General features: G+C 64.2%; 46 protein-coding genes and 3 tRNA genes (1 of these 49 only partly in view). 39 read left to right on the top strand and 10 right to left on the bottom strand.

The genetic code is table 11. The features are described 5' to 3' along the window. Nucleotides 1–134: 134 nt before the first annotated feature. The 9 genes from QD280_RS16415 to nadA all read left to right on the top strand — a co-directional run bounded on the left by QD280_RS16415 (nucleotide 135) and on the right by nadA (nucleotide 8526). The gene (locus QD280_RS16415) at nucleotides 135–1925 is read left to right on the top strand and encodes a DEAD/DEAH box helicase (protein WP_279840029.1); all 1791 of its coding nucleotides are present in this window, start codon (nucleotides 135–137) and stop codon (nucleotides 1923–1925) included. 131 nt (nucleotides 1926–2056) lie between these two features. Further along, entirely contained in the window at nucleotides 2057–3271 is a 1215-nt protein-coding gene (locus tag QD280_RS16410; RefSeq protein WP_043336371.1) for a hypothetical protein, read from the top strand. 126 nt (nucleotides 3272–3397) lie between these two features. Beyond that, nucleotides 3398–4420: a ScpA family protein gene (locus QD280_RS16405; RefSeq protein WP_279840028.1), complete on the top strand. Its 1023-nt coding sequence runs from the start codon at nucleotides 3398–3400 to the stop codon at nucleotides 4418–4420. Then, the gene (gene scpB / locus QD280_RS16400) at nucleotides 4417–5412 is read left to right on the top strand and encodes an SMC-Scp complex subunit ScpB (RefSeq protein ID WP_279840027.1); all 996 of its coding nucleotides are present in this window, start codon (nucleotides 4417–4419) and stop codon (nucleotides 5410–5412) included. The genes QD280_RS16405 and scpB overlap by 4 nt, the downstream gene beginning before the upstream one ends. A gap of 332 nt (nucleotides 5413–5744) precedes the next feature. Next, nucleotides 5745–6605 carry a 23S rRNA pseudouridine(2605) synthase RluB gene (gene rluB / locus QD280_RS16395; RefSeq protein ID WP_043336411.1) on the top strand — a complete coding sequence of 287 codons (861 nt, stop codon included), beginning with the start codon at nucleotides 5745–5747 and terminating at the stop codon, nucleotides 6603–6605. 268 nt (nucleotides 6606–6873) lie between these two features. Further along, nucleotides 6874–6948, top strand: a tRNA-Lys gene (locus QD280_RS16390). Nucleotides 6949–6984: 36 nt separating this feature from the next. Beyond that, nucleotides 6985–7059 (top strand) — tRNA-Lys (locus QD280_RS16385). 16 nt (nucleotides 7060–7075) lie between these two features. Then, nucleotides 7076–7150: transfer RNA gene (locus tag QD280_RS16380), tRNA-Lys, on the top strand. Between the two features lie 317 nt (nucleotides 7151–7467). Next, complete coding sequence (gene nadA / locus QD280_RS16375) at nucleotides 7468–8526, top strand: quinolinate synthase NadA (RefSeq protein WP_279834842.1); 1059 nt, start codon at nucleotides 7468–7470, stop codon at nucleotides 8524–8526. A 110-nt stretch (nucleotides 8527–8636) separates the two neighbouring features. On the opposite strand, the gene QD280_RS16370 is transcribed toward nadA, so the two are convergent. Further along, on the bottom strand, nucleotides 8637–10139 hold the full coding sequence (locus QD280_RS16370; protein WP_279840026.1) for a M48 family metalloprotease: 1503 nt from the start codon (nucleotides 10137–10139) through the stop codon (nucleotides 8637–8639). Between the two features lie 255 nt (nucleotides 10140–10394). Between QD280_RS16370 and QD280_RS16365 the strand changes: the two genes are divergently transcribed. Together QD280_RS16365 and QD280_RS16360 are read left to right on the top strand one after the other, a co-directional pair. Beyond that, a complete protein-coding gene (locus QD280_RS16365) occupies nucleotides 10395–10661 on the top strand; it encodes a sulfurtransferase TusA family protein (RefSeq protein ID WP_043336423.1) in 267 nt (88 codons plus the stop codon). After that, nucleotides 10658–11749: an AI-2E family transporter gene (locus QD280_RS16360; protein ID WP_043336373.1), complete on the top strand. Its 1092-nt coding sequence runs from the start codon at nucleotides 10658–10660 to the stop codon at nucleotides 11747–11749. Before QD280_RS16365 ends, QD280_RS16360 begins: the two co-directional genes overlap by 4 nt. A 134-nt stretch (nucleotides 11750–11883) precedes the next feature. Here QD280_RS16360 and QD280_RS16355 read toward each other — a convergent pair whose 3' ends face one another. Continuing rightward, on the bottom strand, nucleotides 11884–12360 hold the full coding sequence (locus tag QD280_RS16355; RefSeq protein ID WP_279834773.1) for a peroxiredoxin: 477 nt from the start codon (nucleotides 12358–12360) through the stop codon (nucleotides 11884–11886). A 447-nt stretch (nucleotides 12361–12807) separates the two neighbouring features. Here QD280_RS16355 and dapA point away from each other — a divergent pair, with 447 nt between their 5' ends. The 4 genes from dapA to purC all read left to right on the top strand — a co-directional run bounded on the left by dapA (nucleotide 12808) and on the right by purC (nucleotide 16479). Continuing rightward, complete coding sequence (dapA, locus tag QD280_RS16350; protein WP_043336386.1) at nucleotides 12808–13692, top strand: 4-hydroxy-tetrahydrodipicolinate synthase; 885 nt, start codon at nucleotides 12808–12810, stop codon at nucleotides 13690–13692. Then, entirely contained in the window at nucleotides 13692–14630 is a 939-nt protein-coding gene (locus QD280_RS16345) for a hypothetical protein (RefSeq protein WP_054556839.1), read from the top strand. Before dapA ends, QD280_RS16345 begins: the two co-directional genes overlap by 1 nt. 155 nt (nucleotides 14631–14785) lie before the next feature. Beyond that, nucleotides 14786–15568: an MBL fold metallo-hydrolase gene (locus QD280_RS16340; protein WP_043333823.1), complete on the top strand. Its 783-nt coding sequence runs from the start codon at nucleotides 14786–14788 to the stop codon at nucleotides 15566–15568. Nucleotides 15569–15762: 194 nt separating this feature from the next. Then, a complete protein-coding gene (gene purC / locus QD280_RS16335) occupies nucleotides 15763–16479 on the top strand; it encodes a phosphoribosylaminoimidazolesuccinocarboxamide synthase (RefSeq protein WP_043333774.1) in 717 nt (238 codons plus the stop codon). Between the two features lie 161 nt (nucleotides 16480–16640). Here the strand turns inward: purC and QD280_RS16330 are convergent, their stop codons facing one another. Both QD280_RS16330 and tsaA read right to left on the bottom strand, forming a co-directional pair. Further along, complete coding sequence (locus QD280_RS16330) at nucleotides 16641–17219, bottom strand: NAD(P)H-dependent oxidoreductase (protein ID WP_043333775.1); 579 nt, start codon at nucleotides 17217–17219, stop codon at nucleotides 16641–16643. 187 nt (nucleotides 17220–17406) lie between these two features. Beyond that, on the bottom strand, nucleotides 17407–18147 hold the full coding sequence (tsaA, locus tag QD280_RS16325) for a tRNA (N6-threonylcarbamoyladenosine(37)-N6)-methyltransferase TrmO (RefSeq protein WP_279834846.1): 741 nt from the start codon (nucleotides 18145–18147) through the stop codon (nucleotides 17407–17409). A gap of 359 nt (nucleotides 18148–18506) precedes the next feature. Between tsaA and QD280_RS16320 the strand changes: the two genes are divergently transcribed. The 4 genes from QD280_RS16320 to QD280_RS16305 all read left to right on the top strand — a co-directional run bounded on the left by QD280_RS16320 (nucleotide 18507) and on the right by QD280_RS16305 (nucleotide 21056). Continuing rightward, the gene (locus tag QD280_RS16320; protein ID WP_175089099.1) at nucleotides 18507–19172 is read left to right on the top strand and encodes a methylthioribulose 1-phosphate dehydratase; all 666 of its coding nucleotides are present in this window, start codon (nucleotides 18507–18509) and stop codon (nucleotides 19170–19172) included. After that, nucleotides 19169–19765, top strand: a complete 597-nt coding sequence (locus QD280_RS16315; protein ID WP_052384566.1) for a cupin — start codon at nucleotides 19169–19171, stop codon at nucleotides 19763–19765. Before QD280_RS16320 ends, QD280_RS16315 begins: the two co-directional genes overlap by 4 nt. Beyond that, on the top strand, nucleotides 19762–20442 hold the full coding sequence (mtnC, locus tag QD280_RS16310; protein ID WP_279840025.1) for an acireductone synthase: 681 nt from the start codon (nucleotides 19762–19764) through the stop codon (nucleotides 20440–20442). Before QD280_RS16315 ends, mtnC begins: the two co-directional genes overlap by 4 nt. Nucleotides 20443–20534: 92 nt before the next feature. After that, nucleotides 20535–21056: a GNAT family N-acetyltransferase gene (locus QD280_RS16305; RefSeq protein ID WP_279834777.1), complete on the top strand. Its 522-nt coding sequence runs from the start codon at nucleotides 20535–20537 to the stop codon at nucleotides 21054–21056. Nucleotides 21057–21194: 138 nt separating this feature from the next. Here the strand turns inward: QD280_RS16305 and QD280_RS16300 are convergent, their stop codons facing one another. The 3 genes from QD280_RS16300 to nadC all read right to left on the bottom strand — a co-directional run bounded on the left by QD280_RS16300 (nucleotide 21195) and on the right by nadC (nucleotide 23758). Beyond that, nucleotides 21195–21989, bottom strand: coding sequence for an SDR family NAD(P)-dependent oxidoreductase (locus tag QD280_RS16300; protein WP_279840024.1), 795 nt, complete (start codon nucleotides 21987–21989; stop codon nucleotides 21195–21197). Nucleotides 21990–22124: 135 nt separating this feature from the next. After that, complete coding sequence (locus QD280_RS16295) at nucleotides 22125–22784, bottom strand: class I SAM-dependent methyltransferase (RefSeq protein ID WP_279840023.1); 660 nt, start codon at nucleotides 22782–22784, stop codon at nucleotides 22125–22127. A 110-nt stretch (nucleotides 22785–22894) separates the two neighbouring features. Continuing rightward, complete coding sequence (nadC, locus tag QD280_RS16290; protein ID WP_054556845.1) at nucleotides 22895–23758, bottom strand: carboxylating nicotinate-nucleotide diphosphorylase; 864 nt, start codon at nucleotides 23756–23758, stop codon at nucleotides 22895–22897. A gap of 171 nt (nucleotides 23759–23929) precedes the next feature. On the opposite strand from nadC, the gene ampD reads away from it, so the two are divergent. From ampD to QD280_RS16250, 8 genes are all read left to right on the top strand, one after another. After that, the gene (ampD, locus tag QD280_RS16285) at nucleotides 23930–24541 is read left to right on the top strand and encodes a 1,6-anhydro-N-acetylmuramyl-L-alanine amidase AmpD (protein ID WP_052384569.1); all 612 of its coding nucleotides are present in this window, start codon (nucleotides 23930–23932) and stop codon (nucleotides 24539–24541) included. A 448-nt stretch (nucleotides 24542–24989) separates the two neighbouring features. After that, complete coding sequence (aceE, locus tag QD280_RS16280) at nucleotides 24990–27665, top strand: pyruvate dehydrogenase (acetyl-transferring), homodimeric type (protein ID WP_043333779.1); 2676 nt, start codon at nucleotides 24990–24992, stop codon at nucleotides 27663–27665. Nucleotides 27666–27770: 105 nt separating this feature from the next. Continuing rightward, a complete protein-coding gene (gene aceF, locus QD280_RS16275; protein WP_279840022.1) occupies nucleotides 27771–29804 on the top strand; it encodes a pyruvate dehydrogenase complex dihydrolipoyllysine-residue acetyltransferase in 2034 nt (677 codons plus the stop codon). Between the two features lie 270 nt (nucleotides 29805–30074). After that, the gene (locus QD280_RS16270) at nucleotides 30075–30836 is read left to right on the top strand and encodes a TerC family protein (protein ID WP_043333781.1); all 762 of its coding nucleotides are present in this window, start codon (nucleotides 30075–30077) and stop codon (nucleotides 30834–30836) included. A gap of 554 nt (nucleotides 30837–31390) precedes the next feature. Beyond that, nucleotides 31391–32047, top strand: a complete 657-nt coding sequence (gene adk / locus QD280_RS16265) for an adenylate kinase (protein WP_131432716.1) — start codon at nucleotides 31391–31393, stop codon at nucleotides 32045–32047. 290 nt (nucleotides 32048–32337) lie between these two features. Next, nucleotides 32338–33033: a tRNA (adenosine(37)-N6)-threonylcarbamoyltransferase complex dimerization subunit type 1 TsaB gene (tsaB, locus tag QD280_RS16260; RefSeq protein WP_215823459.1), complete on the top strand. Its 696-nt coding sequence runs from the start codon at nucleotides 32338–32340 to the stop codon at nucleotides 33031–33033. 205 nt (nucleotides 33034–33238) lie between these two features. After that, nucleotides 33239–34057, top strand: coding sequence for an undecaprenyl-diphosphate phosphatase (locus QD280_RS16255; protein WP_054556849.1), 819 nt, complete (start codon nucleotides 33239–33241; stop codon nucleotides 34055–34057). A gap of 283 nt (nucleotides 34058–34340) precedes the next feature. Further along, nucleotides 34341–35039, top strand: coding sequence for a class I SAM-dependent methyltransferase (locus tag QD280_RS16250; protein ID WP_279840035.1), 699 nt, complete (start codon nucleotides 34341–34343; stop codon nucleotides 35037–35039). Between the two features lie 112 nt (nucleotides 35040–35151). Here QD280_RS16250 and plsB read toward each other — a convergent pair whose 3' ends face one another. After that, complete coding sequence (gene plsB / locus QD280_RS16245) at nucleotides 35152–37788, bottom strand: glycerol-3-phosphate 1-O-acyltransferase PlsB (protein ID WP_279840021.1); 2637 nt, start codon at nucleotides 37786–37788, stop codon at nucleotides 35152–35154. A 332-nt stretch (nucleotides 37789–38120) separates the two neighbouring features. On the opposite strand from plsB, the gene QD280_RS16240 reads away from it, so the two are divergent. Beyond that, nucleotides 38121–39242: a phosphatidylserine/phosphatidylglycerophosphate/cardiolipin synthase family protein gene (locus QD280_RS16240; RefSeq protein WP_279840020.1), complete on the top strand. Its 1122-nt coding sequence runs from the start codon at nucleotides 38121–38123 to the stop codon at nucleotides 39240–39242. A gap of 114 nt (nucleotides 39243–39356) precedes the next feature. Here QD280_RS16240 and QD280_RS16235 read toward each other — a convergent pair whose 3' ends face one another. Then, nucleotides 39357–40082 carry a YecA family protein gene (locus tag QD280_RS16235; RefSeq protein WP_279840019.1) on the bottom strand — a complete coding sequence of 242 codons (726 nt, stop codon included), beginning with the start codon at nucleotides 40080–40082 and terminating at the stop codon, nucleotides 39357–39359. 181 nt (nucleotides 40083–40263) lie between these two features. On the opposite strand from QD280_RS16235, the gene QD280_RS16230 reads away from it, so the two are divergent. From QD280_RS16230 to QD280_RS16215, 4 genes are all read left to right on the top strand, one after another. Next, on the top strand, nucleotides 40264–40920 hold the full coding sequence (locus QD280_RS16230) for a SprT-like domain-containing protein (protein ID WP_192839392.1): 657 nt from the start codon (nucleotides 40264–40266) through the stop codon (nucleotides 40918–40920). Between the two features lie 276 nt (nucleotides 40921–41196). Further along, nucleotides 41197–43143: an acetate--CoA ligase gene (gene acs, locus QD280_RS16225; RefSeq protein ID WP_175089115.1), complete on the top strand. Its 1947-nt coding sequence runs from the start codon at nucleotides 41197–41199 to the stop codon at nucleotides 43141–43143. Nucleotides 43144–43411: 268 nt separating this feature from the next. After that, nucleotides 43412–44368 carry a DMT family transporter gene (locus QD280_RS16220; protein ID WP_279840018.1) on the top strand — a complete coding sequence of 319 codons (957 nt, stop codon included), beginning with the start codon at nucleotides 43412–43414 and terminating at the stop codon, nucleotides 44366–44368. Between the two features lie 228 nt (nucleotides 44369–44596). Next, a complete protein-coding gene (locus QD280_RS16215; protein ID WP_043333788.1) occupies nucleotides 44597–45259 on the top strand; it encodes a response regulator transcription factor in 663 nt (220 codons plus the stop codon). Between the two features lie 162 nt (nucleotides 45260–45421). Here QD280_RS16215 and QD280_RS16210 read toward each other — a convergent pair whose 3' ends face one another. Next, nucleotides 45422–49420 (bottom strand): NahK/ErcS family hybrid sensor histidine kinase/response regulator, encoded by a 3999-nt coding sequence (locus tag QD280_RS16210; protein WP_279840017.1) that lies wholly within the window; start codon nucleotides 49418–49420, stop codon nucleotides 45422–45424. Nucleotides 49421–49973: 553 nt separating this feature from the next. Between QD280_RS16210 and QD280_RS16205 the strand changes: the two genes are divergently transcribed. The 7 genes from QD280_RS16205 to aceK form a co-directional block, all read left to right on the top strand. Then, nucleotides 49974–50231, top strand: coding sequence for a DUF4212 domain-containing protein (locus QD280_RS16205; protein ID WP_043333789.1), 258 nt, complete (start codon nucleotides 49974–49976; stop codon nucleotides 50229–50231). A 90-nt stretch (nucleotides 50232–50321) separates the two neighbouring features. Further along, the gene (locus tag QD280_RS16200) at nucleotides 50322–52124 is read left to right on the top strand and encodes a sodium:solute symporter family protein (RefSeq protein WP_054556853.1); all 1803 of its coding nucleotides are present in this window, start codon (nucleotides 50322–50324) and stop codon (nucleotides 52122–52124) included. 152 nt (nucleotides 52125–52276) lie between these two features. Next, on the top strand, nucleotides 52277–54247 hold the full coding sequence (locus QD280_RS16195) for a DUF294 nucleotidyltransferase-like domain-containing protein (protein WP_279840016.1): 1971 nt from the start codon (nucleotides 52277–52279) through the stop codon (nucleotides 54245–54247). Between the two features lie 28 nt (nucleotides 54248–54275). Next, nucleotides 54276–54920, top strand: coding sequence for a 3'-5' exonuclease (locus tag QD280_RS16190; protein ID WP_279840015.1), 645 nt, complete (start codon nucleotides 54276–54278; stop codon nucleotides 54918–54920). 555 nt (nucleotides 54921–55475) lie between these two features. Beyond that, nucleotides 55476–55697 carry a hypothetical protein gene (locus QD280_RS16185; RefSeq protein WP_043333792.1) on the top strand — a complete coding sequence of 74 codons (222 nt, stop codon included), beginning with the start codon at nucleotides 55476–55478 and terminating at the stop codon, nucleotides 55695–55697. Between the two features lie 228 nt (nucleotides 55698–55925). Continuing rightward, on the top strand, nucleotides 55926–56891 hold the full coding sequence (gene ttcA, locus QD280_RS16180) for a tRNA 2-thiocytidine(32) synthetase TtcA (protein WP_082388814.1): 966 nt from the start codon (nucleotides 55926–55928) through the stop codon (nucleotides 56889–56891). A gap of 217 nt (nucleotides 56892–57108) precedes the next feature. Further along, a protein-coding gene (gene aceK, locus QD280_RS16175; protein WP_192839393.1) for a bifunctional isocitrate dehydrogenase kinase/phosphatase crosses the window boundary here: on the top strand, nucleotides 57109–57671 show its 5' end (the start). 1216 nt of this gene lie beyond the right edge of the window; only the first 563 of its 1779 coding nucleotides appear in the window; the start codon lies at nucleotides 57109–57111; its stop codon lies beyond the right edge, outside the window.

The raw sequence follows: 57671 nt of genomic DNA, 5'->3' as shown, positions 1-57671 counted from the left end.
CACTTCCCTGTCAGCCCTCATGCCCCTGTCAGCCCTCATGCCCCTGTCAGCCCTCACGTCCCTGTCAGCCCTCACGTCCCTGGGCCTGCCTGCCGGCTGCGCTCCCACTCGCGTATCTCGCTGGACGGCGCTGCATGTTTGAGCTGCGTCCGTATCAGCAGGAGGCCGTGCGGCGTACCGTAGAGCACTTTCGCCGCAGTGATGAGGCGGCGGTGATCGTGCTGCCCACCGGCAGCGGCAAGTCATTGGTGATCGCGGAGCTTGCGCGTATCGCGCGTGGCCGTGTGCTGGTGCTGGCGCATGTACGCGAGCTGGTCGAGCAGAACCACGCCAAGTACGAATCCTATGGCAAGGACGCCGACATCTTCAGTGCCGGCCTCAAGCGCAAGCAGGCCTCGCGTCAGGTGGTGTTCGGCTCGGTGCAGTCAGTGGTGCGCAACCTCGATGCCTTCACGCCGGCTGATCAGACGACTGATGCTCAGGCGGCGCCCTTCACGCTGCTGGTGATCGATGAGTGTCACCGGGTCTCGCTGGAGAAGGACGCCAGCTATCGCAAGGTCATCAATCATCTGCGCGAGCACAATCCGCGCCTCAAGGTGCTGGGGCTGACGGCGACGCCGTATCGCCTCGGTCAGGGCTTCATCTTCCATCGTCACTATCACGGCATGGTGCGGGGTGATGATGACTGCTTCTTCCGCGATTGCGTCTTCGAGCAGCCGCTGCGCCTGATGGTGCGGCAGGGCTTTCTGAGTGAGCCGCGGCGTGTCGATGTCGCGGTGGCGCGTTATGACTTCTCGCAGCTGGCACCCGGCATCGGCGGCAGCTTCCAGGAGGCGGAGCTCAACGAGGTGGTGCAGGGCTCGCGCGCGACGCCGGGCATCGTGCTGGATATCGTCGCCCAGGCACGCGAGCGGCGCGGCGTGATGGTGTTCTGCTCCACCGTCGAGCATGCCGAGGAAGTCACCGCACTCTTGCCTGACGGCGAGGCGGCGCTGATCACCGGCGAGACCCCCGGCGAGGAGCGCGAGCGGCTGATCAATGCCTTCAAGGCCCAGCAGCTCAAGTATCTGGTCAATGTCGCGGTGCTCACCACCGGCTTCGATGCGCCGCATGTCGACCTGATCGCCATCCTGCGGCCCACGGAATCCGTCAGTCTCTATCAGCAGATCGTCGGGCGCGGCCTGCGTCTGAGCCCCGGCAAGACGGACTGTCTGATTCTCGACTACGCCGGCAATCCCTGGGACCTCTACGCGCCGGAGGTGGCGACGCCGAAGCCGGCTGGCGACACCGAGATCGTGCAGGTCGAGTGCCCGGTGTGCGGCAATGCCAATCTTTTCTGGGGACGCAAGGATGGCGAGCTGGTGGTCGAGCACTTCGGGCGCCGCTGCCAGGGGCTGGTCGAGTCGCCGGAGGGCGAGGGCAGGCCGCTGGTGCAGTGCGACTTCCGCTATCGCGCCAAGGCCTGCCCGCAGTGTGGCGAGGCCAATGACATCGCCGCCCGCCATTGTCATGCCTGTCAGGCGCGACTGGTCGACCCGGATGACAAGCTGCGCGATGCGCTCAAGCTGCGTGACGCACGGGTGCTGCGCGTCAGCGGCTGGCAGCTGGAGGAGACGCGCAACGGGCGCGGCCTGCCACGTTTGAAGGTGACCTATTACGACGAGGATGGCACCGATCTGTCCGAGTGGTTCGCGCTCGAGACCTCCGCCCAGCGCCACGCCTTTCGTTTGAGCTTCCTCGCGCGTCATCTGCGCGCGCCGGGCAGTGACTGGGCGCCGAAGGACATCGCCGAGGTGCTGGCGGGCGAGGAGCGCCTCAAGGCGCCGGACTTCGTCATCGGGCGCAAGAGCGGGCGTTACTGGCAGATCCGCGACAAGCTGTTCGACTACGCCGGGCGCTATCGCACCGGTATCGCCGCCGGCTGACAGGCGCGCTGGCCGCTGCGTGATCCGGTCGCGTGGCGCATGTTGTCAGGGACACGACGTCGCGGGGATGCTGATCGGGGCCTCGGGTTGCTAGACTGGCGGCTTCATACGCCTCAGGGAGAACTCACAAGGTGAGTGCCACCGATACCTCGGCCAGGCTGGTGTCCGGCTTACGCCCCACCGGACACCTGCAACTCGGACACTATCAATCAGTGATCCGGCGCTGGACCGAGCTGCAATACCATCACGATGCCTATTTTCTGGTCGCCGACTGGAACGCGCTGGCGGTCAGCGGTCACGCGCCTCACGAGATCGAGCAATACAGCTGGGCGATGGTGATCGACTGTCTCGCCTGTGGGGTCAATCCCAAGGTCGCTACCCTGTTCATCCAGTCGTGGGTGCCGGAGCTGACCGACGTGCACATGATTCTGGCCAGCGTCACGCCCAAGGCCTGGCTGGAGCGTCTGCCCAGCTACCGCGAGATGGTCGCCGGGCTCGGTGAGCAGCAGGGCGCCAGTCTGGCCATGCTCGGTGCACCCCTGATGCAGGCGGCCGACATTCTGGCGCTGCGGGGGCAGGTGGTGCCCGCCGGCCCCGAGCAGCGTGCGCATATCGAGTTCACCCGTGAGGTCGCCCGACGCTTCAATCATCGCTATGGCCGCGATGCCGGCTTCGAGGAGCAGGCCGAACGCGCCATCGCGCGCCTGGGCAAGAAGAGCGGTCGCCTGTATCGCGAATGGTTGAGCGACTACCAGGAAGAGGGCGATCTCGAGGCTTTCGAGCGTGCGCGCGGCCTGCTGGCCGAGACCAGCAAGCTCAACCGCAACCAGCAGGAGCGCCTGCTCGGCTATCTGGAAGGTGGCGGGCGACGCATCCTCGGCGAGCCGGAACACTGGCAGGGCGAGGTCGAGCCGTTGCTGGGCATGGAGCTCAAGACACACAAGGCCGCACGGGAAGACGCCATCTTCCTGCGCAGCGGGCGCGACGATATCGCGGCCTGCGTGCGCGAGATGCCCACCGACCCTGCGCGCGTGCGCCGCAAGGACCCCGGCGACCCGCAGCGCTGCCCGCTGTGGACACTGCATGAAAGCTTCACGCCCGCCTCGGACCGCCAGTGGGCGGAGGAGGGCTGCCGTGATGCCAGCATCGGCTGCCTGGACTGCAAGGGCTGTCTGATCGAGCATGTCGACGCGGCTCTGACGCCGATTCGTGAGCGTGCCGAGGCGCTGGAAGGGGAGCATGGCAAGGTGCGCACCATGATGACAGAAGGCGCCGAGCGGGCCCGCGACACCGTGCGTGACACCCTGGATGAGCTGCGGCGCGTGATCGGCCTGACCTATCGCTAGACGCGGGCGGCGCCGAGCGCGGGCCCGGCGTATCACCGGCGGCGTAAAGACTTGGGGGATGGGGCGCGAGCCGCTAGAATGCCCGTCCCCCAGCCCCACCTTCACCCGCCTCCTGCAGGAGATGTCATGAGCGACCTGCTCGATGGCGCCAGTTTTGCCCTCACCGACGGGCATCAGCCCGCACCTCTCGTCACGCCCCCGACGGCGGCGTCGACGGTGCTGGCGCGCGTCAATGACACCGCGCTCACCGAGATGCCGCAGGATCTGTACATCCCGCCGGAGGCGCTGCGTGTCTTTCTCGAGACCTTCGAGGGGCCGCTGGATCTGCTGCTCTACCTCATCCGTCGCCAGAATCTCGATATCCTCGCCATCAATGTCGCGGCCATCACCCATCAGTACATCGAGTATGTCGAGCTGATGCACGCCATGCAGATCGATCTGGCCGGTGAATACCTGCTGATGGCCGCGATGCTGGCGGAGATCAAGTCGCGCAGCCTGCTGCCGCGTCAGCCCAAGGCGAGTGATGACGACGAGGAAGAGGACCCGCGCGCCGAGCTGATTCGCCGCCTGCAGGAATACGAGCAGACCAAGCTGGCCGCCGAAGGGCTGGATGAGATGCCGCGTCAGGGCCGCGACTGGTTCGTGGCCACGGCAGACCTGCCCGAACTCGAGACGCGCGTGGTGCACCCTGATGTCGACCTGTCGGAATTGCTCGGCGCGTTGTCCGGTCTCCTGCGTCAGGCGGACCTCGTCCAGGCGCACACCATCTCGCGTGAAGTGATGTCGACCCGCGAGCGCATGCTGGCGATCATGAATCTGTTGACCCATGAGCACTTCACGCCCTTCGAGAAGCTGTTCACGCTCGAGGAAGGGCGTGCCGGGGTAGTGGTCAGTTTCATGGCGATTCTGGAGCTGGCCAAGGAGTCGATGATCGAGATCGTCCAGAATGCGCCGCTGTCACCGATTCACGTGCGCGCCCGCACGCCGGAACCGGACCCCGAGGATGACGAGGACTGGCTGGCGCTGGAATTCGCCGACGAAGACGAGGTGGCGGCCGATCAGGGGGCGTTCGATGACGCAGCGTCTGATGATGCGCAGACGTCACCTTCCTTACCCCCATCCGACGAGCAGGAGAACGCGGCGTCATGAGTTTGCGCGATGTCCCGCTGGACCAGATCATCGAAGCGGCCCTGCTGGCCGCCGGCGAGCCGCTGACGCTAGAGCGCCTGGCCGGTCTGTTCGATGAGTATTCAAGCCCGACCAGGCCTGCGCTGCGCGAGGCGTTGGGCAAGCTGGAAGCGCGTCACCCGGCCGACAAGAGCGCGCTGGAGCTGATCGAGACCGCCAGTGGCTGGCGGCTGCGCGTTCGCCAGCAGTATTCCCCCTGGGTATCGCGGCTGTGGGAAGAGCGCCCGCAACGTTATTCACGCGCCTTGCTGGAGACCCTGGCGCTGGTGGCCTATCGTCAACCGGTGACCCGCGGCGATATCGAGCAGGTGCGTGGCGTGACGGTCAGCTCCTCGATCATGCGCACCCTGGTCGAGCGCGGCTGGGTGAGAGTGGTCGGTCACCGTGATGTGCCGGGGCGTCCGGCGGTATTCGCCACCACGCGTCAGTTCCTCGATGACTTCGGGCTCAAGACGCTGGAAGAGCTGCCGCCGGTGCATGAACTGAAAGGCTTCGAAGGACTCGAACAGCTCGAGGCAGACCTGTATGATGTGCCGCCCTCTCAGACCTTGCCATTGCCGGATGACCCGGACGGCGAGGCGGAGGAGGCACCGGCAGACGGCGCTGAGACAGGGCTTGAGTCAGATCTTGAGACCGACACCGGCACCCCGGTGCCCGACGACTGGCAACCGCCGGACGTCACCGCCGAGCAGCTGGAAGAGGCGCTGAAGATGCGCGCACTCGACACCTCCGGCGCCTCGGCTGACACACCGAACACAGCAGCACCCTCCGCCTCACAGGCGGAAAATGACCACGCCGGGATGGCGTCCACCGGCTCGGGGTTCGACTTCGCCACACTCGAAGCGCGCCTCAGCCAACGTTTGCGCGGTGCAGACGAGGATGACGACGCTGCCGATGCGCAGCCGCACGACTCCTCCGCTGCCGGGACCGTCGATGATGACGACCCTGCGTAGGCGAAACTCCTATAGATGAAATGGTTCATGTCATGAGCAAGACAGACTCTGATAAGCGCAAGACCTCTCGCCCCGGCAGCAGCCAGGCAGGCAACAAGCAGGCTGGCGGCAAGCACGCCGGTGGCAAGGCCGTGACCGGCAAGGCCTTCGCGGACAAGAATGTCGCGGACAAAAGCGCGGCGGATGCTGCCGACAAGCGTGGCGAGCAGGCCCGCCCGACCCGTGATACCGGCAAGTCCACGCGTGGCAGCAAGGCCAATGTCGGCAAGAAGCCGGCCGCCGCCGACGCGCCGGAACTGCGTCCGCTGCCGCCGCAGGCCAAGGGCGACAAGCTGGTTGAAGACGAGAAACTGCAGAAGGTGCTGGCGCGCTCCGGTCTCGGCTCCCGCCGTGAGATGGAAGTCGCCATCAGCGCCGGTCGCGTCAAGGTCAACGGCAAGGTCGCCCAGCTGGGCGATCGCGTCGGCCCGCGTGACCAGGTCAGCCTCGACGATCGCCCGCAGAGCCTGAAGGGCGCGGAAGAGACGGCGCGTCGCGTCATCATGTACAACAAGCCGGAAGGCGAGCTGTGCACGCGCAAGGACCCGGAAGGCCGCCGCACCGTCTTCGAGCGTCTGCCGCGTCTGAAGGGCGAGCGCTGGATCGCGATCGGTCGTCTCGACATCAACACCAGCGGTCTGTTGCTGTTCACCACCGATGGTGAGCTGGCCAATCGTCTGATGCACCCGTCGACCCAGATCGAGCGTGAGTACGCCGTGCGTGTCATGGGTGAGGTCAAGCGCGAGCACGTCGTCAACATGGTCAATGGCGTGATGCTCGAAGATGGCCCGGCACGTTTCACCGATGTGCAGGAATTTGGTGGCGAAGGCATCAACAGCTGGTTCCACGTCGTGATCATGGAAGGCCGCAACCGTGAGGTTCGCCGTCTGTGGGACTCTCAGGGGCTGACCGTCAGCCGCCTGAAGCGCGTGCGCTACGGCAACATCTTCCTCGACAAGCGCGCTCGCGCCGGTGAGTGGGTGGAGATGGAGCAGAGCGAGATCGATGAACTGTCCACGCTGGCAGGTCTCGAGCATCGCAAGGCGCCGGCCCTGACGCCGGACGAGCAGAACCGCTGGAGCCGCGACAAGCAGAAGCGTCGTCCGGTGCGCGCCATGAAGAAGCCGCCGCAGCGTACGCGCAAGCCGCGCTGATGGCGCAGTCGGTGAGGGCGGCGATGCGCTGTCATTCACTGACATGGCATAAGCTCGTGGACATGCCACAAGCTCGTGCGACCTAAGTGGTAACCCGCAAGCCCGCGCCCATCGCGGGCTTGCGTGTCTTTGTCACAGGGGCTGGCCCACGCGCTGGCGCGGGCGTTTCGCGAGGTGCCAGCGGACAAGCTGGTCATTTACTTGAAGTTTTTTTGCAAAAGGCTTGCGTCGAAACGGGATCGGCGGTATCTTACGTCCCGCTTCGCAAGGGTCGTTAGCTCAGTGGTAGAGCAGTTGGCTTTTAACCAATTGGTCGAAGGTTCGAATCCCTCACGACCCACCATTCTCTGGAATGGTCTCTTGCAAAGCACCCGGCGGCGGGTCGTTAGCTCAGTGGTAGAGCAGTTGGCTTTTAACCAATTGGTCGAAGGTTCGAATCCCTCACGACCCACCATCCGCCACCCAGTTTTGGGTCGTTAGCTCAGTGGTAGAGCAGTTGGCTTTTAACCAATTGGTCGAAGGTTCGAATCCCTCACGACCCACCAGATCTTGCCCCGTGCCTTCATTGGCGCGGGGCAATTTTTGTTACGCGAAAGGAAAGAGTCCGTTGCCCCCAAGTCGACTGGAGCCGCGATCGCGCCAGGCGTATCCTTGTGGGCGAGCCAAGGCTCATGTCCGCCCAGTGCGGACGATGCTGCGGGCGATAGACGCCCAAGGCACACGCCGCAGTCTGGGGAGCCCAGCTGCAGCGCTGGCAGGGCCGCCACGGGCCGTTCGTGTCCGGGCCGAGTCCTGACCCACTCAGCACAGGGGGAGCCCCTGTGGGCTAGGTGAGAGACACATGAACAGCCTGACTAATGCCATGCCGGGTCGTGAGGCCCACAATGCCGTCCGTGAGCAGGTGCGCGAGCATCTGGCCCGCGCTTACTGCCCGACACGCCCCGCCGCCGAAGATGCCGCGCTGATCGACGAGATCAAGCAGCTGCTCATCGAGCGTGATGCCGCACTGGTCGCGCATTACTACTGTGACGACGCCATCCAGCAGCTGGCCGAGGAAACCGGCGGCTGCGTGGCCGACTCGCTCGAGATGGCACGCTTCGGCGCCCGCCATGATGCCTCGACACTGATCGTCGCCGGCGTGCGCTTCATGGGCGAGACCTCCAAGATCCTGTCGCCGGAGAAGCGCGTGCTGATGCCGACGCTGGAGGCGACCTGCTCGCTGGACCTCGGCTGCCCGGAAGACGAGTTCGCGGCCTTCTGTGATGCTCATCCCGACCGCACCGTGGTGGTGTACGCCAATACCTCGGCGGCCGTGAAGGCGCGTGCCGACTGGGTGGTGACCTCCTCGATCGCCGTCGATGTCATCGAGCACCTGCACGCCCGGGGCGAGAAGCTGATCTGGGCGCCGGACAAGCATCTGGGCGCTTACGTGCAGAAGCAGACCGGTGCCGACATGCTGCTGTGGGACGGCGCCTGTATCGTCCACGACGAGTTCCGCGCCCAGGGCATCAGTGACCTGCTCAAGGTCTACCCGGACGCCGCGGTGCTGGTGCACCCGGAATCACCGCAGTCGGTGGTCGAGCTGGCCGATGTGGTCGGTTCCACCTCGCAGCTGATCAAGGCCGCCGTCGAGCTCGACAATCAGCAGCTGATCGTCGCGACCGATCGTGGCATCTTCTTCAAGATGCAGCAGGCTGCGCCGCACAAGCAGCTGTACGAGGCGCCGACCGCCGGCAATGGCGCGACCTGCAAGAGCTGTGCGCACTGCCCGTGGATGGCGATGAACGGCCTGGAGAATCTGGCCGCCGTGCTGCGTCGCGATCCGTCGCAAGCCAATGCCGAGGAAGTCTTCGTCGATGATGACCTGCGTGAGCGCGCCCTGAAGCCGTTGACGCGGATGCTGGAATTCAATCGCGGCTGAGCGCTGACGCTGATCGCCACCGATTGATGTCTGCATGAACCAGAACCGCCGCTCCCGCTTCCCCGGGGCGGCGGTTTTTGTTTGCCTGGTGCTGCGAGAGGGAGCGTGCCTCAGAACTCCTCGATGGCGTTGCGATAGCGCTTGAAGTCTTCCCGGCGTGAACTGATACGGTTGGCCATGCTGAAGTCGCCGTTCTTGCGCGCGGCCTCGTCGGCCAGCTTGAGCTGAGCGAAGGCCTTGTCCATGCGGCCCTCCAGCTGGTCGAATTCGGCGCGATACAGGAAGGCCTCGGCGGTGTGGCCGCTGCGCCCACTGGCTTCGGAGGCCAGGCTCCAGACCTTGGGGTCATCGGGATGATCGCGGCGCATGTCCTCCAGCTGCTGGCGCGCGGCGGCGGGGTCCTGTTGCAGCGCGACTTCCGCCATGGCCAGTCGGGTCGGCAGGTGGTCAGGTTGCAGGCGCAGCAGGCGTCTGGCGCGGCGGGTCGCCTCCTCATAACGCCGGGCATCCCGCGCGACCTCGACCGCACTGGCGCTGATCAGGGTCAGGTCAGGATGCTTGTCGTGCAGGCGATCCAGCGCGGCCAGCGCCTTGTCGACCTGGTTGTGCTCCGCCGCGGCCAGCGCCTGATAGTAGGCAATCGCGTCGGGGTCGGGGTTGTCTTCGCGCAGAGTCGTCAGCCCCTGCTCGGGCTGGCGCAGATTGAGCGCCAGCAGGGCGCGGGCGCGGATCATCGCGTAGGCGAGCTGCGCGAGCGGGTCGGGAGTCACCTTCTGCATGGCGTCGGCACGCGCCTGGGTGTCGCCGATACGCGCCTCGGTCACCGGGTGCGTGAGCAGAAATTCCGGCGCATTGCCGCCCTGCAGGCTGGCCATGCGTTGCATGGCGCGGAACATGCGCGGCATGGCCTCGGGGTCGAAGCCGGCGCGTGACAGTGCATCGATGCCGACGCGGTCGGCCTCCTGCTCGAAGCGGCGTGAATAAGCCAGCTGGTCGGAAATGGCAGCGGCCTGGGTGCCGGCCATGGTCGCGATGCCTGCTGAGCCGCCACCGCCCGCCGCGATCACCATGCCGGCGAGGAAGCCGGCCAGCGTCGGCAGGCGTGTCTCGGCCTGGCGCTCCATGTTGCGCGCGAAGTGATGCTGGGAGAGGTGGCCAAGCTCGTGGGCGAGTACCGAGGCGAAGGCGTCACGGTCCGGCGCGAAGGCGAACAGCCCTGTATTGACGCCGACCACGCCGCCGGGCACGGCGAAGGCATTCAGCTGGCTGCTGGCGACCAGCGTGATGATGAAATTGCGGTCATCCAGCTCGCTCCACGGTGCCAGTTGACGCACGATGCTACCGATCCAGTCCAGAGTGATGGGATCATCCCATTCACGCACATGGGCGCGGAACTGACGCAGCCAGGCGCGACCGATACGATATTCATCGTTGCTGGAGATGCCGCCACTCGCACTCCCCAGGTCAGGCAGTCCATAGTCGTTGTGGGATGCGGCCGGTGCACTGGCGACCGGCGCGCCCATCAGCAACAGGCCGAGCAGGGCGCTCGACAGGGTGGCAAGCCCGCGGCGTCCGGTGCGGACGCGTCCGCTCAAGGGGGGCAGCAACGACATGCAGGCAATCCTCTTCGATATGGCGCAAGGTGCGGCCGGCTCGCAGGATTGCCGGGCGCCGCACTGGCGTTGACGGCCCTGCGCGAGTCCGGGCAAGACGCAGCCGCGCAGGGCGGAAAGTTGCTTTGTCAGGCAAGGTGCCCTTAAATCGGGGCGTTTTCAAGCTGCACCCTCCATGGTGTGCGGCAGAACATCATAACGAGAACGGAAGGGCAGATGGCATTCGAACGACCTGGCGCTGAGACTGCGAATCCGATGGCTGACTCCACGGCCGATACCCACCTGCAGACGCTGGATGCGCGCGGCCTGCACTGTCCGTTGCCGCTGCTGCGCACCAAGCTCAAACTGGCTGGCATGAGTGCCGGCGAGCAACTCGAGGTCCTCGCCAGCGACGCCGGCGCCTGGGGCGACATCCCTGCCTATCTGGCGCTGAGCGATCACGCGCTGGTCTCGCGTGAAGAGACGCCAGAGGGCGATTATCGCTTCGTGATCAAGGCGCTGTGCGAGGAAGATCCGTCATGACCATGAAGACGTTGTTGCGTGGCTGGATCGAGCGCTATTTCTCCGACGAAGAAGCGGTGGTGCTGTTTCTGGTGCTGGTGCTGGTGTTCGCCGCCGTCATTCTGCTCGGCAGCATGCTGGCGCCATTCTTCACCGCCCTGATCGTCGCCTTCCTGCTGCAGAGCGGCGTGAGCTGGATGGAGCGCCGCGGCCTGCCGCGTCTGGCGGCGGTCAGCCTGATGACGCTGGTGTTCATGGGCATCATGCTGGCCAGTGCGCTGATCCTGCTGCCGCTGGTCTGGCATCAGCTGGCCAACCTGATTCAGGAGATCCCCGGCATGTTCGCCTCCGGGCAGCGCTGGCTGGGCGAGTTGCAGGAGCGCTTCCCCGGCCTGATCACGCCGGAGCAGGTCCAGCAGTGGGTCGGCGCCGCCGGGCGAGAGCTGACCCAGTTCGGGCAGCGCGCGGTATCGCTGTCGCTGGCGTCGCTGGGCAACCTGATGGGCGTGGTGATCTACCTGGTGCTGGTGCCGATCCTGGTGTTCTTCATGCTCAAGGACCGCGAGCGGCTGGTGGACTTCACGCTGGCGCTACTGCCGCGCAAGCGTCTGCTGATGAGCCGGGTCTGGAACGAGATGGATGACCAGATCGCCAACTTCGTGCGCGGCAAGGTGATCGAGATCGTCATCGTCGGCGGCGTCAGCTACGTCACCTTCGTCGCCTTCGGGCTGCCGTATTCGGCGCTGCTGGCGATCGTGGTCGGCTTCTCGGTGCTGATTCCCTATATCGGCGCGGCAGGGGCAACCTTGCCGGTCGCCGCCGTCGCCGGTTTCCATTACGGGCTGGGCGATACCTTCATGTACGTGATGATCGCCTACGGCATCATCCAGGCGCTGGATGGCAACGTGCTGGTGCCGCTGCTGTTCTCGGAGGCGGTCAATCTGCATCCGGTGGCGATCATCCTCGCGGTGCTGTTCTTCGGCGGCATCTGGGGCTTCTGGGGGGTGTTCTTCGCCATCCCGCTGGCGACCCTGATGAAGTCGCTGCTCTATGCCTGGCCGCGCCGGGCGCGCGCCGAGGAGAATCGGGTCGCGGACAAGAGCGCCTGATCGAAAAAGCCCCGCCAATCGGCGGGGCTTTTTCATGGCTGAGGCGGCTGGCGCACAGGCGCACTCCGCTCAGCTGTTTCTCCACGAGCTGCTGTCACACGGACAGCTGCCACTCGAGCTGCTGCCATTCGAGACTAGCGGTCAGCGTTGAGCTCGCGGGCGGCTTCGAGCACTTCCTCGACATGGCCCTTGACCTTCACTCCACGCCATTCGCGCGCCAGATTGCCGTCGGCGTCGATCAGGAAGGTGGAGCGCACCACGCCGAGACTTTCCTTGCCCATGAATTTCTTCATGTGAATGACGTCAAAGAGCTTGCACAGGGTCTCGTCCGGGTCGCTGATCAGCTCGAACGGGTAGCCCTGCTTTGCCCGGAAGTTCTCGTGGGTGCGCAGGCTGTCGCGGGAAACGCCGAGAATCACGGTGTTGGCCGCTTCGAATTCCTCGAGGTTGTCGCGGAAGTCACCGCCTTCGGTGGTGCAGCCCGGCGTGTGGTCCTTCGGGTAGAAATAGATGACGGCTTGCTTGCCCTTGAGGCTGGCCGGAGTGACTTCGGTGTCACTGGTGGCCTGGGCGGTAAAGTCGGGAATTGGCTGACCGAGGCTGACGCTCATCGTGCTCTCCTGGCGATGACTGACGGCCATGTGGCGGCTGACAGTGCTGAATGATGAAAAAAACCGGCAGTGATGGGCATCGCGCTTGCCCGCTTCTGCGGTGTGTCCTGCATTACACGCAGGGCGTCCTGACTTGTCAAAGACAGGGCAGAACTCTTGTGTTTCACCGTCTTGGCGACCGGCGCCATCGTGTCCATCCACCGTGCATCTGCCCCACGGACAGGCGAGGGAATCCACCGCTTTGCACAACCGGTGCAGATGGCGTCTGTACAGGCTTCGATGGTCTTTGTAACATCATCACCCTTGACGCGACTCGCGTGTCGGCGTGCCCACGCAATCAGAGTCCTGCGTCAACCAATTTATGTCAGATGTCTGTCCCCGAGATCCGTTGTTTCAACAGCGCAGGGACACGCCTGGCGCATCAGGCACCAGAGGAGAATTCGAGGGATGATCACAGGTAGCATTGTCGCACTGGCGACCCCGATGAAGGCCACCGGCGAGATCGACTGGGACGCCCTGCGCCAGCTGGTCGCCTTCCACCTCGAAAATGGCACCGATGCCATCGTCGCCGCCGGCACCACCGGCGAACCGACCACCATGTCCTTCGCGGAGCACTTCGATGTCATCCGCTGTGTGGTCGAGACGGTCGCCGGCAAGATTCCGGTCATCGCCGGCACGGGCGCCAACGCCACCTCCGAAGCGGTCGAGCTGGCTCGCTACGCCAAGGAAGTCGGTGCGGATTACTGCCTCTCCGTGGCGCCGTACTACAACAAGCCGACTCAGGAAGGGCTCTACCAGCACTTCAAGGCCGTCGCCGAGCAGGCCGGTATCCCGGTCATTCTCTACAACGTGCCGGGTCGCACCTGCTCCGATATCTACAACGAGACGGTCTTCCGCCTCGCCGAGCTCGACAACATCGTCGGCCTCAAGGATGCCACCGGCAACCTGGAGCGCGGTCAGGAACTGATCGACCGCCTCAAGGGCACTGACTTCGCGCTCTACTCCGGCGATGACCCCACGGCCTGCGACTTCATCCTGATGGGCGGCCACGGCGATATCTCCGTGACGGCCAACGTCGCGCCGCGCCTGATGCACGAGATGTGCGAAGCCGCCGTGGCCGGCGATGCCGAGCGCGCTCACCAGATCAACACGCGCCTGATGCCGCTGCACTCCGCGATGGGCGTCGAGTCCAACCCGATCCCGGTCAAGTTCGCCATGCACCGCATGGGCCTGTCGCCGGAGTCCGGCGTGCGTCTGCCGCTGACCTGGCTGTCCGAGCAGTATCACTCCACGGTCGAGGAAGCACTGCAACTGGCCGAGGTGCTCAACTGATGAGTCAGCGTTTCGTGCCACTGGCCCTGCTGACGGCGCTCGCGGTCGCAGGCTGTTCCAGTGATGGCTACTACTACGATCGCAACAGCGAGTATGCCGATGCCAGCATCGCGCCGCCGCTGGAGCTGCCGGACACGATCAATCGTGGTGATTACCAGGATTCCATGCCGGTGCCGCAGGCCAGCAGTGACTTCCTGGCCAGCGACGACTTCGAGGCACCGCGTCCCCAGCCGCTGGCGACCAGCGAGCAGGGCGGGCGTGAGTTCGTTGCCATGCGTCAGAGCGGCGATGCCCGCTGGCTGGCCGTGAACGCCGCGCCGGCAGCGGTGTGGACGCGTCTGCAGTCCTTCGTGCGCGACCAGGGCCTTGATGTGCAGAGCATCGATGCCGGCAAGGGCGAGATCACCACGGCCCAGGGCATCATCAGCGTCAGCCAGGGGCTGCGTGCCGATGCCTCCGAAGTGCGTTGTCAGCAGGGCGGCGATGTCGCCGGCAGCTGCCTGAACGCGCTGAGCGGCTATCTGGCCGCGTCTTCCGCCGATAGTGGTGTCTCGCTGGCGGCCCAGTCGCTCAGTCGTGATGACCGCGTGCGCCTGGAAGGCCGCGATGGCACCTGGCAGGTCGATCTGGCGCTGGATACCGAGCGCAGCTGGGCCGAGCTGCTCTATCAGCTGCAGAAGAACTTCAACACCGACTACCAGACGCTGACCGATCAGGACCGCTCGCGTGGCGAGTTCATGGTCGATTACATCCCGCGTGAAGAGCGTGATGGCGGCTGGTTGGGTATCGGCGGCGATGGTGACCCGGTGCCGATGGTGCTCAAGCTGCGCGCCGAGAATGACCACACCCTGGTCACGGCGACCCGTGCCGATGGTGAAGAGACCACGCCGGCACTGGCGCGTGAGCTGCTCGACGCCGTGGCGTCGACACTGCGCTGAGCATGTGGCTCGACACGCCTTGCGCCGCCTCATCTGACGACTCGTCGGGTGAGGCGGCTGCGTCGTTTCAGATCCCCCTCCCGGTGGCAGGCAGTGGGGCGCTGGCGGCTGGCCTGACGGCCGCCCGTGGGCCGAGTGACGACGCCCAGGGCGTGATGGCGATGGCTTCGCTGGGCAGCGGCAGCAAGGGCAACGGCACGCTGATCCGCACTCGCGAGGCACTGGTGCTAGTCGATTGCGGCTTCACCCTCAAGGAGACCGAGGCGCGCCTGGCGCGCCTCGGGGTGCATCCCTCGCAGTTGGACGCCGTGCTGGTCACGCATGAACATGGTGATCACCTGAGCGGCGTGGGGCCGCTGGCGCGTCGCCATGGTGTGCCGGTGCATCTGACCACCGGCACCTGGCTTGCCGGGCGTGCCAAGAAGCTCGGCGCGCTGCCGAGTCGGCATCTGATCACGCCGCAGCAGGAGTTCGCGATCAAGGATCTCGAGATTCTGCCGGTCACGGTGCCCCACGATGCGCGCGAGCCGGTGCAGTTCGTCTTCAACCGGCGCGGTGAGACGGCCACGCGTCGCCTCGGCGTGCTGACCGATCTCGGTCATGTCAGTGAGCATGTGCTGCAGTGCTTTGCCGATTGCGACGCACTGGTGATGGAGTTCAACCACGATCCGCAGATGCTGGCCAGTGGGCCGTATCCGCCCAGCCTCAAGCGGCGGGTCGGGGGGCGGCTCGGTCACCTGGCCAATGCCCAGGCGTGTGCCGCCTTGCCCTATCTGGGGCTGGCGCGCCTGCAGCGGCTGGTGGCCTCGCACCTGTCGGAGAGCAACAACCATCCGTCATTGGCCCGGGAGGCACTGGCCCCCTGGCTTGCGGATGACGATAGTCGCCTGATCATCGCCGCGCAGGACAGCGGCTTTGGCTGGCAGGCCATCGCCTGATATTCATGACGCCCGGTCGCTTCGCGATCGGGCGTTTGTGATTCTGGATGAGCTGACCAGATGGACAGCTCTCGAATCACGCCATACACCAACGCCACAGTCCTTCTCGACTGGGCGTGACAGATTCAAGCGTGATCGATTCATCGTCGACCGCCTCAACACTCGACGCGTCTAGCGTCATCAGGGGGAATCTCATGGAAAAGCGTGAAGAGCTCTACGCTGGCAAGGCCAAATCCGTCTTCGTCACTGACGACCCGGATCTTCTGCTGCTGGAATTCCGCGACGATACCAGCGCCTTCGACGGCAAGCGTATCGAGCAGCTGGATCGCAAGGGCATGGTCAACAACAAGTTCAATGCCTTCATCATGGAGAAACTCAAGGCGGCCGGTATCCCGACCCACTTCGAGCGTCTGGTCAGTGACAACGAGTGTCTGGTCAAGCGTCTCGACATGATGGCAGTGGAGTGCGTGGTGCGTAACATCTCCGCCGGCTCACTGGTGCGTCGTCTGGGTGTCGAGGAAGGCATCGAGCTCAATCCGCCGACCTTCGAGCTGTTCCTCAAGAACGACGAGAAGGGCGACCCGATGATCAACGAGTCGCTGGTCGAGACCTTTGGCTGGGCAGAGCCCAAGCACCTGGCACGCGCCAAGGAACTGACCTTCCAGGTCAACGACATCCTCAAGCAGCTGTTCCTCGACGGCGGCATCCTGCTGGTCGACTACAAGCTTGAATTCGGTGTCTTCAAGGGTGAGGTCGTGCTGGGTGACGAATTCTCGCCGGACGGCTGCCGTCTGTGGGATGCCGAGACGCGCGAGAAGCTCGACAAGGACCGCTTCCGTCAGGGTCTGGGCGGCGTGATCGAAGCCTACGAGGAAGTCGGTCGCCGTATCGGTATCGATTTCTCGGCCTGAGCCTGAATCTGGGTCTAAGTCTGAGGTGATGCACTGACGCTCTGACGTCACAGACAGCGCATCAAGGAACGACCCCCTGCCAATGGCAGGGGGTCGTTCCTGTTTGGCAGGCGCCAAGTGTCTGGCCGGGAACGTAGCTGTGAGGAAAGAGGCGTGGCGCTTCAGGAGGCGCGCAGACTGGCCAGGTCGATCACCTGGCGGGCGACAGCCGCGAGGGCGTGGTCCTGGCCTTCGTCATCCAGGCTGCCATCCTCGTGGAAGGCGCTGGCGGCACGCGAGACCGCGATCTGCTGTGGCGCGACCAGCATGCCGAGGTTGTTCAGGTACAGGCGCACGAAGGGCAGCGCCCGCATGCCGCCCATGGCGCCCGGTGAGGCTGAGACGATGCCGACCGGCATGCCGCGCAGGGCATCCATGCCGCTCTGGCCATCCGCCGCCGGGCGTGACAGCCAGTCGAAGGTGTTCTTGAGCAGCGGGCTGAAGAAGCCGTTGTATTCCGGCGTCGCCAGCAGCAGCCCCTGATGGCTGGCCAGCATCTCCTGCAGGCGGTCGGCGCTGGCGGGGCGGCCATTGGCTTCTTCGCTGTCGCCATCGTAGAGCGGCATCGGGAAGTCGTTGAGATCGAGCAGACTGACCTCGGCACCTTCCTGTCGGGCGTGGTGCGCCAGGCGCTCGATCAGGCGTCGATTGACGGAGGCCTTGCGGGTACTGGCGGCAAAGGCAAGCAGACGGATACTCATGCGGCGGACTCCCGGTGAAACGAGTGGAGATGAAGGAACGCACGCCCAGTATGGTCAGGTCTCGTGACGGTTTGCCAATCCAATCTGGCATTGTCTTGATCTGGCGCGCGCAATCCTTCGATCCGCTTCATGCAAGGCGTTGACTCCCACTGGGCAAGGCGCTGCTCTGACTCGCGCAGGGGCTTGATCAGACGGTCACGATGGCCGCGACCTCCATCGTCAAGGAGCCATCGGGTTGCGTGCGGGCCGTGAAGCGCACATCCACGTCCACCAGTCGTACGCCATACTGGCGCTTGCCATCGGCGGGCCTGGCGGCGTGATAGGCGGGGCGCGGGTCTTGGGCGAGCACTTCCTCGATCAGGGCGCGCAGCGTAGCGCTGTCGGCCCGCGTCGCCAGTGTCTGCTCGGCCTGTGCGCTGAAGACGACGGCGTGACGTGGCGGTGGCGCAGGCGCGTAGCCGGCACGCGCCTCGGGCACGGAATCGACCCACGGCAGATAGGGCTTGATGTCCATCACCGGTGTGCCATCGAGCAGGTCATGGCCGCGCAGCAGCAGGCGCACGCCGTTGCGCTTGCTCGACTGCCCGCCATCCGGCGCGGCATTGGCCGCCGTCTCGACGCCTGCCAGTTCGACCACCGACTGCCCCAGTCGGTTGGGACGGTGGGTGCTGCGCGAGGCGAAGACGCCGGTGCGCGCATTGCCGCCCAGGCGCGGCGGGCGGATCAAGGGCGTCCAGCGTGTGGGGCTGGCGTGGAACAGGAAATGGATCCACAGATGGCTGAAGCCCTCGATGTCGCGCACGCAGTCCGGGTCATCGAAGGGCGGCAGCAGGTGCAGGATGGCGGTGGCGTGGCGCGCCAGCCCCGGCTGGCGGGGAATGCCGAACTTGTCCGGGTAGCAGCTTTCGATGATGCCCACCGGCTGCATGGCCTGTTGCCCCAGCGCCGCGGCCTGCTCACGCAGATGAGGGGGCAGCAGCGGCAGGCGTCTGGCCAGTGCGGCGTCGCTCATCGGGCGCTCGGCCGTGTCGGCTGTCGGGTGGGGGCTGGTGGGCTGATCGGAAGAGGACATGGCATGACCGTGGCAGAGGCTGAAGTGATGATGGCGCAGAATGTCGTGTGACATTCCAGGTCGCCATGATGCCATGCCCGTCGTCGCACGGCATGACTGGTCTCACTGGGTCGGCTTGTGTAGTCTGCCGCGAGAGCAGCGCCGCGTGGCGCTGAATCGTGATGCTGGCGACGGGGCGTGAATGCCCCGCGCGACTCTTGAGGGCAACTTTGATCATGTCAGACCCTATCGCCATTGCCGCTGCCGACGGCCTGCCGTCGACACTGGACCTCGACCGCCTTGCACTGGCGAGCCAACAGTTGATCGAGGCCGGTCAGGCGCTGGATGCTGCCGGGCAGGTGCCGGCCACCGGTGGCAACTTCTCCTGTCGTCTCAGTGATCGCCTGATGGCGGTCACCGCCTCGGGTTGCCACAAGGGCCGCCTGACCAGTGGCGACATTCTGGTCAGCGATTTTGCCGTCAGGCTGCAGGGCACTTCCCGCAAGGCCTCTGACGAGGCGCGCCTGCATGGTCAGCTCTACGAAGACCTGCCCCACGCGCAGGCGATTCTGCATACCCACTCCAGGGCCGCCACCGTGCTGTCGCTGTGCCATGAGGGCGACACCCTGAGCCTGGAGGGTTTCGAGCTCAACAAGGCGCTGGAAGGCGTCAAGAGTCATGAGACGGCGGTACGTCTGGCCGTCTTCGACAATACTCAGGATATCGAGGCGCTGGCGCTGGACGTGCGCGCCCGCCTGGCCGCCGATGCCGGTCTGCACGGCTACCTGATTCGCGGCCATGGTCTCTATACCTGGGCCAGCAGCATGACGGCCTGTCGCCGCCATGTCGAAGCGCTCGATTTCCTGATGGGTTGTGAACTGGAACTGAGGAGACAGCGATGAGCTTTCTGGCCATCTACGCCGAGCAGGACGCCTCGCGTCCGCAGTTGATCACCAATGATGGCGCGCAGATCGCCAGCGAACTCGAGGCCGAAGGCATTCGCTTCGAGCGCTGGACGGCGGGCTGCGAGATGAGTGACCCCACCGACCAGACCCAGGTGCTGGCGGCCTACGCCGACGATGTCGCGCGTCTCAAGTCCGAGAACGGCTTCGTCACTGCCGACGTGATCGGCCTGACGCCGGATCATCCTGACCGCGACGCTCTGCGCGGCAAGTTCCTCGATGAGCACCGCCACGCGGAGCATGAAGTGCGCTTCTTCGTGCGCGGCAGCGGCATCTTCTATCTGCATCTGGGCGAGCGCGTGCTGGCGGTCGGTTGCGAGAAGGATGACCTGATCGCCGTACCAGCCGGCACGCCGCACTGGTTCGACATGGGGCCGACGCCGGACTTCACCGCCATCCGCCTGTTCACCAATCCGGAAGGCTGGATCGCCAACTTCACCGACAATGACATCGCCGCCCGCTTCCCGCGTCATGAAGCGCTGGCCGAGCACTTTACCCAGACCGCAGCCCCGCATTCCCAGGAGTCCGCATGATTCGCGCCATCGTCACCGACATCGAGGGCACGACCGGCTCGATTCGCTTCGTGCATCAGGTGCTATTCCCCTATGCGCACGCCAATCTGGGCGATTTCGTGCGTGCCAACGCCGAGCGTGAGGACGTCGCCGAGCAGCTGGCCGCCACCCGCGAGCTGGCCGAGGCGCCGAAGGCTGATCTCGAGGCCGTGATCGCCATTTTGGAAGGCTGGATCGACGCTGACCGCAAGGCCACGCCGCTCAAGGCGCTGCAGGGCATGGTCTGGGCACAGGGCTACGCGGACGGTGACTTCACCGGCCATGTCTATCCCGATGCCGTGAAGGGATTGCGTGACTGGAAGGAACGCGGCCTGTCCTTGTATGTCTACTCTTCAGGCTCCATCCAGGCCCAGAAGCTGCTGTTCGGGCATTCCGATGTCGGCGATCTGACTCCGCTGTTTGCCGGCTACTTCGACACCACTACGGGCCCCAAACAGGAAGCCGAGAGCTATCGCCGCATCGCCGGTCAGCTGGGCATTCCGGGCGCGGAGATCCTGTTCCTGTCGGATGTCGTCGCCGAGCTGGACGCCGCTGCCGCCGCCGGCTTCCATACCTGGCAGCTGGTGCGAGAACCGGACATGGTCACGGGAGATCACCCCCGGGCCAGCCGCTTCGATGAGGTGTCCTTCAGCGGCTGAGCAGGGCGTTTCAGTGACAGGTGACAGCCGTGAGCCTGCCAGGGTTTCATGAATACATCGTCCTCGTTCGAGGACACAAGGAGGACGAACGATTGCACAGCCAGACCGATAGCCGTGAAGTGGCCAGGGAGCGTGTTCATATCGTGGCGGCGCAGCCGAAGCATGCTGCGGATCAGGCTGAGGTGTTCTACCAGGCCGTCATGCAGGGCGCTGCCGGTCATTATGATCTGGCGCAGCGACAGCAGTGGGCCGCGCGTGTCCCGCGCGACGCCGAACGCTGGGCCGCGCGTCAGCATCGCTTCGAGGTGCTGGTGGCGGAGCGTGATGGCCGCTGCATCGGCTTCTGCGAGTACGCCCCCGAATGGCCGCTGGCGCGCATCGAGATGCTTTACGTCTATCCGAGTCTGATGGGGCAGGGCATCGGCAGCCAGTTGCTGGCGGCAGCCGAGCGCGACCTGCGCGAGCGCAAGGTGCGCGTGATGAGTCTGGAGGCCAGTCTGACGCTGTCGCCGGGCCTGGCCCGCCGTGGTTGGCACAGTCTGGGGCTTGAGCACGTCAAGCGTGATGGTATCTGCCTCAAGCGCGAGCGCTTCGAGAAACGTCTCGACGAGTGAAGCGCCTGGACGAGTGAAGCGCACAGCACTGTGATGCTGAACATGAAGAAGCCCCCACCGGTCGCCCGGTGGGGGCTTCTTGTGTCTGGCATGGTGTCGCCTCTGGCATGGTGTCAGTCATGCCGCGTGATCAGACGATCAGGCCATGGTGTCGACGATGCCGCCTTCCACACGCAATGCGGCGCCGGTGGTGGCGCTGGCCTGCTCGGAGGCAGCGTAGACGCTCATGTTGGCGACTTCCTCGGGGCTTGCCAGGCGCTGCAGGATGGAGGTCGGGCGGGCCTGCTTGACGAAGTCGGCCTCGACCTCTTCAAGTGACCTGCCTTGCTCCTCGGCGTTTTGCTTGAGCATCTCGAGCACGCCCTCGGAACGGGTCGGCCCCGGCAGGATGGCGTTGACGGTCACCCGGGTGCCGGACAGCACCTTGGCGAGCCCGCGTGAGACGGACTGAACCGCCGACTTGGTCATGCCGTAGTGGACCATCTCGCTGGGGATGTTGAGCGCCGATTCGCTGGACAGGAACTGGATGCGACCCCAGTCGCGCTCCTTCATGCCGCGCGCATAGTGGCGGGACAGGCGCACCGCCGACATCACGTTGACCTGGAAGAACTGCTCCCAGGTGTCGTCGTCGGTGTCGAAGAAATCCTGCGGGGCGAAGATGCCGACATTGTTGATCAGGATATCGGTATCCGGCACGGCGCGGATCAGCGTGTCACAGCCTTCGCGTGTGCCCAGGTCCGCGGCCACGCCCTGTACCTCGCTGCCCGGCGCCTTGTCTCTGAGGCTGGCGACGGCCTCATCGACACGTGCCTGGGTGCGGCCGGTCAAGGTGACGCTGGCGCCTGCGCGGGCAAGCCCTGTGGCGATGGCGAAGCCGATACCGGCAGTGGAACCACTGATGATGGCGCTGCGGCCGCGTAGATCAATCTGCATGCAAACCTCCTTGCAGGGAGCGACGGCGACGAGAGCCCAGGCAGGTGCCATGAGCCGTGTCGCTTTCGTCATCCGGGTGTGCTCATTGTGTGGCGATGCCGAGCGCGCAATGCAAGGGGGGAGTGGCAGTGCAGATCAGATCTTGCGCAGATGCATGTGGCGCAACACCCCGCCGGGGCCGAGGTCGCGGTCCTCGAGTCGCTGCACCGCATGGCCCTCCAGCAGGTTGTCCAGCGGCACATTGAGGTTGGTCGCCACCAGTTGAGCCAGTGGATTGAGCAGACGCCGCAGCCGTCCGGCCGGGCGATTGCCGCGCAGGCCCTTGTCGAGCAGCGACAGCTCGCCATCGCTGGCCAGCACGCGCAGCGCTTCATCGAAGGCGCGCTGGGGCTCGGGCACCACGGCGATGATCAGATGGGCGATGACGACATCGAAATAGCCATCGGGGAAGTCGAGCGCCATGGCGTCGCCCGGCTTGACGTTGGCATCGAAGCCCAGCGTCTCGGCACGCTCGCGACAGCGGCGCAGCATGGCGGGGGAGGCGTCGATCACCTCGAGCTCGATGTCACGGGGCAGGAAGGGCAGGTCGAGCCCGGTGCCACCGCCGAGCAGCAGCACGCGGGTGCCCGCCTGGATATCGAGGGTCGCGATGGCGTCGCGCCGCGCGGAGCGCAGGATGCGAGCGGCCACACGGTCATAGATCGGCGCGTAGAGGCTCCAGCGGAGAGTCTGCCAACCGCCGCCTGATGACCTGGGGGCTTCAGGCGGCGGCTGATGAGGAGATGGCGGGGACATGGGGCGCCTCCCTGGCGGCATGGCAATGTGTCGTGACAGATGGGCCGGCGTCAGCGGCGACCTCTGCAGGACAGGAGCTGGCCAGCAGGAAGGCATTCACCTGACGTTGGCTAGCGGGTCTCGACAGTGTAGATGCGCATCGACAGGTCGATGGAGGTCACGTCCTTGGTCAGTGCGCCGATCGAGATGCAATCCACGCCGGTGGCGGCGATACCCGGCAGGGTCGCCTCGCTGACGTTGCCGGAGGCTTCCAGCACGGCCGGCTTGGCATGCGCCTTGTTGCGCGCCACGGCCTCGATGAGCTGATCGTTGTCGAAGTTGTCGAGCATGATGACGTCGGCACCGGCATCCAGCGCCTGGGCCAGCTCCTCGAAATTCTCGACTTCCACTTCACAGGTGACGTCGGAGGCGATGTCGCGCGCCTCACGTACCGCCGCCGCGATGCTGCCACAGGCGGCGATATGGTTTTCCTTGATCAGGAAGGCGTCATAGAGGCCGATGCGATGATTGTGGCCACCGCCGCAGCTGACGGCGTACTTCTGGGCGACACGCATGCCCGGCAGGGTCTTGCGGGTATCGAGCAGGCGCACGCCACTGCCCTCGACCAGCGAGGCATAGTGGCTGGCGCGGGTCGCGGTGCCGGAGAGCGTCTGCAGCAGGTTGAGCGCTGCACGCTCGCCGGTCAGCAGCGAACGTGCCGGGCCTTCCAGCTCCAGGAAGGGCGCGTCGGCCTCGAGGCGATCACCGTCGCTGGCCAGCCACTTGAGGCTGACGCGCGGATCGAGGCGCCGAAACAGCTCATCGACCCAGGGCACACCGCACAGGATGGCCGGTTCGCGACTGATCACGCGCGCCTTGGCCCACTGGCGCTCCGGAATCAATTCGGCGGTGATATCGCCACCGCCGACATCCTCGGCGAGCAGGCGGGCGGCGCTGGTACGGATATCCTCGGCGAGGGCGTCGTGGAAGTTCATGCGCGTCTGATCCTTGTACGAAGAGTGCTGCCGGAGCCGGGGTCTGTGCGTGTGCCGGGGCAGTGCCACAGACCCGTGGCTGCCGAGCATGCCATAATGTGCGCCATTATAGGAAAAGCCACGCGAGCGGTCAGTCCCCGCGTGCGACGACCTTCCCGTCTGGAGTCTTCGATGCCCCCCTTGTCCTCTTCCCCGCGGTCGGGCCACCTGACGCGTCTGGCGGTCACCCCCGAGCACTGGCTGGAGAGCGCCCGTCAGGTGCCGTCTCCCAATCACAATGCTCGTCCCGAGGGAGAAGTCTCGGCGCTGGTGCTGCATTCCATCAGCCTGCCGCCCGGACGCTTCGGTGGCCCGGCCATCGAGCAGCTGTTCACCAATCAGCTCGACCCTGGCGCCCACCCTTACTTTGCCGATATCCATCAGCTGCGCGTCTCGGCGCACGTGCTGATCCAGCGCGACGGTCGCCTGGTGCAGTTCGTGCCCTTTGATCGTCGAGCCTGGCACGCCGGTCGCTCGCGCTGGCATGACGGTCAGCGTGAACGCGTTGAGCTCAATGACTTCACCATCGGCATCGAGCTCGAGGGCGATGAGGTGCATCCCTATCGCGATGTCCAATATCGCACCCTGGCACGCACCGTGGCCGGCCTGATGGCGAGCTATCCCGCGCTGACGCGCGAGCGCATCACCTCGCATGCGCGGATTGCGCCGTTGCGCAAGACGGATCCTGGCCCGGCCTTCGATTGGGCTTACTTCGATCGCCTGCTGGACGACATTCAGGACTAAGGTCGCAGGCGCCTCGCGATGGTGCATTGCAGCATTATGTGGCGTCTCCAGGCAGGAAACGCCCAGTGGCGGGGCGCGTTGGTAGTTTTACTACATCACGGCTATCGAGGGCGGCTCAGTCTGGCGTATGAGTCCCGACCGCAAGGCGCATGAGGCCAGTGCTGCCGCGGGGCAGCCAAGCCTTGCACCTGCCCGGTGAGTCTTGCTGCCCTGAATTGGCACGCGGGGGTGTTTGCGGTATCTTTCACGCCAAATGACTGCATCTTGTGCCCTGCTTTGGCGCAGGATGCGCGTCGAGATTGACGGCCGGCAAGACCCGGTCACGACAGGTCTATCGGAGATGCGACCCACTCAGAAGGTCGTGCCCACACTGAAGAGCGCCACTGGTTTCGATATCGCTGTTCGTCGAAACGTTTGACAAAAAATTTCTTCACTCGGAGAGACGTCTATGAGTCTGGAGGCAAGAGAAGATCTCGATCCGATCGAAACCACGGAATGGTTGGACTCCCTGGAATCGGTTCTGGATCGTGAGGGTGAGGATCGTGCCCAGTACCTGATGTCACGCCTGGCCGACCGCCTGCGTCGTGATGGCCATCAGGTGCCCTTCTCGGTGACCACGCCCCATCGCAACAGTATCCCCGTGCACCGCGAAGCGCGCATGCCGGGCGACCTGTTCATGGAGCGTCGTATCCGTTCGCTTATCCGTTACAACGCCATCGCTCAGGTGATCCGCAACAACCGTGCCCACAAGGGCCTGGGCGGTCACATCTCGAGCTTCATGTCCAGTGCGACGCTTTACGACGTAGGCTTCAACCACTTCTTCCGTGCACCGGAAGGAGATTTCGAAGGCGATTTGCTTTACATCCAGGGTCACGTGGCGCCGGGCATCTACGCCCGTTCCTTCCTGGAAGGTCGTCTCAGCCAGGAGCAGATGGACAGCTTCCGTCAGGAAGTCGACGGCAACGGCCTGTCTTCTTATCCGCACCCGTGGCTGATGCCGGATTACTGGCAGTTCCCGACCGTCTCCATGGGTCTGGGCCCGATCCAGGCGATCTACCAGGCGCACGTCATGAAGTACCTCAACTCGCGTGAGTTGAAGTCCATGTACGACCGCAAGGTGTGGTGCTTCATGGGTGACGGCGAGTGTGACGAGCCGGAATCCCTGGGTGCCATCTCGCTGGCTGGCCGCGAGAACCTCGACAACCTGATCTTCGTCATCAACTGCAACCTGCAGCGTCTTGACGGCCCGGTGCGCGGCAACGGCCGTATCATGGACGAGCTGGAAGGCGTCTTCCGTGGTGCCGACTGGAACGTGCTCAAGGTCACCTGGGGTCGCTTCTGGGATCCGCTCTTCGAACAGGACAAGAAAGGCATCCTGCAGAAGCGCATGGACGAAGCGGTCGACGGCGACTACCAGAACTACAAGGCCAATGGCGGCGCGTACACGCGTGAGCACTTCTTCGGCAAGTACCCGGAGACGGCTGATCTGGTCAAGGACATGTCAGACGACGATATCTGGCGTCTGAACCGTGGTGGCCACGATCCGTACAAGGTCTACGCGGCGTATCACGAGGCGGTCAACAACGCCAATGGTCGTCCGACCGTCATCCTGGCGCACACCGTCAAGGGTTACGGCATGGGCATGGGTGATGGCGAAGCGGCCAACGAAGCCCACCAGGTCAAGACCATGGAACACGAAGCGCTGAAGACATTCCGCGATCGCTTCGGTATTCCGCTGACCGACGAGCAGCTCGAGGAAGTGCCGTACTACAAGCCGGCGGACGACAGCCCGGAAATGAAGTACATGCACCTCATGCGCGAACGTCTGAACGGCTACCTGCCGCAGCGTCGCACCGAGTATGAAACGCTGGAAATCCCGCCGCTGGACGACAAGATCTTCGCGTCCCAGCTCAAGGGTTCCAACGGCCGCGAAGTGTCCACCACCATGGCCTTCGTGCGCGTGCTCAACGGTCTGGTCAAGCACAAGACCCTCGGCGAGCGTGTCGTGCCGATCATTCCTGACGAAGCGCGTACCTTCGGCATGGAAGGCATGTTCCGTCAGCTGGGTATCTACACCGCGGCAGGCCAGAAGTACGAGCCGGTCGACAAGGGTCAGATCATGTATTACCGCGAGGACCAGAAAGGTCAGGTCCTCGAGGAAGGTATCTCCGAAGCAGGCGCCATGTCTGCGTGGGTGGCGGCGGCAACGTCCTACGCCAACCACAACCTGCCGCTGATGCCGTTCTACGTCTACTACTCGATGTTCGGCTTCCAGCGCATCGGTGATCTGGCGTGGGCCGCAGGCGACCTGCAGGCGCGTGGCTTCCTGGTCGGCGGTACTGCCGGTCGTACCACCCTGAACGGCGAAGGTCTGCAGCACCAGGATGGCCACAGCCATATCCTGGCCTCGACCATCCCGAACTGCCGTACCTACGACCCGACCTACGCTCACGAAGTGGCGGTCATCGTGCAGGACGGCATGAAGCGCATGTTCGAGCAGCACGAGCCGGTCTTCTACTACCTGGCGGTGATGAACGAGAACTACGAGCAGCCAGCACTCGAGACGGTGCCCGCAGAGGACATCATCAAGGGGATGTACCTGCTCAAGGAAGGCGGCAAGGACGGCAAGGCACGCGTTCAGCTGCTGGGTTCCGGCACCATCCTGCGTGAAGTCGAGGCAGCCGCCGAGATGCTCAAGCAGGACTACGGTGTCGACGCCGACATCTGGAGCGTCACCAGCTTCAACGAGCTGCGTCGCGAAGCGCTGGAACTGGATCGTCAGGCCTTCCTCAAGCCGGAAGAGACCCCGGCCAAGCCGCACATCACTCAGTGTCTGGAAGGACGTGACGGCCCGGTCGTGGCTGCCACTGACTACATGAAGCTGTTTGCTGACCAGGTTCGTGCCTGGGTGCCGGCTGACTATCACGTGCTCGGTACCGACGGTTTCGGTCGTTCCGATACCCGCGAGAAGCTGCGTCACTTCTTCGAAGTCGACCGCAACTTCGTCACCGTTCAGGCCCTGAAGGCGCTGGCGGATCGTGGTGAGATCGACCGCAAGGTGGTCGCGGAAGCGATCAAGACCTACGGCATCGACCCCAACAAGCCGAATCCGCTGAACGTCTGAGCGGAGATCGCGGAACAGGCGAGCGGCACTCCCTCCTCGACATCATGATGATGCGCAGGTGATTCGGGTGTCGCTCCCCGTGCACGTTTTGGAAGGAGCACGATCTTGAGCAGCGAAATCATCAAGGTTCCCGACATTGGCGGTAGTTCCGATGTCGAGATCATCGAGATAGCGGTGGCGGTGGGAGATGTCATTTCCGCCGAAGACACCATGATCACTCTTGAGTCCGACAAGGCCAGTATGGATGTGCCGGCACCGAAGGGCGGCAAGGTGGTGAAGATTCTCGTCAAGGAAGGCGACACCGTCTCCGAAGGCGACGATATCCTGGAGCTGGAAGCCGAAGGCGGTGGTGACACCTCCTCTGACGCTTCTGACGAGCAGGAAGCGCCGAAGGAAGAGGCTCCCAAGCAGGAAGCCTCTGAGCAGCAAGCGCCGAAGGAAGACGCTTCTGCACCGAAGGCCGCTTCCGGTGGTACCCAGACCGTCGACATCGTCGTGCCGGACCTGGGCGACTCCGAAGCCGTGCCGATCATCGAGATGGCCGTCTCCGAAGGCGATGAAGTCGACGCCGAAGATGCGCTGATCACGCTGGAATCCGACAAGGCCAGCATGGACGTCCCGAGCCCGCACAAGGGCAAGATCGTCAAGCTGACCGTCAAGGAAGGCGACAGCGTCGCTTCCGGTGACGTCATCGGTCAGATGGAAATCGCCGGTGAAGGCGGTGACAGCGCGTCTGATTCCGCGCCGGCCGAGCAGGCTTCCTCCTCCGAGTCCACCTCTGAAGACACGTCTTCCGAGGCACCGGCTGCTGAAGAAGAGCCGGCCTCCGGTGAGCCGGAGCGCAAGGAATTGCGTGTCCCGGATCTGTCCGGCAGCGACAGCGTGCCGATCATCGAGATGGCCGTGGCCGTCGGCGACGAGGTCAACGAGGAAGACGCGCTGATCACGCTCGAGTCCGACAAGGCGACCATGGACATCCCGAGCCCCTACAAGGGCAAGGTGGTGGAGCTTTCCGTCAAGGAAGGTGACACCGTCTCCGAGGGTGACCTGATCGGTTACATCGAGGTCGCGGGTGCCGCGCCTGCGCCGAAGGCTGCCAAGTCCGAAGCGCCGGCTGCTCCCAAGGCGGAGAAGAGCGAGCAGAAGCCGGCTCCGACACCGGCCGGTGCGCCGAGCCCGGAAGCCCAGATGGCCGCTCACAAGCCGAGCAAGGGTGCCAAGGTCCACGCAGGGCCTGCGGTTCGCCTGCTGGCACGTGAGTTCGGTGTCGACCTGGCGGACGTCTCCGGCAGCGGTCCGAAGGGCCGTGTGGTGAAGGAAGATGTCCAGGCCTACGTCAAGCAGATGATGCAGAAGGCCAAGTCCGCACCGGCAGCCCCTGCCGCGCAGGCCACCGGCGGTGCCGGTATCCCGCAGGTGCCGGATCAGGACTTCAGCCAGTTCGGTGAGATCGAAGAGAAGAAGATGGGCCGCCTGATGAAGGCCGGTGCCACCAATCTGCATCGCAGCTGGCTCAACGTCCCGCACGTGACCCAGTTCGATGAAGCCGATATCACCGAGCTCGAGGCCTTCCGCAAGTCCATGAAGGCCGAGGCGGAAGCGGCAGGTGCCAAGCTCACGCCGCTGCCGTTCATGATCAAGGCGGCGGCTCACGCGCTGGCCAAGTATCCGCAGTTCAACGTCAGCCTCAAGGCTGACGGCGAGACCCTGGTGCACAAGAAGTACGTGCACATCGGTATCGCGGTGGATACGCCGGACGGCCTGATGGTGCCGGTGATCCGCAATGCGGATCAGAAGAGCCTGCTGGACCTGGCCAAGGAGTCCGTGGAACTGGCCAAGAAGGCGCAGACCAAGAAGCTCAAGCGCGAAGAGATGACCGGTGGTTGCTTCACCATCTCGAGCCTTGGCTCCATTGGCGGTACTGCCTTCACACCGATCGTCAACACGCCGGAAGTCGCCATCCTGGGCGTCTCCAAGGCGCAGATGAAGCCGGTGTGGGACGGCGCTGCCTTCCAGCCGCGTCTGATGATGCCGCTGTCACTGTCCTACGATCACCGTGCGGTGAACGGGGCGGATGCAGCACGCTTCACGGCGTATCTGGCTCAGGTGCTGACCGACGTGCGTCGCATGCTGCTCTGATGATGCCTGTGGCATGAAGCGCGGGTGCCGTGACCTTCCTGGAAGGTTTCGGCATCCGTCGCTGACAGGTCTGGCTGACAGGCCTGGCTGACAGAACGGCCTCCTTCGGGAGGCCGTTTTTTTGTGCATGTCCGTTGGCGTGGCAGGGCGGCGACCGCTGTTGCTGCCCTGCACAACATGCGATGCTTCACGCCAACCTGCCGTGATCTGTCGCATCGTGCTGGCACGACCCGGGAAGGCCGGTTCTCGCAACACACAAGGAGCAAGACAATGGAATGGTTGATGGACCCTTCGGCATGGGTGGCCCTGGCGACCCTGACCGCGCTTGAGATCGTGCTGGGCATCGACAACATCATCTTCCTGTCGATTCTGGTCGCGCGGCTGCCCGAGTCCCAGCGTCAGCGCGGGCGCATGATCGGCCTGGGCCTGGCGATGGGCATGCGCATCGTGCTGCTGATGTCGCTGTCGTGGCTGATGTCACTGACCGCGCCCCTGTTCAGCGTGGCCGACTTCAGCTTCTCGGGACGCGATCTGATTCTGGTCTTCGGGGGCCTGTTCCTGCTCGGCAAGAGCACCCACGAGATCCACGCCAACCTGGAAGGCGAAGACCCCGCCGAAGAGGGCGCGAAGAAAGGCAGCGCCAGCTTCATGGCGATCATGGTCCAGATCGCCTTGATCGATATCGTCTTCTCGCTGGATTCGGTGATCACGGCGGTGGGCATGGTCGATCACCTGATGGTGATGGTCATCGCCATCGTCATCTCGGTGGGCATCATGATGGTGGCCGCCAAGCCCATCGGCGATTTCGTCGATCGTCACCCGACCATCAAGATGCTGGCGCTGTCCTTCCTGATCATGGTCGGCATGATGCTGATGGTCGAAGGCTTCGGTGTCCACGTGCCCAAGGGCTACATCTACGTGGCGATGGCCTTCTCGCTGGCGGTGGAAATGCTCAACATCCGTCTGCGCAGCAAGCGCGCCAAGGCAGTGCGTCTGCGTCGCAGCAGCCAGGCGGAAGACGTCACCGAGTGAGACACTGGCACAGCAACGGCTGACATGACTCAGCCTGATCACGCCACGGCGACTGAGCAAGGTGGCCCGGCGTGAGTGGAAAGACGCCCTCTGCGACCGCGTGCCGCAGGGGGCGTTTTCGTATCATGACAGCCGTGTATGGCAGGTCGGCAACCGGCGAGGAGGGCGACAGGCCCTCCTACGCGCCAAAACAGTGCCAAAGGGCGGCATACGCGCCTTTGGTGTGCTTGTGCCGGCGTCGTGTGAACGGTATCGTCAGCTCTACATTGCATGGCGATGACATAATGAGATCATCCGTGCGCGCCGTCGTTTAGCGCAGCACATATTGGTCCGCTGCCCATATTCATCCTGGTCATCGATACGCTCGATGCGTTCGGCCCTCATGAGGTAGTCGAGCGTCTCGACGCCGCGAGTTTCGCCGCTACACCTCGAACGTGTCGACGACCAGAGCGCCTTGGATGGCCATCTGCCGCCGAGGGCAAGGTGCACCAGCGCCAGATGACCCTTTACACCCGTTTGATGCTTTTCATTTGCACACTCAAGGAGCAGTACCGATGCGTTTGATCCTGTTGGGCGCCCCCGGCGCCGGCAAGGGCACCCAGGCCCAGTTCATCTGCGAGCGTTTCAACATCCCGCAGATCTCTACCGGAGATATGCTGCGCGCCGCGGTCAAGGCCGGCAGCGAGCTGGGACTCAAGGTCAAGGAGATCATGAACACCGGCGGACTGGTGTCCGACGAGATCATCATCGCCCTGGTCAAGGAGCGCATCAGCCAGCCCGATTGCGAGAACGGCTTCCTGTTCGACGGCTTCCCGCGCACCATTCCGCAGGCTGACGCCATGAAGGAAGCGGGCGTGAAGCTGGACCACGTGGTCGAGATCGCCGTCGCTGACGAAGAGATCGTCAAGCGCCTGTCCGGTCGTCGTGTGCACCCGGACTCCGGTCGTGTCTACCACATCGAGTACAACCCGCCGCGCGAAGAAGGCAAGGACGACGTCACTGGCGAAGCCCTGATCCAGCGTGAAGACGACCGCGAAGCCACCGTGCGCAACCGTCTGTCCGTCTATCACGAGCAGACGGAACCGCTGGTCGAGTACTACTCCAGCTGGTCTGCCACTGGCGATGCCCAGGCACCGGCCTACCACCGCATCGAAGGCGTCGGCTCCGTCGACGACATTCGTGCTCAGCTGGTCAGCGCGCTGGAGCACTGATTGCCTGGCACGCCTCAGGTGGCTCAGCTGCAACAGATCTGATCGCGCTGGTGAAGCCGGCCGCCTGGCGAAGAACGCCCGTAGACATTGTCTGCGGGCGTTTTTTTGTTCTTCGCCTACTGGCGCGAATCAGGAATCAGGCGTTGCGGCAGGCCGCTTGCCGGCGTGGGCGTGGGGGTTGCAGCAGGAGTGACGCCCGCGACCGACACCTGCCGTGGACAGCCAGCGTCTTTTGCTGCCCGCAGGGGACGGGTAGAATCGCGTCACATTTTTCTGACGACGAACCGCCCATGACCACGCTTCTGGCCATCGATGCATCCTCTTCCGCCTGTTCCGTTGCCCTGTGGCAAGACGGCGTTGTTACTGCCGAGCGCTGTGAAGCTCCCCGTCAGCACACCCAGCGCATGATGCCGATGATCGAGGCGCTGCTGGCCGCTGCCGATCTGACCCTCAACGACCTCGATGCCCTGGCCTATGGCCACGGACCGGGCTCGTTCACCGGGTTGCGCATCGCCGCTGGCACCATCCAGGGCCTCGCCTTCGGTCTCGATGTGCCGGTGATCGGCGTCTCGACGCTGGCGGCCCTGTCACTGCAGGCCCACCGCCTGCATCACGCGCGTTTCGTGCTGCCGATGCTGGATGCACGCATGGGCGAGCTCTATACCGGCGCCTATCGCGTCGTGACGCGCGCTGACGGCGAGATCGAGGTCGAGCAGGTGCTACCCGAGCAGGTCTGCGCTCCGGGCCTGCTGGAGCTGCCTGCGGCGCTGCGTGAGCATGACTGGCTGGCGGTCGGCTCGGGACTGGTGATGCACGACGAGCTACCCCAGAGCGTGCGTGCCAGCCTGGCACTGCAACTGCCCGAGCCGCAACCGGATGCCGAGGCCATGGTGATGCTGGCCGCCCAGGCGTATGCCCGCGGTGAAGCGGTGTCGGCGGTCGAGGCCCAGCCGGTCTATCTGCGCAATGAGGTGGCATGGCGCTGATGGCACCAGGGATTGCCATCTCGTTGCGTCATCGTGGGTTCAGCCAAGGCTGTCATAAGATTCGCGCATCATCATGTCGCGCCCGACACTCGCGGCGCGGCTTGACGCAAAGCGTTGTTCTGTCACTACGGCACGTGCAGTGCCACAGACGATGTCTGTCGTCCGTGTGGGCCACTGAGGCCCGTCTCTCTTAAAAGGATGTTTCATGGAACTCATGCATGTGGTGGCGTTGGCCGTCATTCAAGGTCTGACGGAATTTCTGCCGATTTCCTCCTCCGCCCACCTGATTCTGCCCTCCCAGGTGTTCGGCTGGCCGGACCAGGGGCTGGCGTTTGATGTCGCGGTACACGTCGGTACCTTGCTGGCCGTGGTGATGGCCTTCCGCAAGGATGTCGCCAATATTCTCGCTGGCTGGTTTGGTCAGTTCAGTGGCGGCGGTACGCTGGCGGCGCGCCAGACCGAAGACAGTCGTCTGGGCTGGGCGGTGTTGCTGGCGACGCTGCCGGCCGTGATCTTCGGCGGCCTGCTGGGCGATGTGGTGGAAACGGCCGGGCGCTCGATCGCGGTGATCGGTACCACCACCATCGTCTTCGGTCTGCTGCTGTGGTGGGCGGACGTCAAGGGCGCACGCACGCGTGACCTGGCGACGCTGACGCTCAAGGGCGCGCTGATCATCGGCCTGTTCCAGGCGCTGGCCCTGATTCCCGGCACCTCGCGTTCTGGCATCACCATCACCGCCGCGCTGCTGCTGGGCTTCGAGCGTCAGAGCGCTGCGCGCTTCTCCTTCCTGCTGTCGATTCCGCTGATCGTCGCGGCCGGCCTGCTCAAGGGCCTGGAGCTGATCGAGACCGGCAGTGAGGCGCAGCTGTTCGATGTCGCCCTCGGCGTGGTGCTGTCCTTCGTCTCCGCGCTGGTGTGCATCAAGCTGTTCCTCAAGGCTATCGACAGCATCGGCATGTTGCCCTTCGTCATCTACCGCCTGCTGCTGGGCATGATGCTGTTCGGCATGCTGTTGCTGCTGTAAGCCATGCGCGCGATGACGTAAGCTTGTCCCCTGACGGCGTCGCTCTTGCGGCGCCGTCGGCGTTTGGCAGCCTGATCGCATGCCATGCGAGTTTCCCTTTTTCTGCGTTCACCGTTTCTCATAGAGCCCATCCATGCTGCCACCCGAAGACTCCCTCGCTGCCCATGATGCTGCGGCCGATGCCGCTCCCGTGATCGCCATTGCCCGTTCACGGCTGCAGGCGCGCCCGGAACTCGCCATGCTGGCGGCACATTTCGGTATCGCGCTGCGGGAAGATGACGAGATGCCGGCGCTCAAGCTCGAGGTAGCGCTGGACGAGCAGGGCGCACCGCGCCTGGTGATCGCCGGAGATGAGCGCGAATACGGCAAGCCGCTGTGCGTCGATTTCGTCGCCGGTCGTGCCGATCATCGCCGTCGTTTCGGCGGGGGGCGCAACCAGCTGATCGCACGCGCCTGTGGCCTGAATCGAGGCGCACTGCCGAGCATCGTCGATGCCACCGCAGGGCTCGGGCGCGATGCCTTCGTGCTGGCGAGTCTCGGGGCACCGGTATTGATGATCGAACGCGTGGCGGCCACGGCGGCGATCCTGGTCGATGGCCTGACCCGGGCACAGGGCTGCGCGTATGACGAGATTCGCGAGATCGCGCTGCGCATGCAGGCGTTGCACGGTGATGCCACGCGGGAGCTCAGGGAGCTGGTGACGCAGTGGGACCAGCCGCCTCAGGTGGTGCATCTCGACCCGATGTACCCGCATCGTGACAAGTCGGCACTGGTCAAGAAGGAGATGCGTGTCTTCCGCGCTCTGGCCGGCGATGATGCGGATGCCCCGGCGCTGCTCGAGGCGGCGCTGGAGGTCGCGACGCATCGTGTGGTGGTCAAGCGGCCACGCAAGGCCGAACCGATCGGCGGGCTCGCGCCGAGTCATGTGGTGGAGGAGAAGACCAGCCGCTACGACGTCTATGTGAAGCAGGCGCTGCGCTGACGCCTGACGATGGCGTCAGCGATGTAACAGCCTCCGCCAAACGCAAAAGCCCCCGCTCGCGATCAGATCGCGAGCGGGGGTTTTTTTGCGCCAGGGGCCTCGGCCCATCATCTCATTCGCGCTGAGAGGAGGTGTCGGACGGCTTGTGGCCTGCTGGCACGGCTTCGTCAGCGGCCTCATGGTCGTCGAGGGCTGGAGTCTGCTCCTCGGCCATGCCTTCAGACGGGGCGTCGCTCGCTTTCTCGGTCTCGGTCTCGTTCTCGGTCTCGTTCTCGCTGTCGCGCAGGCGCACATGCTGCAGGCGATGGCGCAGGGCGGGGTCGAACAGATCGCGGCCGTGCACCTGCAGGTCTTCCAGCGCTTCGCCGAAGCATAGCTGGCCGCTTTCCAGCCAGATGAACTCCAGCTCCAGCAGCGTATCGAGCAGGCCGCTGAACAGACGCTTGTCGAAGAACTCCGGCGCATTGAGGCCCGACAGCAGGGTCAGGCGTTCGGCCAGGGCGCCGGAATGGCTTTCGAGGGACTCGCGGTCCAGCGTGCCGCTGCCGTGCTGCAACAGGGCGGCGATCAACAGATAGCCGCGTTCCAGCGTCGGTTGTACCGGCTGAGCCAGCAGGCGCAGCTGCTCGGAAGGCTCCTGACTGGCCACCGGACGTGACCAGCGCTCCGGAGTGTCACCAGTCGCGGCTTGATGCTCCAGCAGACCTTCCTCGCTCATCAGAGCTAGCGTGGCGGCGATATCCGCCTTCAGCTCAGGGGCCTCGGGGACGAACAGCTCGCGCACCAGCAGCGGCCAGGCGGGACCGATCTGATCTTCCAGTGCCTCGAGGGTGTACTGGGCCGTATTGCGGAAGGCGAAGGCGATCAGCGCCGGCAGCGCCAGCAGGTGCAGCACGTTGTTGCGATACCAGGTCAGCAGACTGGCCTGCTCCGGGGTGGCGATCACCAGCTCGCCAAGGCTCTGCGGGCGCAGGGTGACGAGCCCCAGATGCGCGCAGTGTGCGACCCATTCCTGTGGTGTGCCCTCGGGCAGGCTGTGGTCATGGCGGCCCGGCAGCTTGTCGGCGAGACGCACCAGCATCGCCAGCTGGCGTTGCAGCAGGCTGGCCTCGATGGCGTGGTGGGCGGTGGACAGCAGCACCAGCGCCGTCAGCGAGACCGGATTGAGCGCGGCGGCGGCATTGATGCGCGTGGCGATTTCATGCCCCAGTTGCGGCACCGCCTGGGTCAGCCATTCTGGGCGGCGCTGATGACGGCTGGCCTTCCAGTCCGGCGCGGTCTCATCCAGCCATTCGCCCAGCTTGAGCGGTTCGCCGATGTTCAGGTAGACCTTGCCGAAGGGCTGCTTGAGCTGGCCGAGCACGCGGATGAGGTCCAGCGGTGATTCCTTCTTCTTGCTGGCCCCCGACAGCTCGCGCTGATAGCTCAGGCTCTCGAAGACCTTCTCGTAGCCGATGTAGACCGGCACGAAGGCCACCTCGCGGCGCGTATCACGCAGGAAGGAGCGCAGGGTCATCGCCAGCATGCCCGGGCGTGGGGGCAGCATGCGGCCGGTGCGTGAACGGCCCCCCTCGATGAAGTACTCCAGCGGGTGGCCACGGGTGATCAGCTGATGCACGTACTCGTCGAAGACGGTGGCATACAGGCGATTGCCGCGGAAGCTTCTGCGCAGGAAGAAGGCGCCGCCACGGCGCAGGATCGGGCCGATGATCGGCATGTCGAGATTCTTGCCTGCGGCGACGTGGGGCGTCATCAGGCCCTCGTGAAACAGCACGTAGGACAGCAGCAGGTAGTCGATATGGCTGCGATGACAGGGCACGTAGATCAGCTCGCAGTCGCCGGCGATGGCCTTGACCTGCGACATGCCGCGTACTTCGACGCCGTCGTAGAGCTTGTGCCACAGCCGCTTGAGGGCATGCGCCAGAAAGCGCTGCACCGGATAGCCCATGTTGGAGGCGATCTCGCGACCATACTGCAGGGCGCGCTTTTCCAGACGTGCCGGCGGCTGATTCTGCTCGCGTGCCAGCTCGCTGATCACGTCCTGCACGGCGGGCGCCTTCTGCAGGTTGCGAATCATGGTGTGGCGGTGGGAGAGGTCTGGCCCCAGCAGGCGGGTACGCACGCGCCGGAAGTGCACGCGCAGCAGGCGCGAGATGCGGCGGTGCGCCAGCGCCGAGTCCTGCGGGCCTTCCCTGAGCGCTTCGTGCAGCCTGAGCGGCTGGCCGAAATGCACATCCACCGAGCGCCCATGCGCCAGAATCGCGATGGCGCGGCGCAGAACGCCCGTCACGCGCCAGCTATCGGCGGAGATGAACTTCCAGAAGCCGAATTCCTTGCCCGGGGCACGCCCCCAGAACACGCTGACCGGCACCAGCTGCACCTCGACATCACTCGGGGCGTCTTCCAGCGCGGCGATCAACTTGGCCAGTCGACGTGACAGCAGGCTCCTGTCGCTGCGCGAGCGACGCAACAGGCGAAGGCGGGAGTGGCTCAGGCGCAGGTCGCCTATGCTCAGAGGCAGGGTCGGCGAGGGCAGGCCGCGTGCCTCGCACAGCTGCTCGACCACCAGCTCGTCGGACAATGCCTGATACGGGAAGACGTAGACCACCGGCAGCGTCGGGTCGAGGTTCAAGGCGCTGTGGTCCAACGCATTGATGTCGGGCTCCACCGCGCGCAGCTCCACCCACTTGTCCAGCAGACGGCGACTGACATTGCGCAACGGGCGCAAGACTAAGGTGACTGGCGACATGGTGAGGCTCTCGCAGGTGTGGACAAGGACGGACTACCGGAAACGACAATCTGTCGGCGTTCACGAATAAAGCATCGGGACGATGAATGAGGGTTGATTGCGACGTTTTCATGGTCTGGCTGGTAGCGCTCAGCGCGAGCATGATATTGAACATTATACGCATTCTGCCCGCAGGCGCCGTGCAGAGTACTTGGTGACTGAGTGCGTAGTGACTGAGTGCGTAGTGACTGAGTGCATAGTGACGAAGCGCACAGTGGCAGCATCTGGCGGTGCACCGTCATGGGCATCGCCATCTGTATCGTGCCGTGCAGGGAAATGACGGGAGGCAAGGCATGCTGGGAATGTGGCGATCAGGCAATCGATTCACCTTGCTGCCGGAAGGCGCGCGGTTTCTGCCCAGCATGCTGGAGGCGGTGGAGTCCGCGCGCCATTCCATCCTGCTCGAGCTGTATCTGGCCGAGAGCGGCCACCTCAGCCGCGTCCTGATCGATGCGCTGTGTGGCGCGCGCCGCCGCGGCGTGACGGTGCTGGTGCTGCTGGATGGCTTCGGCTCGCTGGGCCTTGAGGAAGCTGATCGCCAGCACATGATCGAGGCCGATATCCAGCTCAGGATCTACAACCCGATTTCCTGGTGGCGGCTGGGGCGCAATCTGACGCGGGATCATCGCAAGCTTTTGGTGGTCGATGGGGAGGTGGGCTTTACCGGCGGCTTCGGTGCGGTGGATGTCTTCGCCGAGGCCTGGTCGGAAGTCGCGATACGCATCGAGGGGCCGTGCATCAGTGACTGGGTGCGCCTGTTCGCACGCGTGTGGGACTCCGCGGCCAGTCGTGGCCATGGCAGTCGACGGGCGGTGCGCAGCATCAATGTGCGGGCGTGCCGGGTCGAGGGCTATCTGAGCATGCGTGGGCGGGTGGTCTGGGGGCATGGTTTCCGCTATCAGGCCATTCGTCATTCCCTGCAGCATCAGGCCAGCAGCTCACGCAAGCGGCTGTGGATCTGTACGCCATACTTCGTGCCGACCTTCAGCATGCGGCGGCGTCTCAAGCGCGCGGCGCGCCGGGGTGTCGATGTTCGATTGCTGATCGCCGGCCAGCATCATGACCACCCGGGCGTGCGCTCGGCGGGGCAGCGCTTCTATGCCGGGCTGCTCAAGGCGGGCGTGCGTATCCATGAATTCCAGCCCCGCTTTCTGCACGCCAAGTTCTCGCTGGCGGATGACTGGGTGACGCTGGGGTCATGCAACTTCGATCATTGGAGCCTGCAGTGGAATCTGGAGGCCAATCAGGAGGTGCAGGACCATCGCTTCGCCGCCGACGTCGCCACGCTGTTCGAGCATCACTTCGCCCACAGTGTCGAGATCACCCAGGTCGCCTGGCAGCGTCGGCCGCTGATGCAGCGCTGTCGCGAGTGGGGCTATGGCACCCTGGATAGCCTGGTGACGCGGCTGCGCTGAGCGGCTCGCAGCTGTCAGACTCGGCTGCGTGGAACCAAAACGCCGGACGACCCATGAGGTCGCCCGGCGTTGTCGTTTTCAAGGCTGCATGGCGTCAAGAGCGCCGTGGCGGGCTCAGCGCTTCTTGCCGCCCTTGCCACCGTTCTTGTTGCCACCCTTGCCAGCGCCCTTGTTGCCGGCGTGCTTGCTGCGCGGAATGCCGGCCGCCCCCGGTGCGGCGGAACCCTTGCGACGCGGCGACGGCTTGGGGCTTTCCGGCGGGACACGGTAGAGCAGGTAGAGGTCCAGCAGCAGTTCCGGCAGCTGGTTGACGAAGCGCTGGGCGCCGATCGGGTCGGCGATCAGCTCGCCGATCTCCGGGTCTTCATCGTCGAAGACGCCGGAGATGGCCATGAACGGCAGCAGCAGTTCGGCGGCCGCCTCTTCCTGGGTGCCGAACCAGGCCTCCTCGTCCATGAACACGCCTTCCATGAAGCCGGCACACCAGTCGCCGATCGGTGTCTCGACCGGGTCGGCACCGCCCAGCTCCAGCTCGAACAGCAGTTCCGGCAGTACGCCGTGCTCGAGGGCATCGATGGCGTTGGCACGCATCTGCTCGAACAGGGAGACGACTTCCGCTTCCTGCTGCGGGCTTTCGTAGCTTGGCTGCCCCTGGAAGAGTTCCGGCAGCCACAGGCTGGAGGGCACTTCGCGCGGCGCGATGGCCAGTGCCAGCATGAAGCCATGCGCACTGATGATATCGAGAGCTTCCGGGCCGACGATGTCGGACTCGAGGAATTCGTCGAGGATGTCGAGGGATTCATCATCCAGCAGCGGCTGGGTCTGGACAGGCTCGGCCATGGGGGAGTCTCACGTGCGATAAGGGGAGAAGTCGAACAGTGCCGCCTGGCTACCTGGGTGAACCAAGGGGAACCGGGCAGGCGTGAATGGCGCTAGTGTATCATTTCACGCCTCGAGGAGTGGTACGCTCGCTCGTCATCAGCTCATCCGTTCCATCGCTCTGCTGTCTGGTCATCGTGTCATGTCATCATCCACTCGTCGTGTCGTCAGTCGACACCGATTTGCGCCCGATCATGCCCTGGCCTGCCTGGGGGAGACCCCCGCGACGCCACTGCCGCTGGCCGATGCCGCCGCGCTCGAGGCGCTGACGGCACCTGCCCTGCACGCGACGCTGGAGGCGCAGGTGCTGGCATGTCTGGCACGCGCGCGTGCCCTGTTCCCCGAGCTGCGCATGCCGTCGGTCTCCTGCCGTCTCAAGGGGCGCACGGCGGGCACGGCGGATTCGGCGCGCCAGCGGCTGCGCTTCAATTGGCAGCTGCTCAGCGAGAACCGCCATCACTTCCTCAGCCAGACCGTCCCTCACGAGGTCGCGCACTGGGTGGTGATGGAGGTGGTCGAGCGCGCCGGCAAGACACGCGTCAAACCACATGGCCCCGAGTGGCAGCAGGTGATGACCAACCTCTACGGCATCCCGCCGGAGGTGACGCATCGCATGGATGTCTCGACTGCCAGTCCGGCGCCCTGGGCCTATGGCTGTGGCTGCGATACCGCGCACTATTTCAGCTCGCGACGCCACGCCAATGCCCAGCGCGGCCACCGCTATCGCTGTCGACGCTGTGGCCAGGAATTGAGCGGTCCCTTGAATGACCCGGCGCGCAATGCGTCGACTGCGCGTTGACGATCATTTCACTCGCTGGCGCGTCATTGCAAAGTGCGAGTCGCGCCAGAAGGTGTCTTTTCAGGCGGTTTCTGTCCTCCGAACGTCGCTGTGACCTTGGTGTAATTTGTTGATAAACAGTTGAAATAATTAGTAAAAATTTATCTACCAAGGTCTAGTGTGTGGCCCCCCCATGCTTGGGTTTAAGCTGAAATGGACTTGCCTCGGCTCGCCTGCGCTTCACGCATGCCGCGTGGGACAGCGAGTCGCCAGCCAATCCGTCAGAGGTCACGCCACATGAGCGAACATGCCAAGGTTCATCCGGTCACTCCCGATGCCGCCGCCCACGCCTGGGCAGACCGCGAGCGCTATCAGGCCATGTATCAGCAGTCCGTCGAGGCGCCGGAGACATTCTGGGCCGAGCAGGCCCAGTCACTGGACTGGTTCGATGCGCCCTCGGTGATCCGCAATACCAACTTCGGCCCCGGTGATGTCGATGTGCGCTGGTTCGAGGACGGCAAGCTCAACGTGGCGCACAACTGCCTCGATCGCCACCTCGCCGAGCGTGGCGATCAGGTCGCCATCATCTGGGAAGGGGACGACCCGAACGAGTCCCAGTCGATCACCTATCGCGAGCTGCATGCGCGTGTCAGCCAGTTTGCCAATGGCCTCAAGGAGTTGGGTGTCAAGCGGGGCGATGTGGTCACGCTGTACATGCCGATGATTCCCGAAGCCGCGATGGCGATGCTGGCCTGTACGCGTATCGGGGCCGTGCACTCGGTGGTGTTCGGTGGCTTCTCGCCGGACGCGCTGGCGGGGCGTATCGTCGATTCCAGCTCGCGCATCGTGATCACCGCCGATGAGTCACTGCGGGGTGGCAAGCGCGTGCCGCTAAAGGAAAACGTCGATGAGGCGCTGGAGCGTGATGGCACCGATTGTGTCGACCACGTGCTGGTGGTGCGGCGTACCGGCGGTGAGGTGAACTGGGGCAGTCGCGATGCCTGGTTCCATGAGCTGGTGGACCGTCAGTCCAGTGACTGCCCGGCCGAGGCGATGGGCGCCGAAGACCCGCTGTTCATCCTCTACACCTCCGGTTCCACCGGCACGCCCAAGGGCCTGAAGCACACCACGGGCGGTTATCTGCTCTATGCCGCGATGACCCATCGCTACGTGTTCGATTACCACGATGGCGATATCTACTGGTGCACGGCGGATGTCGGCTGGGTGACGGGCCACAGCTACATCGTCTACGGACCGCTGGCCAATGGCGCGACCACGCTGATGTTCGAGGGTGTGCCCAGCTATCCGACCCACGGGCGCATCGGCGAGATCGTCGACAAGCACCAGGTCAACATTCTCTATACCGCCCCGACCGCCGTGCGTGCGCTGATGGCACACGGTGACAGCGTGATGGACTCAAGCTCGCGCACGAGCCTGCGGCTGCTCGGCTCGGTGGGCGAGCCGATCAACCCCGAGGCCTGGGAGTGGTTCCACCGCGTGATCGGCAATGGCAATTGCCCGCTGGTGGACACCTGGTGGCAGACCGAGACCGGCGGCATCATGATCGCGCCGCTGCCGGGCGCGACCGACCTCAAGCCGGGCTCCGCCACGCTGCCGTTCTTCGGTGTGCAGCCGGCGCTGGTCGACAACGAGGGCAACATCCTCGAGGGCGCGACCGAAGGCAACCTGGTGATTCTCGACAGCTGGCCGGGGCAGGCACGTTCGATCTGGGGCAATCACGAACGCTACGTGCAGACCTACTTCTCCACCTATGCGGGCATGTACTTCACCGGTGATGGCTGTCGTCGTGACGAGGATGGCTACTACTGGATCACCGGGCGCGTCGACGATGTGCTCAACGTCTCTGGCCACCGCATGGGCACCGCCGAGATCGAGTCCTCGCTGGTGGCGCATGAGGCGGTTGCCGAGGCCGCCGTGGTCGGCTATCCCCATGACATCAAGGGCCAGGGCATCTACATCTACGTGACGCTCAACGACGGTATCGAAGCCAGTGATGAGCTCAAGAAGACGCTGACCCAGTGGGTGCGCAAGGACATCGGCCCGATCGCCTCGCCGGATGTCATCCAGTGGGCGCCGGGGCTGCCCAAGACGCGTTCCGGCAAGATCATGCGCCGCATCCTCAGGAAGATCGCCGCCAACGAGACCGACGGTCTCGGCGATACCTCGACCCTGGCGGACCCGTCAGTGGTGGACGATCTGATCGAGCAGCGCGCCAACCGCTGAACGCGTCGAGTGACGGTCATCGAGGCCTGACAAGACACGCAGCGACAGCGAAGCGCGGGAGCCTGGCTCCCGCGCTTTTTTGTGCGCCTGTCTGAGAGCATCTGCCTGTTCGTATTCCTGACCCGCGCTTTTGCGAAGTGCGAGACGTGAAAGGTTGGCCATCGAGGAGGCGCTGGCTTGATAATGACGTGGCAGCGCATGTGCCCGCGGAGTCCGTTCGCGCCTCGCTGCGCATTTCCCCAATCAATTCATGATCAAGGCCGCCCCCATGTCAGCAGGCAAGTCGGATGCATCCTGCCCCGCCTCTCAGTCAGACAGTTCTCCCGCCGCATCGTCGTCCACTGAGGGCGAGAATCGTCCTCGCGCCGTCATCCTGATGTGCCTGTCGGCGATCTCGTTCGCGCTGATGGGAGCGATGGTCAAGCTGAGCGGCGACCTGCCGCTGTTCGAGAAGGTCTTCGTGCGCAACCTGGTCAGTCTCGGCGTGGCGGTGGTGATGGTGCGCATGGCGGGCGCGCGCCTGCTGGGCCATTGGCATCACCAGCCGATGCTGATGGCGCGGTCACTGATCGGACTCGGCGGCGTGATGAGCTTCTTCTACGCCATCGATCATCTGCTGCTGGCAGATGCGACTATTCTGAATAAGCTATCGCCGTTCTTCGTCAGCATGTTCGCCGGCCTCTTCCTGGCCGAGCGCCTTGGTGGCTGGCGGCTGGTCGGCATGCTGGTCGCCTTCTCTGGCGCGGCGCTGGTCATCAAGCCGCAACTGGCATTTGCCGAGGGCGGGGTGGAGGCATTGTTGCCCGCCATGGTCGGGTTGGGTTCGGCAATGCTGGCGGGGGCGGCCTATACGCTCATCCGTGCGATGAGAGGGCGCGAGGCCTCGGCGACCATCGTGCTGCATTTCTCGCTGGTCTCCAGTGTGGTGACATTGGTGCCGATGTTGATGAATCCGGTGATGCCGAGCGGCCCTCAGGCGCTGGCCTTGCTGGGCATCGGCATCTTTGCGGCCGGCGGTCAGATTCTGATGACCACCGCCTATCGCCTCGCGCCGGCGGGGGAAGTGTCGATCTATTCCTATCTGACCATCGTGTTTTCGGCACTGGCGGGCTGGGCCATCTGGGGGGAGGTGCCGGATATCGCCAGTCTGATCGGCTTCGTGCTGATTGCCGGTGTCGCATTGATCGGCTGGCATGCCAGTCGCGTTGCGGGTAGGGTTGTCTGACTCACCATCCCCAGGATGCTGTCAGAATCAGCGCACGGATTGTTCGCTCGCCGGGCATCAATCCGTGCGATACTCGTGTTCCCCGAGCGAAACATCAGTACATCTTCCGATGGTGGGCTGCTTTGTTAAACGCACGTTTTATGGGGTAACATGCCAGAAAATAACGGCGATTGTTGACCGGCCAGGAAGGTCGGTGATGATCACCATCGGGGTTTTGGAGGAGACTCAATGGCCTTTGCCCAGAAGTTCATCGTTGCAGACGATCACCCGCTCTTTCGTGCCGCACTGACCCAGGCGCTTAGACAAGTCGCCTCTCAGGCGGAGATCGTCGAGGCTGACAGCATGGAAGCGACCAACGAAGTCGTTGCCCGCCATCCCGATGCCGACCTGATCCTGTTGGACCTGCACATGCCGGGAGCCCACGGCTTCTCCGGTCTGATCCAGTTGCGTGGCCAGACACCGGACATCCCGGTGGCGGTCGTGTCCGGTAGCGAGGAGCCCTACGTGGTGCGCCGCGCCATCGATTATGGGGCCTCCGGCTTCATTCCCAAGTCCGCCAGCCTCGACGTCATCGCCGAAGCCATCGGCGAGATCCTCGAAGGTGAGGTCTGGCTGCCGACGGACATCGCCGAGGCCATGGGCGAGTCTTCCGAAGATGAATCGCGCTTCGCCGAGGCGATCGCGTCACTGACGCCGCAGCAGTTCCGCGTGCTCAATATGCTGACGGAAGGTCTGCTCAACAAGCAGATCGCCTATGAGCTGAATGTGTCCGAGGCCACCATCAAGGCCCACGTGACCGCCATTCTGCGCAAGCTGGGCGTGCATTCGCGCACTCAGGCCGTCATCGCGGCCCAGCGTCTGGAAGTCGAGCCGCCGAAAGTCCGCTCCTGATCCTGCGTCAGCGCTTGAGCTGAGGTTCTCTTCGAAAGTCTTGCCCTCAAGCCACAAAAAGCCCGCCCTGTCGCTGACAGGGCGGGCTTTTTGCGTCATGGATGAAAGAGCTAGATGGCTAAAGAGCTAGAGGACGAAAGAACGACAGGCCAGCCCGCCTGATCAGGGGGCTGGGTCATCCGTCGCGGCGTCGGGAGCATCACTCGTGCCACTGGTGTGCTTCTCGGCGCGGTTGGCCTGCAGGGTGCGCGTCAGCAGCGCACGCAGTGCGGCGGGTCGTACCGGCTTGAGCAGCAGGTGATAGCCCGCACGGCGCACTTCCTCGGCGACCTCATCGGTGCGGTCGGCGGTGATCACGATGCCCGGCACCGAGCCCGCCAGACGTTCATCCAGCGCGTCCAGCGCCATCAGGCCAGTCACCTCGTTGTCGAGGTGGTAGTCGGCGAGGATGGCATCCGGATCACCATCCAGGTTGCGGATCACCGACTTGGCGCCGCCGATCGAGGTCGCCGTGAACACCTCGCAACCCCAGCCGGACAGCATCGCCTTCATGCCCTCGAGAATCAGGCTCTCGTTGTCGATGCACAGGACGCGAGTGCCGGTCAGCTTGTTGCCGGCGCGCTTGCGAGCCGGCACGGCATCCGGCAGCTCGGCCGCCGGCAGCTCCTTGCTGATCGGCACGCTGACGGCGAAGACGGTGCCGATGCCGACCCAGCTGCGCACCGTGATCGGGTGGTCGAGCACCCGGCTCATGCGTTCGGCGATCGACAGTCCCAGGCCGAGACCCTTCTCGCTTTCCTTGTGACGCTCGCTCTGATCGAGACGCCGGAATTCCTGGAAGATCTCGGTCAGCTTCGACTCGGGAATGCCGGGGCCGGTGTCCCAGACCTCGATGCGAATGCGATCGCCCAGACGGCGACAGCCCAGCAGCACATGGCCCTGGCGGGTATAGCGCACCGCGTTGGAGAGGAAGTTCTGCACGATGCGTCTGAGCATCTGGCCATCGGAATCCACCGCCAGCTGCGTCATCACCACTTTCAGGTCCAGTCCGCGGTCTTCCGCCATCACCTCGAACTCGGCCTTGAGCGGCTTGAGGATGTCGGAGAGGCGGAACACGCTGCGGCGTGGCGCCAGTGCCCCGGCATCCAGCTTGGAGATGTCGAGCAGGGTGCTGAGCAGTTCCTCGGCGGCCTGCAGCGAGTTGTCGATGTGATTGGTGGTGGTCTTCATCTCGCCTTCGACCTGCTGGGCGAGGGCGGAGGTGAACAGACGCGCCGCATTCAGTGGCTGCAGCAGGTCGTGGCTGGCCGCGGCCAGGAAGCGTGTCTTGGAGGCGTTGGCATCCTCGGCCAGTTGCTTGGCCTGACGCAATGCCTGCTCGGCTTCGGCGCGCACGCGGTTCTCGGTGCGCAGGGCCTCGTTGACCTGTGAAAGTTCCTGGGTACGCACGCGCACGCGCTCCTCCAGGTTCTCGTTGGTCTCCTTGAGGGCGATCTCCGCCAGGCGTCGCTCGGTGATGTCCTGATAGAGCGCGAAGAAGCCGAGGATGTTGCCCTTGGTGCTGAAGTGCGGCGTATAGGTGACCAGCATGTAGCGCACGCCGCCTTCCGGGGCTTCCAGCGAGATCTCGAAGGAGACCCGTTCACCGGATAGCGCGCGCGTCATCCACGGCGCGCGTTGGCGATAAATGTCTTCCGGCATCGCCTCTTCGGCGGGCTCGCCGATCACGGCGGTACGGTCGATGCCCATCACCGCTTCATAGGCACGGTTGGTGAAGAGGTAGCGACACTCCTTGTCGAAGTAGGCGATCAGCGCCGGCACGTTATCGGTGTAGATGCGGATGTTGTTTTCCGAGCGGATCAACGCCTCTTCGGTGCGCTTCTGCTGGGTGATGTCCTGATAGGTGTAGACGAAGCCGCCACCGGGCATCGGATTGCCCTGGATCTCCATCACGCTGTCATCCTGGCGATAGCGCACGTAGCGGTGCGGCTCGCCGTTGCGGATGGCGTCCAGCAGCTGGTCGACGTGCTCTTCGGGGTCGCCCGGGCCGTATTCGCCGTTGTGGGCGTTGTAGCGGAAGATGCGATCGATGGGCGCGCCGACCCGGATCAGGTTGTCAGGGAAGCGGAACATGTCCAGGTAGCGCTGGTTCCACACTACCAGGCGCATGTGCTGGTCGACCACGCTGATGCCCTGGTGGATGTTCTCGATGGTCGCCTGCAGCAGGGCGCGGTTGAATTCGAGCACCTGCGAGGCTTCATCGACGATGGAGATGACATCCGAGATGCCGATGCCGCGACCCTGCAGCGCCGAGTTGACGACGATGCGTGCCGAGGAGGCGCCGAGTACCGAGGCCAGGAAGCGCTCGGTGAACTGGATCAGGTCGATGGAGGCGCGTGCATGCAGCTCCAGCGGCTGGCCGCTGCGGCGTGCGTAGTCCTCGAAGGCGCGCTCGACCTGCTCGTGGCTGAGGAAGCGTTCGCACAGGACGCGCAGGTCCGAGACGGAGGTGGAGCCGGTCCAGGGGCGCGAGACACTGGTCTGGCGGGTCTCGACACTGTCGACGAACAGCGAGGCCTGGATGCGCTCGACCACGCGCTGCGGCGTCATCTGCGAGACGAAGATGTAGCAGAACAGGTTCAGGCCGAGAGACAGCATCACGCCGTGGGTCAGCGGGTCATTGAAGCGGAAGCCGAACAGGCCATGCGGCGACAGCCAGTCGATGCCCAACGGCCCTTGGTTGACGATCTCGGCCGGCATCAGGCCCGCCTGTGCCAGTGCCGGCACGAGCAGGGTCCAGGCCCAGACCGCGAAGCCGACATTCAGGCCGACGATGACGCCGAGGCGATTGCCGCGCTTCCAGTAGAGGCCACCCATCAGCGAGGGTGCGAACTGGGCGACGGCGGCAAACGACAGCAAGCCGATGGCAGAGAGGGTGCTGTATTCGGCGATCAGCAGATAGAAGCCGTAGGCCAGCGCCAGGATCATCACGATGGTCAGACGGCGCGCCAGCAACACGATATGGCTGTAGTCGCGCGCCTCGGTATCGAACCAGCGCAGGCGGAACAGCAACGGAATCACGATCTCGTTGGAGATCATGATCGAGACCGCGACGGCGGCGACGATCACCATGCCGGTGGCGGCGGAGAAGCCGCCGATGAAGGTCAGCAGGGTCAGCCAGGTCTGGTCCGCCGCCATCGGCAGCGCCAGCACGAAGCTGTCCGGTGACACCGAACCATCGGGGAACATGGTCAGGCCGGCGGCGGCGATCGGCAGCACGAAGAAGGAGATGGCGACCAGGTAGATCGGGAACATCCAGCGCGCACGGCGGGCGTCATCGTGGTGGGTGTTCTCGACCACCGCGACGTGGAACTGACGCGGCAGGCAGAAGATCGCCAGCATCGCCAGCAGCGTCTGGGCCCAGAATCCGGTGCCGAAGGTCTGGGTCTCCAGCTGCTGCTGCAGCTCCAGATAGGTATCGGCCTTGGTGAACAGATCGCTCAGGCCATTGAACATGCCCCAGGTGACATAGACGCCCAGGGTCAGGAAGGCGACCAGCTTGACCAGCGATTCGAAGGCGATCGCCTGCAACAGGCCGACATGGTGCTCGGTGGCGTCGGTGTGGCGGGTGCCGAACAGGATGGCGAACAGCGCCATGATCGCCGCGACATAGAAGGCGGTATCGCCCAGCCAGGCGGTCCGCGTGACATCGCTGGTGTCGGTGAGTACCTGATAGGCGCTCGAGACGGCCTTCAGCTGCAGGGCGATGTAGGGCAGGGTGCCGACCAGGGCCACCAGCGAGGCGAACACCGCCAGCGACTGTGTCTTGCCGTAGCGCGAGGCGATGAAGTCGGCGATCGAGGTGATGTTCTGGCGCTTGGCGACCCGAATCATCTTGAGCAGAATCGGCCAGAACAGCAGACAGGCCAGAATCGGCCCGATGAAGATGCTCAGATAACTCCAGCCGCTGGTCGCGGCCTGCCCGACGCTACCGTAGAAGGTCCAGCTGGTGCAGTAGACCGCAAGCCCCAGACTGTAGACCGCTGGGCGCCGATTCGGCGACCCGTGTTTCTTGGCGTTGCGATCCCCCCGCCATGCAATCGTGAACAGCACCGCGATATATGCGAGTGCCACTGCGATCAGCCACCAACCCTGGAACATGTCGCTCTCCTCTCTGGAAGCGCCATTCTACGCAGCCCCGCCACGAGTCCCAAGCATTGTGCATGACAGACTCGGCGTCTTGAGAGTCGTGGGGAAGAGGCCGTGTCATCCATTGCCACGCAGACGCCTCGATGATTGGCGTCAAGAAGCCGGAAATGGCGTCTGCACAACGGGCCTGTTTTCCGGCATTGGCCAATGTCATGCGCGCAATACGTCGAAGCTTTCGCCGATCATTCTTCGCCCATTTGGCCAATAGACCAAGGGATTGCATCTTTAGGATATGAATCAACTTGTTGATTTCAAATGAATTGCATCGTTCTCAACTTTGCTCCATCAGGGATGGCTGACATTCTCGACTAAAGTCAGCCTGCAGCGTTGCAGGGCCTTGTCTACTGTCAGATTCGAGTCGCCAAGTTTCCTGTCATGCCTTGAAAGGCGCAGGAAATACCCATCAACCGCCGAGAAAGGATCATCCGCTGACGGGTGGTCATCGATCTCCGGATCGCCAATCACTCCACTTCGCCAATCACAATAACAATGCGAGAACACCATCATGAAGGAAGCGAATGCCAAGGCGTATTGGTCCGCCAATATCAAACTGATCATGGGCTATCTCGTGGTCTGGTTCGTGGTGTCCTATGGATGCGGGATATTGCTGGTGGACGTGCTGAACAACATCCAGTTCTTCGGTTTCAAGTTGGGCTTCTGGTTTGCGCAACAGGGGGCAATCTACTTCTTCCTCGCGCTGATCATTCTGTATGCCCGTTCGATGAACAAGCTCGATGAGCGCTTCGATGTTCACGAGCAATGAGTCAGTGACACGCCGGGCACAGGCCGCTCGTCGTGCCGCGCCGTTGTGTGAATAAGAACAATATGATCGACATCGCCAAGGACACTGCCAATGGATGTTCAACTGCTGACCTATCTGTTCGTGGGCGCGTCATTTGCGCTCTATATCGGGATCGCGGTGTGGTCGCGAGCCGGTTCCACCAAGGAATTCTATGTCGCCGGGGGTGGCGTTCACCCCATCGCCAACGGGGCAGCGACCGCCGCTGACTGGATGTCGGCGGCCTCGTTCATCTCGATGGCGGGCATCATCGCCTATGTCGGCTATGACGCCTCCGTCTACCTGATGGGCTGGACCGGCGGCTACGTCCTGCTGGCCATGCTGCTGGCACCGTACCTGCGCAAGTTCGGCAAGTTCACGGTGCCGGACTTCGTCGGTGACCGTTACTACTCCAGCGTCGCGCGCACCGTGGCGGTGGTCTGCGTCATCTTCATTTCCTTCACCTATGTCGCCGGCCAGATGCGCGGTACCGGCATCGTCTTCGCGCGCTTCCTCGAGGTGGACGTGAACGTCGGCGTGGTGATCGGCATGGCGATCGTCTTCTTCTATGCGGTACTCGGCGGCATGAAGGGCATCACCTATACCCAGGTGGCCCAGTACTGCGTGCTGATCTTCGCCTTCCTGGTGCCGGCGGTGTTCCTGTCGATCATGATGACGGGCCACGTGCTGCCGCAGACCGGTTTCGGCGGCACTCTGGTCGATGCCCAGGGCAATGACACCGGCGTCTATCTGCTGCACAAGCTCGATCAGGTGGTGACCGATCTCGGCTTCCGCGAGTACACCGAGGGTTCCAAGTCCACCATCGATGTCTTCTTCATCACCGCCGCGCTGATGTGCGGTACTGCGGGCCTGCCCCACGTCATCGTGCGCTTCTTCACGGTGCCGACGGTCAAGGATGCGCGTATCTCCGCCGGTTGGGCGCTGTTCTTCATCGCACTGCTCTACACCACTGCGCCGGCCGTGGGTGCCTTCGCGCGGGTGAATCTGGTCGAGACCGTCAACGAGACGGCCTATGAGGAGCTGCCGGGCTGGTTCTACAACTGGGAGAACACCGGGCTGATCGGCTGGGTCGACAAGAATGGCGACGGCATCATCCAGATGCGTGGCGGTGATCCCTTCGCGGGCAAGCCGAGCTACGAAGGCAGCGCCGACAGCCAGGCGGCCCGCGGTGAGTACGGTCAGCGTCTGGTGAGCAACACGCCCACCGACAACGAGAGCGAGGTCTACATCGACCGCGACATCATCGTGCTGGCCAACCCGGAGATCGGCAACCTGCCGGCATGGGTCATCGCACTGGTGGCGGCGGGTGGGGTGGCGGCAGCACTCTCGACGGCGGCCGGTCTGTTGCTGGTCATCTCGTCGGCCATCTCACATGACCTGCTCAAGAAGACCTTCAAGCCAGACATCAGCGAGAAGCAGGAGCTGATGGCGGCACGCATGGCGGCGGCCGTGGCCATCGTGATCGCCGGTTACTTCGGCATCAATCCGCCAGGCTTCGTGGCGCAGGTGGTGGCCTTTGCCTTCGGGCTTGCGGCATCGAGCTTCTTCCCGGTCATCCTGCTGGGGATCTTCTCCAAGCGCATGAACAAGGAAGGTGCCATCGCGGGCATGCTGGTCGGCCTGGTCTTCACCTTCAGCTACATCGTCTACTTCAAGTTCATCTCGCCGGAACTCAACAGCGCCGAGAACTGGTTGCTGGGTGTGTCGCCGGAGGGGATCGGCTCGCTGGGCATGGTGCTCAACTTCGTCGTCGCGGTCATCGTCTGCAAGATGACCCCGCCGCCGCCCGAGCACATCCAGCATATCGTCGAGGACATTCGTGTTCCGCGCGGGGCCGGAACAGCAGTGGATCACTGATTCAGGCAGCAGGGCCTGTTCGCGCAGCACGCAGCATCGGTGCGAACAGGCCCCCGTTTCCCGAAGCCCCGTCTTGCACCTGCAGGCGGGGCCTCGTGGTTTGAGGGCTCGTGCATCGATCAGCGCTGCACGCGCAGAGGGGAGTCGCTGTCATGCAAGCGTCACTGGTGGATATCGCGTTCGAGGAGCCGCCGTTCAGTCTGCTGGATGAGCGTCTTCGGCAACGGCTGGCCGAAGGGGTGGACCTTCACTATTTCGAGGCGCTGGCGCAGCCGCTGGTGCCGGGGGCCGTCGGTGAGGCGGTCTACATCATTCACAAGGGCGAGGTGGCGGAACTGGCCGCCGATTCGGCACTGCCGGACGCCGCCACGCTCGACAAGGCGCAGCGAGAGGGGCTGGATGCCTGGGTCAGCCTGCGCATCGGTCATTACACCGCGGGGGACCTGTTCGGGGCGCTGACGCTGCTCAATGGCCATTGCCGCACCCGCTTCGTCTGCGAGCAGGAGACGCTGTGCTATCAGCTGCCCGCACAGCTGTTCTTCTCGCTGTGCGACGAGTGTCCTGACTTCGGTGAGTACTTCCAGCACAGCCTGAGTGACAAGGCGCGGCTGCTGGCGGCGCAGCGTGACACCCGTCAGGGCGCGAGTCGCGACCAGGAGGGCTTCATGCTGGCGCGGGTGATGGACTGCATGCGTCCGCCGCTCAAGCTGGCGGCCAGCGCCAGTATCGAGCAGGGCGTCAAGGCCATGCAGACGGCGGGGGCGGACAGCCTGATCATCTCTGTCGAGGGGCGTCAGGGCGTGGTGACACGCACGGACCTGCTCAATGCGCTGGTGATTCAGGGCTTGGCTGCCAATCATCCGCTCGCCTCGCTGGGCAGCTTTGCGCTGGTGGCGGTCACGGCGGAGGAATATCTGTTCCAGGCGCTGGTGCAGATGACTCGCCACCGGGTCGCGCGGGTCGTGGTCAAGGAGCGCCTGACGCCTGACGCGGCGGTCGTCGGGGTCATCGAGCTGACCGACGTGCTGGGGTTCTTCTCCAATCGCAGTCAGCTGGTGAGTCTCGAGATCGAGCGCGCCTCTGACATGGCGGCGCTTGAGCAGGCCAGTGCGCGTCTGCCGGAAATGGTCAGGGCGCTGGCGATGCAGGGGGTACACATGCGTCATGCGATGGCGCTGTTGAGTGCGCTCAACGGGCGCCTGATCGAGCGCACCTTCGCCATGCTGGTGGCGGAGGAGCACCGGGCCTCGAGTTGCCTGATGCTGATGGGCAGCGAAGGGCGCGGCGAACAGATCCTCAAGACCGATCAGGACAATGGGCTGATCATCGCCGATGGCCACCAGTGGCCCGAAAACGAGGACACCCTGCAGCGCTTCAGTGACGCCCTGGCGGGTCTCGGCTATCCACCATGCCCGGGCAACATCATGGTTTCCAATCCGGAGTGGGTCGCCACCGAGTCGCGCTGGCGCGGCAAGATCGCACGCTGGTGCGCCGGGCGCGATGGCGAGGCGCTGATGAATCTGGCCATCGTCTTCGACGCGCGCGCCAGCGGCGGCAATGAAGCGCTGGTCGACAGCTTGCGCGGACACCTGGTACGCCACGCCACGCGCGATGAACTGCTGCTGTCGCACTTCGCGCGCCCGGCGCTGCATTTCTCGACTCCGCTGACGCTGTTCGGTTCCTTGCGTTCGCCGCGTCACGGCATCGATATCAAGAAGGGCGGCATCTTCCCCATCGTGCATGGCGTTCGCACCATGGCGCTGGAACGCGGAGTGATGGCCACCGGCACCTTAGCGCGGCTTGAGGCGCTGGTCAGTGATGGGCGTATCGAGGCCAGCGACAGCGCTGACCTTGCCGAGGCACTGTCGCTGTTTGCCGAGTTGCGTCTGCGCCAGCAGCTGCGCCATCTGGAAGAGGACGAACATGGCGCTGCCGTCGGCGGGGCTAGCGACTCGCGAAGGGATGGCCAGGAAAAGACCACGGCGGCGCGGGAGGCGGGGAGTCGCAACCTGATCATCACCCAGTCGCTGTCCTCGTTGGAGCGTGATCTATTGCGCGATGCCCTGAGCCGGGTCAAGGACTTCAAGCAGCGCCTGTCACATCGTTATCACCTGGAATACTGAACCGGCCTCAGGGCCGAGGGGAGGTGGCATGTTCGAACAACTGAGACGCGCCAGTGATCGTCGTCGTCATGCACAGGGCGAGTTTGCCGAGCTCTTTCGTCCCTGGCATGCCGCCGAGCGGGGCGGGGAGCGTGTGGCGCTGGACTGCGAGACCACCAGTCTCGATGTCGGCCACGCCGAGCTGGTCTCGCTGGCGGCGGTGCGTTTCGATGCGCGCCATATCCATACCTCCAGCGCACTGTCGCTCTACCTGCAATGCCCGCAAGGGCTGCAGGGCGACTCGATCCGCATCCATCGTCTGCGCGGTATCGATCTGCATGGCGGAGAAGCGCTGGGCGATGCGCTGCGACAACTGCTGGAGTTCATCGGCAATCGTCCGCTGGTGGGCTGGTGCATCGACTTCGATGTCGCGGTGATCAACCGTCACCTACGGCCACGCTTCGGCTTTGATCTGCCCAACCAGCGTCACGATCTGGCGCGCGATTACGTCCGGCGCTGCAAGCATGAGCAGCCGGATGCCGCCCCGGACCTGCGTTTCGAGGCGATGGCAGATGCCCTGGGCGTGCCGGTGATCGGTCGCCACAGCGCGCTGGGGGACGCCGTGACCAGTGCGCTGATGGCGCAGCGCCTGATGCAGGCACCGCTGTCGCCATCGCTGGCCAGCCACGCCTGAGCGGGGCTTATGTCAGGAGCTTATGGCAGGTGCTCTGACAGGGGCTTATGTCAGGGGCTTGGGTAGGCGCTGGGCTGGCTCTGAGTAGGCACTGGATGAGTGTCAGGCCCGGTATCAGACGTCTCATCAGCCGACATCATCCTCAAGGCTATTATTCCAAGGTCTGTTGCCGGAATGTCCAATGGCCCGGCTCACTGCCTTTGTCCACACTGGCTGCCATACGACACGCCCACTGCGGCGAGAGGTCGACTCTGATTACACGCCAGTGCACTACCGGCCAGCAGGACGGCCAAGCCATGCAGGATGCAAGACCGAGCAGCTTTGATAACCATAATGAAGCGGCGACAGCGAGCAAAGGCCACGCGTGATATGGACCTGCTGTCAGCCAGCCTCTGTCAGGCCTGAGGACGGCATCATTCTCTTCAGGATCGTCATCACTGCGCCAGGTGATGACTGTCGGGCCCCGGGCATCTGCTCGGGGCCCGGCTTCAGATAAGGCATCCGCCCGCGATTGCCTTCCTTATGACTCAGGGGTACTTGCCCACGAGGTGCGACATGCTGATCGCGACCAATACGCTGTTGATTCTTGGCCTGGCCATCGTGCTGTTTGCCTACGGCCTCTATATTCGCCGGACACAGGACATGCGCGGTGTGCTGATGTTCTGGTCACGCAAGCTTGCGCTCACTGCGCTTGAATTCAGACTGCAACGCTTCGGTATCCTCGTGATGCTGGGCGGGGTGGTGATCCGCTATCTGGAAGTGCTGCGCCTTTTCTAGCCTGCGCCTTTTCTAGCTTGCACGGACGTCCTGCAAGCGCCGCTGTTCCCCACGGCGCATACCAAATGCCAACGCCCGCTGACTGCGGGCGTTGGCGTATCTTGCGTCGGCGTCACGCCACCTTTTCAGATAGGGGCAGGCCGCCCCGCCTGAAGCATGCTGCCTCTGTGACCGTCTACTGGCCAATGCTAGACTGTGCGCCCCTCCAAACTGCCAGCCTGATGCCCCATGTTCACACCCGATAGCGAGCTTTCGTCCAGCCCCACTGATGCGGCCACTGCCAAGCGCGAACTGAACAAGTTGCAGAAGCGCCTGCGGCGCAATGTCGGTACCGCCATCACCGATTACGGCATGATCCGTGATGGTGACAAGGTGATGGTGTGCCTGTCCGGGGGCAAGGATTCCTACACCATGCTGGATATCCTGATGAACCTGCAGCGCAATGCGCCGGTGCAGTTCACGCTGGTGGCAGTGAATCTCGATCAGAAGCAGCCCGGCTTCCCGGAACATGTGCTGCCGGCATGGCTCGAGTCGGTGGGCGTCGAGTACCACATCCTCGAGCGCGACACCTATTCCATCGTCAAGGAGAAGGTGCCGGAGGGCAAGACGACCTGCGGGCTGTGCTCGCGCCTGCGTCGCGGCTCGCTGTATGGCTTCGCCGCCGAGATCGGCGCGACCAAGATCGCCCTCGGTCACCACCGCGACGACATCCTCGAGACGCTGTTCCTGAACATGTTCTTCGGTGGCAAGCTCAAGACGATGCCGCCCAAGCTGCTCTCCGATGACCAGCGCCATATCGTGATTCGCCCGCTGGCCTATTGCCGTGAGTCCGATATCGAGGCCTATTCCAACGCCCGCGAGTTTCCGATCATTCCCTGCAACCTGTGCGGCTCGCAGGAGAATCTGCAGCGTCAGGTGGTCAAGGAGATGCTGCAGGACTGGGAGAAGAAGCATCCGGGGCGGCTGGAAACCATGTTCCATGCCGTTACCTCGGTGGCGCCGTCACATCTGGCAGACCGTGACCTGTTCGATTTCGCCGGCCTGGATGAGCAGCGTGACCGCTTCCAGGCCTCGCGCATCGATGCGCTGGACATGAGTTCCGAGCAGGCCGGCATGGCCGATGACCTGTTCGAGGCCGAGCGCCGCGTCAAGCCGCTGGCCGACTCGGCGGCCTCGCTGGGGCATGAGCTGTAAGCCACGCGCACAGGCTATCGTCAGACATCATGAACGCCACCTCGCTTGCGGGGTGGCGTTCTGCGTTTCAGGCGGTCTGCTGCCACTCCGGCCTTGGTGGATGACGCAGGTAGCGTGAGTCAGGGTTGAAGGCCCGCGACCATTGTCGTCTCGCTTGCTGGCGCGACAGTCCGCATGCTTTGGTCATGTCAGGTGACTGAAGGGCAGGGAGGCGGCGATGGGCAATGATGTGGACAGTGACGAGCGCGGCAATGGCCAGCAGGGCCAGCGGCTGGCGGCGACCGTATTGCATGGCTTCGATGAATATCGATCACGCTTCAAGCAGATCTCCAGTGATGCGCGGCGGCGCTTCATCGAGGCCGACTGGCGGGAAGCCCAGCAGGCCTCCGCCGCGCGCATCAACCTCTACGACGAGAAGGTCGCCGCCACCATGGAGCGGCTGGAGCGCGCCTTCGAGCCCGACCGCCTGTGCGAGTGCACCCTGTGGGGCGAGGCCAAGCGGCAGTACATGGCTCTGATCGATCAACGCCTCGACTACAAGCTGGCCGAGACCTTCTACAACTCCATCTTCTGCAGCGTGTTTTCCCATCGTCACATCCGCGACGACTGGATGTTCGTCTCGCCATCCCGCCAGAGGCCGGCACGCCATTCCGGCTTGAGCATCAGCCATCGGGTTCCGGTCGAGGGTGACTGGGCCGGGGCACTCGAATCCGTGCTCAACGAGGCGCCGCTGGGGATCGCTTTCGAGCATCAGGGGCGCGATGTGACGCTGGGCGCCGA

It is taken from the genome of Cobetia sp. 1AS1, from assembly GCF_029846435.1.
In the GTDB taxonomy this organism is placed as follows: domain Bacteria; phylum Pseudomonadota; class Gammaproteobacteria; order Pseudomonadales; family Halomonadaceae; genus Cobetia; species Cobetia amphilecti.
This window is presented reverse-complemented; position numbering and strand designations above follow the sequence as displayed.

What these genes read in the sequence shown, in the direction of transcription:
- plsB (WP_279840021.1), bottom strand. Translation starts at nt 37,788, where the DNA reads ATGTCGCCAGTCACCTTAGTCTTGCGCCCGTTGCGCAATGTCAGTCGC.
- QD280_RS16195 (WP_279840016.1), top strand. Translation starts at nt 52,277, where the DNA reads ATGCAAGCGTCACTGGTGGATATCGCGTTCGAGGAGCCGCCGTTCAGT.
- QD280_RS16355 (WP_279834773.1), bottom strand. Translation starts at nt 12,360, where the DNA reads ATGAGCGTCAGCCTCGGTCAGCCAATTCCCGACTTTACCGCCCAGGCC.
- QD280_RS16215 (WP_043333788.1), top strand. Translation starts at nt 44,597, where the DNA reads ATGGCCTTTGCCCAGAAGTTCATCGTTGCAGACGATCACCCGCTCTTT.
- QD280_RS16230 (WP_192839392.1), top strand. Translation starts at nt 40,264, where the DNA reads ATGTCATCATCCACTCGTCGTGTCGTCAGTCGACACCGATTTGCGCCC.
- QD280_RS16210 (WP_279840017.1), bottom strand. Translation starts at nt 49,420, where the DNA reads ATGTTCCAGGGTTGGTGGCTGATCGCAGTGGCACTCGCATATATCGCG.
- adk (WP_131432716.1), top strand. Translation starts at nt 31,391, where the DNA reads ATGCGTTTGATCCTGTTGGGCGCCCCCGGCGCCGGCAAGGGCACCCAG.
- QD280_RS16200 (WP_054556853.1), top strand. Translation starts at nt 50,322, where the DNA reads ATGGATGTTCAACTGCTGACCTATCTGTTCGTGGGCGCGTCATTTGCG.
- tsaA (WP_279834846.1), bottom strand. Translation starts at nt 18,147, where the DNA reads ATGCAGCCGGTGGGCATCATCGAAAGCTGCTACCCGGACAAGTTCGGC.
- QD280_RS16300 (WP_279840024.1), bottom strand. Translation starts at nt 21,989, where the DNA reads ATGCAGATTGATCTACGCGGCCGCAGCGCCATCATCAGTGGTTCCACT.
- aceE (WP_043333779.1), top strand. Translation starts at nt 24,990, where the DNA reads ATGAGTCTGGAGGCAAGAGAAGATCTCGATCCGATCGAAACCACGGAA.
- QD280_RS16190 (WP_279840015.1), top strand. Translation starts at nt 54,276, where the DNA reads ATGTTCGAACAACTGAGACGCGCCAGTGATCGTCGTCGTCATGCACAG.
- QD280_RS16185 (WP_043333792.1), top strand. Translation starts at nt 55,476, where the DNA reads ATGCTGATCGCGACCAATACGCTGTTGATTCTTGGCCTGGCCATCGTG.
- QD280_RS16370 (WP_279840026.1), bottom strand. Translation starts at nt 10,139, where the DNA reads ATGTCGTTGCTGCCCCCCTTGAGCGGACGCGTCCGCACCGGACGCCGC.
- QD280_RS16255 (WP_054556849.1), top strand. Translation starts at nt 33,239, where the DNA reads ATGGAACTCATGCATGTGGTGGCGTTGGCCGTCATTCAAGGTCTGACG.
- QD280_RS16250 (WP_279840035.1), top strand. Translation starts at nt 34,341, where the DNA reads ATGCCGGCGCTCAAGCTCGAGGTAGCGCTGGACGAGCAGGGCGCACCG.
- QD280_RS16330 (WP_043333775.1), bottom strand. Translation starts at nt 17,219, where the DNA reads ATGAGTATCCGTCTGCTTGCCTTTGCCGCCAGTACCCGCAAGGCCTCC.
- QD280_RS16220 (WP_279840018.1), top strand. Translation starts at nt 43,412, where the DNA reads ATGTCAGCAGGCAAGTCGGATGCATCCTGCCCCGCCTCTCAGTCAGAC.
- QD280_RS16320 (WP_175089099.1), top strand. Translation starts at nt 18,507, where the DNA reads ATGTCAGACCCTATCGCCATTGCCGCTGCCGACGGCCTGCCGTCGACA.
- QD280_RS16340 (WP_043333823.1), top strand. Translation starts at nt 14,786, where the DNA reads ATGGCGATGGCTTCGCTGGGCAGCGGCAGCAAGGGCAACGGCACGCTG.
- ttcA (WP_082388814.1), top strand. Translation starts at nt 55,926, where the DNA reads ATGTTCACACCCGATAGCGAGCTTTCGTCCAGCCCCACTGATGCGGCC.
- acs (WP_175089115.1), top strand. Translation starts at nt 41,197, where the DNA reads ATGAGCGAACATGCCAAGGTTCATCCGGTCACTCCCGATGCCGCCGCC.
- QD280_RS16240 (WP_279840020.1), top strand. Translation starts at nt 38,121, where the DNA reads ATGCTGGGAATGTGGCGATCAGGCAATCGATTCACCTTGCTGCCGGAA.
- ampD (WP_052384569.1), top strand. Translation starts at nt 23,930, where the DNA reads ATGCCCCCCTTGTCCTCTTCCCCGCGGTCGGGCCACCTGACGCGTCTG.
- QD280_RS16270 (WP_043333781.1), top strand. Translation starts at nt 30,075, where the DNA reads ATGGAATGGTTGATGGACCCTTCGGCATGGGTGGCCCTGGCGACCCTG.
- scpB (WP_279840027.1), top strand. Translation starts at nt 4,417, where the DNA reads ATGAGTTTGCGCGATGTCCCGCTGGACCAGATCATCGAAGCGGCCCTG.
- QD280_RS16205 (WP_043333789.1), top strand. Translation starts at nt 49,974, where the DNA reads ATGAAGGAAGCGAATGCCAAGGCGTATTGGTCCGCCAATATCAAACTG.
- QD280_RS16405 (WP_279840028.1), top strand. Translation starts at nt 3,398, where the DNA reads ATGAGCGACCTGCTCGATGGCGCCAGTTTTGCCCTCACCGACGGGCAT.
- QD280_RS16365 (WP_043336423.1), top strand. Translation starts at nt 10,395, where the DNA reads ATGGCTGACTCCACGGCCGATACCCACCTGCAGACGCTGGATGCGCGC.
- QD280_RS16345 (WP_054556839.1), top strand. Translation starts at nt 13,692, where the DNA reads ATGAGTCAGCGTTTCGTGCCACTGGCCCTGCTGACGGCGCTCGCGGTC.
- QD280_RS16235 (WP_279840019.1), bottom strand. Translation starts at nt 40,082, where the DNA reads ATGGCCGAGCCTGTCCAGACCCAGCCGCTGCTGGATGATGAATCCCTC.
- purC (WP_043333774.1), top strand. Translation starts at nt 15,763, where the DNA reads ATGGAAAAGCGTGAAGAGCTCTACGCTGGCAAGGCCAAATCCGTCTTC.
- mtnC (WP_279840025.1), top strand. Translation starts at nt 19,762, where the DNA reads ATGATTCGCGCCATCGTCACCGACATCGAGGGCACGACCGGCTCGATT.
- nadC (WP_054556845.1), bottom strand. Translation starts at nt 23,758, where the DNA reads ATGAACTTCCACGACGCCCTCGCCGAGGATATCCGTACCAGCGCCGCC.
- nadA (WP_279834842.1), top strand. Translation starts at nt 7,468, where the DNA reads ATGCCGGGTCGTGAGGCCCACAATGCCGTCCGTGAGCAGGTGCGCGAG.
- QD280_RS16295 (WP_279840023.1), bottom strand. Translation starts at nt 22,784, where the DNA reads ATGTCCCCGCCATCTCCTCATCAGCCGCCGCCTGAAGCCCCCAGGTCA.
- QD280_RS16415 (WP_279840029.1), top strand. Translation starts at nt 135, where the DNA reads ATGTTTGAGCTGCGTCCGTATCAGCAGGAGGCCGTGCGGCGTACCGTA.
- QD280_RS16315 (WP_052384566.1), top strand. Translation starts at nt 19,169, where the DNA reads ATGAGCTTTCTGGCCATCTACGCCGAGCAGGACGCCTCGCGTCCGCAG.
- QD280_RS16360 (WP_043336373.1), top strand. Translation starts at nt 10,658, where the DNA reads ATGACCATGAAGACGTTGTTGCGTGGCTGGATCGAGCGCTATTTCTCC.
- tsaB (WP_215823459.1), top strand. Translation starts at nt 32,338, where the DNA reads ATGACCACGCTTCTGGCCATCGATGCATCCTCTTCCGCCTGTTCCGTT.
- dapA (WP_043336386.1), top strand. Translation starts at nt 12,808, where the DNA reads ATGATCACAGGTAGCATTGTCGCACTGGCGACCCCGATGAAGGCCACC.